The sequence below is a fragment of the Calderihabitans maritimus genome (assembly GCF_002207765.1).
Classification (GTDB): Bacteria; Bacillota; KKC1; order Calderihabitantales; family Calderihabitantaceae; genus Calderihabitans; species Calderihabitans maritimus.
Map to the genome: position 1 here is coordinate 57,672 of NZ_BDGJ01000168.1, position 57,215 is coordinate 114,886.

Consider the following 57,215-nt stretch of genomic DNA (forward strand, 5'->3'; position numbering starts at 1 on the left):
ATCCGGCCAATCTGGATGAAGATGCTTTAAAGGTGGCTCGTATTGCTGTAGAGAGTTTTGCCAAACGGGACCGTTCCAAAATACGGATTCCCCAAGTAACCACTAAAGCTATGGCCGGCTGGAGCTACGAGGCTATAAAAGATGTTTTCGGTGGCACGGGCGAAATACTGCGCCTGTTACGGGAAGGTACCATAAAGGGAATAGTTACCGTAGTAGGATGCAATACACCCAAGGTTCCTTATGAATACAATCATGTAACTATTGTACGGAAACTTATCGAAAGCGGTATACTGGTTACCACTACTGGGTGCTGCTCCCATGCTCTGCTAAACGCGGGATTATGTGCTCCGGAAGCTGCCGAATATGCTTCCTCCTCGTTAAAGGAGTTATGTCAACAACTGGGTATTCCTCCGGTACTGGCAGTCGGTGGATGTGTAGATAATACCAGGACTCTGCGCTTGTTTATAGATCTGGCGGAAGAGGCAGGAGTCTCCCTAGCGGATATGCCGTTTATGTTTGTCGGTCCTGAACCGGGAAACGAGAAAACAGTCGGGCAAGGAGTAAGTTTCCTGGCTCATGGTGTAAGTAACCTAGTTGGTTTTCCGGCTCCTATTCCGGTGCCGGTTCCTAAGTTGAAAGAGAATGCCGAAACCCATGATGATTTAGACCCCGGAATCAACGATATAGTCGACTTTTTCGGAGGAGAAGGCTTGTATGAAAAAGTGGGGGCCAAGGTATTTACCGAGCCATATCCCAAGCTGGCGGCACAAACCATTCGCATGCACATACGGCGGAAACGACTGGCTTTAGGATGGAAATAGGAGGGGTGGATAAAATGAAAAGTAGGAAACTTGCTTTAACGGTGCTGATCATGATTATAGTATTGATTACCGCTGCCTGTAGCGGTTCGCAGGAGGAGGGAACCACTAAATCGGCAGAGGGTAAGCCTATTATCAAAGTGGGATATTTGCCTATAACCCATTCTCTTCCCCTGGTAGTAGCCCATAAGCTGGACGGTAACCAGTACAAAAATTTCGAGCTGGAACTGGTGAAATTCAGTTCCTGGCCTGAGTTAACGGAAGCCTTAAATTCCGGACAGATTCAGGCAGGTATCACCATGTTTGAATTAGCTATGGTGAGCAAACAAAGGGGTATCCCCAATGAAATTGTGTTATTAAGTCACCGGAACGGGGACGTACTGGTTGTAAATAAAGAAATTAATGATATCCGGGAGCTCAAAGGTAAGTTGGTGGCCATACCTCACCGCCTTTCAGGACATAACATTCTTCTGTATAAGGCGCTACGGGAAAATGGAATTGATTACGACGAGGTAGAAAAAGTAGAAATGGCACCACCGGATATGCCTGCCGCGCTGGCGCGAGGAGAAATTGCCGGTTACATTGTAGCCGAACCCTTTGGCGCCCAGTCGGTAGTGAGCGGGACGGGGAAGGTACTTCTCCGGGCGCAAGACATATGGCCTAACTGGATTTGCTGTGGTTTGGTAATAAACCCCCGATATATGCCGGAGGATCCGGAAATATTGCAAGAACTGGTGGACAGTTTAGTCAGGGCAGGAAAGTTTATTGAACAACAACAAGGAGAGGCTATTAATATAGCTCTCGAGTACATGCAGATTAAGGCCGAGCTATGGGAGCAATCCCTGGAGTGGATTTCTTATGACGATTTATTACCCACAAGGGGTGAATTTGTAGACTTGCAGAAATACCTGCTTGAGCTTCCCTGGAACGGTAAGCCCAGAACACTTCTTTCCCGCGAAGTTAATTTGGAGGAACTGGTTAATCCCCAGTACGCAGTACAGGCATATGAGAAGGTGAAATGATGCGCGGGCGGGATAAATTGTGGCTGCCTCTTGTTACGTTTACTGTTGTTCTAACCGTATGGTATTTGCTGGCTTTGTCGGGCCGGTGGCCGCCTGCCCTTTTCCCTTCTCCTACCCAGGTGGTTTCCGGTATTTGGGAGATGGCCAACAGCGGGGTTTTGTGGGAGCATATTGGAGTCAGTCTTCTACGTTTTGTGGCTGGATACTTGGCTGCTGCCTTAATCGGCATACCACTGGGACTTGTCTGCGGCTGGTATAGCCGGCTATGGTTGGCTTTAGATCCGTTGGTACAGGTTTTGCGGCCTATATCTCCAATTGCCTGGATGCCTTTGTTTGCTATATGGTTCGGCATTGGAGATTTGCCGGCTATAGTGATCATTTTTATTGCCGCCTTTTATCCTATTTTGCTCTCTACCGTAGCTGCAGTCAGAAATATAGATCCTATTTACTTAAAAGTGGCGCAGAACTTTGGGGCTAAAGAGAGAGACATCCTTTGGAAAGTGGTTATACCGGCGGCTTTCCCTTATATTACCGTCGGGCTCCACATAGCCATGGGTGCGGCATGGGTTTTTTTGGTAGCCGGAGAAATGCTGGGGGTCCGGTCGGGTTTGGGATTCCTTATCGTTGATGCACGTAACAGCATTCGAACCGAACTGGTGATAGCCGGTATGCTTATTATTGGATTGCTGGGACTGGCAATTGACCGTTTAATCAGTCGGGTGGAGAAACAGGTTAAAAAACAGTGGGGATTTGTCCCTGGTAATTGAGAGGGATGAACATTGGGGAGCAAGACAAAAATTCTGGTTGAGAACGTCAGCAAGGTTTTTACTAATTCGAAAGGAGAAGAGCAGCCCGCTTTAAGAGAAGTCAACTTGGAAGTACGTGAAGGGGAGTTTCTGTGTCTCCTGGGACCCAGTGGTTGCGGTAAGAGTACACTGTTAAACCTGGTGGCCGGATTTGACCAGCCCAGTAGCGGGCGGGTGCTGATTGATGGTGAAGTTGTTACCGGGCCTAAGCCGAGATATATCGCTATTTTTCAAAACTATGGCCTGTTCCCTTGGCGGACAGTACTGGGTAATGTGGAATATGGGCTGGAAGCAAAAGGGGTTTCCCGTTCTCGAAGGCGGGAGATAGCGAAAGAATATATTCGACTAGTAGGTCTGGAGAAATTCATAAACAGCCATCCCCACGAACTTTCCGGGGGGATGCAGCAGCGGGTAGCCATTGCCCGAGCGCTGGCGGTTGACCCGGAAGTAATTCTAATGGATGAGCCCTTTGGAGCTTTAGATGCCATGACCCGCTTAAAAATGCAAGAGGAGATAGAGCGCATTTGGCAGGAAAAAAATAAGACGATTATTTTTGTCACCCACGACATTGAAGAAGCAGTTTATTTAGCGGACCGGATTGTAGTTATGACCAGTCATCCGGGAAGAATTAAAAGTATTATACCGGTAGCGATAGGACGTCCCCGGGATCGGACCAGTTATGATTTCTTTCAGGTACGGGATACCATCTACAAGGAGTTTAGCTTAAAACGGGAAACCTCTCTTGATTATTATATTTAATTGGAAAGAGGGGGAGAGAATGAAAATTGATACCAGGTTGGTTCAGGTAGGTGTTGGTTGGGATGAAAAGACCGGGGCGATAAGTATGCCTATTTACCAGTCGGCTACCTTCCGCCATCCTGCTTTAGGGCAAAGTACCGGTTTTGATTATTCCCGGACGGGAAATCCGACCCGACAGGTTTTGGAGGACAGTATGGCAGAACTTGACGGAGGAAGCCGCGGATTTGCTTTTGCCTCCGGGATGGCGGCTATTACGGCCATTTTGATGCTGTTTTCACCGGGAGATCACCTAGTAGTATCCGATGACCTATACGGTGGTACCTACCGGGTTTTAGAACAGGTTTTTCGCCGCTTTGGCCTCAAGGCAAGCTATGTAGATACCAGTGACCTGAAAAAGGTCGAAGAGGCCATTGAAGAAAAGACAAAAGCGCTTTTTATCGAAACCCCTACCAACCCTCTTCTTAAAATAACGGATATTTCCCGGGGAGCATCCCTGGCTCAAAGGTACAATTTATTAACTATTGTAGATAATACTTTTATGACCCCTTACCTGCAGAAACCTTTGGAATTAGGCGCCGATATAGTGGTCTATAGTGCGACTAAGTATCTGGGCGGTCATAACGATTTGGTAGGGGGAATAGTAGTGGTAAAAAATGAAGAACTGGCGGAAAAGATGTTTTTCATTCAGAATTCCTGTGGGATGATTTTGGGACCGCAGGATTGCTGGTTGCTCTTACGGGGGCTGAAGACTCTCGGGGTTCGCATGGACCGGCATCAGCAGAATGCCCTGGAGATTGCCCGCTGGCTTAAAGAACATCCCCTGGTGGAAAAAGTTTATTACCCCGGACTGCCGGAACATCCGGGATATGAACTGTGCTTGAGGCAGGCTGCCGGTTGGGGAGGGATGTTGTCCTTCACGGTCAAAGACGCCGGTAGGGTGGAAAAGATTTTGAGCAGACTAAAAATCATTTCTTTTGCCGAAAGTTTAGGCGGTGTAGAATCGCTTATAACCTATCCTGTTACCCAGACCCATGCCGATATTCCGGAAGAGATGAGACTGCGGGCCGGGGTAACCGATAAACTGCTGCGACTTTCCGTTGGTCTGGAAGCCGCCGACGATTTAATAGAGGACCTGTCTCAGGCAATGGAATAAGGAGGAGAGACTGTGAAGTTCGGGACTAGGTTGTTGCATACCGGAGTGGAAGTAGATGAAAACACCGGTGCGGTTAGTGTGCCGATTTATCAGGTTTCAACTTTTCACCAAACTTCAATCGATAACCCGGGACCATATGACTATGCCCGTTCGGGAAATCCTACCCGGGATGCTTTAGAAGAACTAATTGCTGTTTTGGAGGACGGCGTACGTGGTTTCGCCTTTGCCTCCGGAATGGCAGCTATTTCCTCCGTGTTTTGTCTTTTTTCTTCGGGGGACCATGTTCTGGTCTGTGAAGACGTGTACGGGGGAACATATCGAGTGCTCACCAGGCTTTTCTCACGGTTTGGGCTGGAAGCCAGCTTTGTCGATACTACTAATCTTGAAAATATTAAAAAGGGCCTGCGGGAAAATACCCGTGCCCTTTTTTTAGAAAGTCCTTCCAATCCCTTGTTAAAAATTACTGATTTGGCTGCTGCCGCTGAAATTGCCCGGGAAGCAGGCATTATAACCATTGTAGATAACACCTTTATGACACCTTATTTCCAACGTCCATTAGAGCTGGGAGCGGACATTGTTGTTCACAGTGCCACCAAGTATTTAGGGGGACACAGCGACTTGATAGCCGGGTTGGTAGTAACCAACAGCAAGCGTCTGGCGGAAGAACTGGCTTTTATCCAGAACGCCTTTGGTGCCATTTTGGGACCTCAAGATTGCTGGCTGTTAATGCGGGGATTAAAAACTTTAGAAGTCCGCATGAAACAACACCAGCGGGGGGCAATGCGTATAGCCCAGTGGCTGCAAGAACAGCCTCAAGTAACGCAAGTCTACTATCCCGGCCTGCCTGACCATCCGGGTCACCAGATTATTTCCCGTCAGGCAACAGGTTACGGAGGAATAGTTTCTTTCCGAGTTCAAAACGGGGAACTGGCGCGCAAAATTTTACACCAGGTCAAAATACCAGTGCTGGCGGTAAGCCTCGGGGCTGTGGAAAGTATTATTTCTTATCCGGTCAAGATGTCTCATGCTTCTATGCCCGAAGAGCACCGCAAGCGTCTGGGCGTTACCGAAGATCTTATCCGCCTTTCCGTAGGGCTGGAGGACCCTGAAGATCTCATTGCCGATTTGGAGCAGGCGATGCAAAGTTGATTATTTAACCGTTAAAATAAACGGCACCCATGACCGTAATAATAGTGAGGATCCCAAATAACACCCACGCCCAAAAAGTGCTTTCGCTTTTTTCAGCCGGGGTTTGAGGAGTAGGATAATGTTGCATTAATTCTACCTTTTCCTGTTTTGCCACTTTGATATACCTCCTTTTGAATTTAGGACTGGGATAATTTTGTCTCAATTCTTCAGTGAAAATGTTAGTTTGAAACGTTAAATTATTTTCGACATAACTTTTGTAGCTCCTCTTCTTTTTTTAGTTCTGCCCCTGCAATTGAGGCGGTAATAATTCCTGTTCCCGGATAACCGTCCAGGCCAGCACGGTAGCTAATAGCACTAAAATTGCAGCGGAGAGAAACAGAGGGATTTTGCCCCATTTTTCAACCAGGCCGAAGGCCGGCGGGCCAAGGGCAACGCCGAAAAACCGGGTCGAACCGTATAAACAGGTTATTATCCCTCTTTGTTTTTTTTCCGCCGCGCTGGTAATAAGAGTGTTTACCGCCGGTAGCGTCAGCCCGGTACCGATACCGCTTATAGTTACTAGGAAAAAGAACAGGTAGATATTTGCCACCAAGGATATGCCCCCCATAGAGACGGCTACGAAAATCAACCCGCAAACTATGACCGCCTTCAAAATTCGGGCCGGCTTTTGTTCGAGGTAATTGCCGGAAACATAAGAGGTAAAGGCCATGGCAGTTACCGGAATAGCTATTAGCAGTCCGGCGGTAATCCCCTGAATGTTATAACTCTTTTCCAGAACATCAGAAAGGTAGCTTAATAAGCCGAAGAGGGTAAAGAGGACAATAGCTCCGGCCGTGAAGCTTGCCAGTAAAGAAACGCCTTTTTGCTGAAAAACCAGCTTGATCGTATTAAAGTACTGAACGGTGTCCTGGGAATTTTGGGGGGACGCAGCCGGTTCTTTGACCAGAAACCATACGCCGAGGGCTATGGGGAAGGTAAGTAGACCGTAGGCAAAAAAAGGAGCGTACCAACTGATTAAGCCCAGGGAAGCTCCGAGAACAGGGCTTACAACCTTTCCCAAACCGTTGGAGGATTCTAGCAATCCCAGGGCTTTCATCCTTTCTTTAGTTTGAAATATGTCACCGGTCAGGGCCATGGCCAATTGATATGTTCCGCCTGCACCAATTCCCTGGACAATTCGTCCCAAAAGGATCGCGTAGTATGGATCTGCCAGAAAGGCTGCCGCCAATCCGGCCAATATACCGCCAAGGCCGTAAATTATTAAAGCCGGGGTTATTATTATTTTTCTTCCATATTGGTCCGATAAGTACCCGGCTAATGGAATAATTAGACCCGCCGGAACGGAAAAAGTGGTAATTATTAGGCCTACCTGAAAAAGATTAATATGCATGGCGGATTTCATTTTAGGAAGCAATGGTATCAGCATGGAATTTCCTAAAACCATAATAAAAGGGACGGCGCAGAGAGCGGCAAAGGGTAGTTTCATATTATTCCGCACAGTTATTCCTCCCCTACCAAAAGACTAATCGTATTATGCCCGGTGTAGCAAATGCTAATTCGGAGTGAAAAAGACAGGCTTCTATCCCTTATCGGCATTGCATAAGTATTATTAATCTCAATGGGGGAGGAAGCCATGATTTTCGTCAAAGACAAATTTGTTTTGGCCATGGCAGCGGTACGTATTATCTCAGGAATTATCGAGCTTTCCGCGGCCTTTATTATGTTAAAGCTGAATAATGTTGAGCAAGCCTTTAAAGTAAACGCCGGGCTTGCTCTAGTGGGACCTGCTGTTTTTATGACGGTCACAGGTATCGGGCTTTTGGGCTTGGCCGGAAAAATTCCCGTGTTTAGAATGTTGATCATCTTCTGTGGAGTTGTGCTTATTTTTTTAGCGCTAAAAAGATCGTAGGTTGGTGAATATTCTTGTAACTCCCTGGGAGTGAAGTGAATAGATTATGTAAGAAAGTTGTGGAGGAAACCTGTCCGGGAGTTGCAAGGAGGGATAATTTTGAAGCAATTTCAAAATTTCAAAGCTTGGAAAGAAATTCTAGACTTTCCACTGAAAGGACGGCAGGCCAAACCGCGGGACAAGGGACTGAGTATGATAATCGATAAAGGTATGGGGATAACGGAAACGCGAGAACTTCTAGAATTGGCAGCTGATTATATTGATTTTATCAAACTGGGATTTGGCACTTCGGCTTTTTATTCACCCAAATTACTTCGGGAAAAAACGGAACTAGTAAGGTCCTGCGGTGTGGATATTTTTCCGGGAGGAACGTTTTTGGAGGTGGCAGTCCTACAGGGGAAGCTGGAACGTTTTCTCGGCATTGCCGGGGAACTGGGTTTCAACTGTATTGAGGTCTCCGATGGGACCATTGATATGCCGGTCCAGGACAGGGCCAGAGCTATTAAGCTGGCTTGCAGAGCGGGATTCAAAGTTCTGAGTGAAGTGGGGAAAAAGGATCCACGGGACAGCAAGAGCAGCAGTATTATCAAAGACCAAATAGCTAGGGATCTGGATTGCGGTGCTTTCAAAGTAATAGTGGAAGGAAGAGAATCGGGACAGGGAGTTGTAATTTATGATGCACAGGGAGAGATAAAGGAAAAGGCAATAACCGATCTCGTAGAGGCGGTAGAAGATGTGAACGTTCTCCTCTGGGAGGCACCTTTGAAGAAACAACAGCAGGAACTTATCATGAGATTTGGTCCAAATGTAAACTTAGGTAATATTCAGCCGGGAGAAGTTTTGGCCCTGGAGGCACTAAGGGTGGGATTGCGAGGGGACACTCTTAGAATGTGTATTGAACTCCCCTCCAGTTTAGCGAAAAAGGAAAGAGGTGTTTTATATCCCGGGCAGGAAATTGCTACTGTAGAAGGAATTTAGTAATTGGGAACCAAGAGAGAAGGTGATACATTTGCTATTAGATGTTGTTTTAACAACTTCTGCTTTGACTTCGCAAGCGATTTCCGGCAAAACTTTGGTAGCAATAGACATATTAAGGGCTTCCAGTACTATAGTGACTGCACTGGCCAACGGCTGCCGGGCGGTTATCCCCGTTTTAACTCCCGAAGAAGCTTTCGAACTGAAAAAACGTGACCCTGACGTTATTTTAGGGGGAGAGAGAAAAGGGCTAAGAATTCCCGGTTTTGATAAAGGTAACTCTCCCCTTGAATATATGTCTTCTGATATTGTCGGACGGCGGCTGGTTTTAACTACTACTAACGGGACGCGCCTAATCCGCAAGGGACAGGAAGCGGATACATTACTGGTGGGAAGCCTTTTAAACGCGCAAGCGGTGGCCAGGGAAGTTCTAAAATTAAAAAGAGATACGCTTTTGGCTTGCGCCGGTACGTTGGACAGGTTTTCTTTAGATGATTTTGTGGGAGCGGGGAGCATAGTTAGGGAAATAGTCAGATTCTCTCCTGACGTCAGCCTTAGTGATATAGCGCTGGCAGCTATGAAAGTCAGTGCCTCTGGCGATCCTGTTCTCTCCCTTAAAGAATCCTTCCATGTTCGAAAATTAATGGAACTGGGTTTTGCACAGGACCTGGATTATTGCTCCCGCCTGAATCTATACGGTGTTGTTCCCCGGTTAACTGAAAAGGGAATTGAGTGTCTTGAAAAAGTTTAATAGAAAGTGCAAAGTTTTGCGATACCGATTACTTGAGCCCAAATTCTGTTATAATATTAAGGCAACGAAAAGTCTATTAGGAAGGAGCCGAACAGGTGATCCCTCTCAAAGATAATATCCCGTCTCGGCGGGTCCCTGTAGTTAGTTTGCTGTTGATAGGAGTTAACATAGCGGTTTTTGTTTATCAGTTAACCTTGGGACCGCAAGTGGGGGAATTTATTTACTCTTATGGTGTGGTACCAAAGCATTTTCTGTCTTTCCATTTATGGTCGGAAAAACTTGTGCGACTGACGACAGCCATGTTCTTGCATGGAGGGTGGTTTCACCTTGTCGGCAATATGCTTTATTTATGGATTTTTGGAGATAATGTAGAAGATCGAATGGGACACCTGCGTTATCTTGTTTTTTATTTATTGACCGGTTATCTGGCTACAGTGGCCCATATCTTGTTTAATCCTTACTCCCCTGTTCCCATAATCGGGGCGAGTGGTGCAATTGCCGGTGTATTGGGCGGCTATATGATTCTGTTTCCCTGGGCCCGGGTTCTTACTTTAGTACCGATATTTTTCTTTTTTCAAGTAATTCAAGTTCCGGCCTTAATTTTTTTAGGATTATGGTTTTTCCTGCAGTTATTTAACGGGGCTTTTGCCATTACCATGTTTCAAGCAACTCAGGGCGTAGCATGGTGGGCCCATATTGGCGGCTTTATATCCGGAATGATACTGGTCAGGTTTTTTGTCAAGGAAAAAGTTTATCGCTTTTACTAGCTGGGAATAGTTTGGGAGATGATAATAATGAAGAAAGTTGTTATTTATACAGACGGAGCTTGTTCCGGCAATCCGGGGCCGGGAGGATGGGCCGCAATCTTGATCTACAAGGATAAGGTTAAAGAAATATCCGGCTTTGTTCCTTACACTACTAATCAGCGGATGGAATTAACCGCAGCTTTGGAAGCGCTGAAGGCTCTCAAGGAGCCGTGTGAGGTGGCGATCTATAGTGATAGTGCCTATCTTATCAATGCATTTCAGCAAGACTGGCTGAAGCGTTGGGGAGAAAGGGGATGGTTGACGGCAGATAAGAAGCCGGTAGAGAACCAAGATTTATGGCAGCAACTGCTGGAACTGACCAGGAAGCATAGAGTGAAATGGATTAAGGTGAAGGGACACGGCGACAATCCATATAATAACCGGTGCGATGAATTAGCTCGCCAGGCGATTAAGCAGCATGGGAATGGTGACAAGTAAATTCCGGGAATAGGGTTTAGGTGGGGCCAAGGTTGCATAAGTATTTTAATGATCCTTGTCAAGAGAGGGTGCAGCATATGTCCGGCCCCAACCTGTTAATAATCTTGATGTTAATGCTCGGCATTCTCGGAAAGTCTAATATCATTGCTGCAGCGGCAGCTATTTTATTAGTGCTGAGGTTAACCAATTTAGAGTACTTGTTTCCTGTTTTGGAAAAAAGAGGATTGGAGGTAGGTCTTCTATTTTTAGTGATCTCGGTATTGATTCCTCTAGCTACGGATCGAATTCCGGGTCGGGATATTCTCCGTTCTTTTTTGACGCTACCCGGCCTTATAGCGATGATTAGCGGAGCATTAGCAACCCATTTGAACGGAAAAGGCCTGAAGCTTCTTCAAGAGATGCCTGAATTAATGATTGGATTGATTATTGGTTCGATAATCGGGATTGTTTTTTTGGGAGGAATTCCTGTAGGGCCGTTAATGGCGGGGGGAATTGCCGCACTCTTGATGGAACTGCTTGTCAGGTAGAACTTTTATTAATTTGGCTTTACTTCCATATGTTTCAGTAATAAATATTTGTATACTGGTTCAGGCTAATTTTAGAAAAAATTTTCGAAGTAGGAGTGATAAAATGTTTTTCAGGATAACCCCTGGTGTTTCTCCTCCCGAGACGCCGGAACCGGATTCCACTGTTCATCCTGAAATAAGCCCCCCGGAATTTCCCAATAATCCGGAGCGGGTAGAATTGCCTCCTGAAAGGGAGGATTTTTTGTTTTTAATTCTTTAAACCCTGGTTTTAACTTATTACGTGGAGGAAAGAGCTTTCTTAAAATAGAATATAATTGTAATTCTGACCATCGCAGGAGGAATAGCGATGAATTACGTTGATATAACAATCATAATTTTATTACTGCTGGGAGCCTGGAGAGGATACCGCAGTGGCCTATTGGAAACCCTGGGTGGTTTGGCCGGCTTCCTTTTGAGTTTACTGCTTGCAGTCTTTTATACCCGTTCCCTGGCCGCCATACTTGACCAAAGTTTCGGTATTATTGACTGGTTAAAAGGATGGCTCAACGCCCATATTCCGGTAGCAGCTCTGTTACAACAAGTTGAGCGACAAAGCGTTTCAGGAGTTGAACAGTTGTCCCTGCCTCCTTTTTATCAGAAGTTGCTGGTGGGATATTTAGGGAAATCGCTGGCCGCAGGTGGAACTGCATATGAAAGTGTAAGTGAAGCCTTAGCTGCCGCGATCGCTTCCTTTTTATTGCAAGGGATAACCTTTCTTTTGATTTGGTTTGGAAGCCTGCTCGTATTAAAGGTGTTTTTCCGCTTAATAACCAGAAGCATTGATAAAACTTTGTTAGGTGCCGTCAACCGTTTGGCCGGAACGGCGGTTGGTTTTTTGACTACTTATTTAGTTGTAGGAGCCATTGCAGCGTTGATAACTCCGCTGCTGGCGCTCTATGCCACGCGGCCGGAAAGCGTTTTTTATTCTTTAAGCCGGTCGGTGGCTGGGTCGTATCTTATTCCCTGGTTGGTTAACGGTTTTAACTTTTTAGCCCAAGAAATTTTTACGCGTTTATAAAGAAAATTATATATAAATAAAACAATAGGTTGTTTGATAAAAACTAACTTTAAGCTAACGGGAGGTTTTGTAGAATTATGGAGGCAAAAGAGCTTAAAGAAAAACTAAAAGAATTGGCAAAGCGGTGGGGAGCTGATTTGTTCGGGGTAGCCGACTTGACCCCGGCTCGGGATTATATTGAGAGGATTTATGGGGAGGAATATGCTGCCTACCCCCGGGCGGTGGTTATGGCTGTTTTTTTCCCGGCGGCGGTGGTTGACCAGTTGGCGGAAGGCCCCACCCATACCTATTTGTATTACTACAAAGTAATTAATACCCGGTTAGACGATATAGCCTTGCGCGTCAGCAACTTCCTGCAGGAGCAAGGGTATGCCACCTTTCCTGTTCCGGCCTCCCAAAGAGTAACCGAGGATAAACTGGCAGGTATTTTTTCGCACCGCCTGGCAGCCAACCGGGCGGGTCTGGGTTGGATAGGCAAAAGCGGTTCCTTGGTTAATCCTCAGGTTGGTCCGCGTCTGCGCCTGGTTACCGTTCTTACCGACGCTCCGCTACCTGCAGACCAGCCCATCGAGGCCAAATGTGGGGAGTGCAGGGCGTGTGTGGAAGCCTGTCCCGTCGAGGCTATTAAAGGAGTAGTTTTTAACCCCGGTGACCCCTTAGAAGCCCGGCTGGCGGTAAAACTTTGCGATGAGTATCAGTCTAAAGTTCGAGTTTCTTTCGGCAAGAGGGTTTGTGGTCGCTGTCTGGCCGCCTGTCCTTGGGGGAAAAGCTCGAAGGCCCGATCTCAAAGGAGGAGTGATTAGTTTTGAAAAGTATAGGAGAAGAACTTGCCCAAAAATTGAGCCGTAATCCTAAAAGGGTTTGGGACAGCTTGGATAAAGACGGAAAAGAGCAAATTTTCTCTTTTGCTGATGGCTATAAAAAATTTTTGAACCAAGCTAAAACAGAAAGACAGGCTCTTAAGGAAATCAAACGGGAACTGCAGGCTCATGGCTTTGTATCGCTGATGGAAATTGAGAAAGAAGGAATTCCTTTATCCCCCGGCCGCCGCTGGTATTTCATTAACCGGAACAAAGCCTTAGTGGCCGGAGTTATGGGGAGAGAGCCTGTAGAGAAAGGGCTGCGCCTAATAGGGGCGCATCTAGACACTCCGCGCCTGGATTTAAAACCAAATCCTTTGTATGAAAGCCATGGTATGGCTTTTTTTAAAACCCATTATTACGGTGGGATTAAGAAGTACCAGTGGACTGCTCTGCCGCTGGCCCTGCACGGAGTAGTAATAAAAGAGGATGGAGAAAAAATAGAGATTTCTTTAGGCGAAAAAGAGGACGAGCCGGTCTTCACTATAACCGATTTACTACCCCACCTGTCCAAAGATCAACTCGAACGAAAACTAAAAGAAGGGATAGCCGGAGAGGAATTGAACGTTTTAGTAGGAAGCATTCCTTTCGCAGAGGACCGGGAGTTTAAAGAGAGAGTTAAATTAGCCGTACTCCAATTGCTTCACAGGCGATACGGGTTGAAAGAAGAGGATTTTATCAGTGCAGAGCTAGAACTGGTACCTGCAGGCAGGGCGAGAGATGTTGGGTTTGATCGCAGTTTGATTGGCGCTTATGGGCACGACGACCGGGTTTGCGTTTATACGGCGGTGAAAGCGATAACCCAACTAGAGAAGCCATACCATACTGCCGTAGTTGTTCTGGCGGATAAAGAAGAAGTGGGTAGTGCCGGCAATACCGGAATGCGCTCTAGATTTTTCGAACATGTAATTCTCGATTTGTTGCGCCTTAGTGGATTCTCTACGGATAAAATTATGGCCGTCCTATATCGCACCAAAGCACTTTCTGCTGATGTCAATGCCGCGGAAGATCCTACCTGGCAGGAGGCTTTTGATAAGCTTAACAGTGCCCGTTTGGGACAAGGAGTAGTGCTTACCAAGTATACCGGTGCCCGAGGTAAATATAATACCAATGATGCCCACGCGGAATTTTTGGGAGAAATTCGACGCCTTTTCAACCAGAAAGGAATTGTATGGCAGACAGGTGAGCTAGGCAAAGTGGATCAGGGTGGAGGAGGCACTATTGCGCAATTTTTGGCCGACTACGGTATGGATGTGTTAGATTGCGGTCCGCCTGTACTCAGCATGCACTCCCCTATGGAGATAGTGAGTAAAGCCGATGTGTATATGACTTATAAAGCGTACCAGGTTTTTTGGGATTCGTCGACTTTTTAATGGCAAAAGAAGGAATTGCTTTCTAATTTGGGAAATAAAAAAATAAGGCAGGTGAGGAAATTTGGAAAGTAAAGTTCGGCTAACCCAATATGCTACGGCAGCCGGGTGAGCTGCCAAAGTGGGTCCGGGGACCCTTTACGAGATTTTAAAAACTTTACCGGTCTTTGAACATCCCGATTTGCTGGTGAGCGGTGCCAAACTGGATGATGCCGGGGTATACCGTTTGAATGATGATTTGGCCTTGATTCAAACAGTTGATTTCTTTACACCTATGGTAGATGAACCCTATTTGTTTGGAGAAATTGCTGCCGCCAATGCTTTAAGCGATGTATATGCCATGGGAGGCACTCCCCTGACCGCCATGAATATTACGGCTTTTCCCACCTGCTCGCTTGATTTAGGCATACTACGGGATATTTTGGCGGGCGGAGCTTCTAAGGTCCAGGAGGCAGGAGCTCTTTTAGTAGGAGGTCATACCATTGAAGACAAAGAGCCGAAATATGGACTAGCAGTCACCGGCACGGTTCATCCTCAGAGAGTGGTTACCAATCAAGGAGCCAAGCCGGGAGACCTCTTAGTCTTGACCAAGCCTGTAGGGGTAGGAATTATCACTACGGCCATCAAAGCGGGAGAGGCTTCCCGCAGGGCGGCGAGAGAAGCGGCAGATATAATGAGACAGCTAAACAACAAAGCGGCCCAAGTCATGGTGGAGGTAGGGGTTAACGCTTGTACCGACATTACCGGATTCGGGCTTATTGGCCATATTTATGAGATTTGTGTGGGAAGCAACGTGGGTGTGGAAATTGAAGTGCATGATATACCGGTGTTGGAAGCGGCCCTGGAGTATGCCCGCATGGGGCTGGTGCCGGGGGGAGCTTATGTCAACCGCCGTTTTTTGGAAGAGAAGATCCACTGGGTAGGGAATGTGCCGGAAGAAATACAAGATGTTCTGTTTGACCCGCAGACTTCCGGCGGTTTGCTGATAGTAGTTCCGCAGGATAAGGCGAACCGGCTGACAGAGAAACTGGAAGCTGTCGGGGTCAAGGGTTTTAAGATAGGTCGGGTTACTGATGAGCCTTCAAAAATCAGATTGGAGGGGGATTGAAAATGGAAACTTTTGTAGATGCTCGAGGGTTGAGTTGTCCTCAGCCGGTTATTCGAACCAAAAAGGCTTTGGAGCAAATGAAGGATGGTTGCCTGGTAACGGTTGTGGATAACGAAGTGGCGCGGGATAATGTAATTAAGCTGGCTAGAAGTCTAAATTGTGCCGTAGAAGTGGAGCAAAAGCAAAATGAATATTACATTCGGATTAAAAAGGGAGAATTAACGGGTATGAAAACCGGACTGGCGGTAGAGAGCGACACAGTTATGTTAATAACTTCGGATGCTCTGGGTCGAGGAGAAGAAGAGTTGGGGAAGATTTTGATGGAAAGCTTTTTTTATACTTTAACTGAAAGCGAAGTCCTTCCCAGAAGCATATTATTTGTTAATCGGGGTGTTTACTTAACCTGTGAAGGCTCGCCGGTGATTTCCCATCTTTTAGAACTGGAGAAAAAAGGAGTAGAGATTTTATCTTGTGGGACTTGTCTTGACTATTATCGCTTAAAGGCAAAACTGTGTGTGGGCAACGTAACTAACATGTATAATATCCTGGAAAATATGTTGGGTGCCGGGAAAACAATTAGTCTTTAGTTAATTTGGAGGAAGCATCATGGGTGTCGGTTTATGGCTGTGGTGGGGAACAACTATTCTCCTCGTTGTTGGTCTTAGCCTGCTTCTTCTCTTTGCCCGTTCGCGATTAAAGAGAAGAAATAGAGGGTTAGATACTGTTGGTCTGGCTGAAATTATAAAGAGATTAGATGCAGACAAAAAATACGCAGTTGACCTATTCAAGAAAATAGAGACTCCCTCCTTACTTCTGCACCATTTACAGGAAATATTGCCCAAATTATCTGATCGTGGTAAGCAGGCCTTAAACCAGGCGTTAGAAGAAGTTGACTTATTAAAGGAAATAATAGGAATGCTTACCGGTCCCGATGTCGAAAGCAGAATTAAGGCGGCAGAAGTTTTAGGCTGGTTGGCAAACCCTACGGCCATAGAACCATTGATCGAAGCTTTGGGTGATAAAGATCCTGCCGTATCCTGGGCTGCTGCACAAGCACTGGTAAGGTTGAAGAATCCGCGGGTTATAGAACCGCTTATCGCAACCTTGCGGCAACCGCATCGGTGGCCGCCGGCCCGGGTGGCGGAGATTTTGGTCTCCCAGGGGAGTGCGGCAGTACCCTTATTGTTGAATGCCCTAGGGGAAGCGGATAGCCGGACGAAGGAACTCATCGTGGAAATATTAGCTGAAATAAAGGATCCAAGGGCGGAAACGGCTCTTATCGGTCTTTTAAGAGAGGATAACGTTCGGGTTCGAGCGAAGGCAGCGGAAGCTCTCGGGGAGCTGGGTGGGGTTTCTAGTACCAACGCTCTTCTAAAAGTCCTGGAGGAGCCTTCATGGGAAATCAGAGCAGGAGCAGTTAAAGCATTAGGAAAGTTGGGTGGTGCTACGGCGGAAGCTGCCTTGAAGAGAGCAGCTCAAGATACTGAGTGGCGTGTACGAGCTTTGGCGGAAGCAGTTTTAGCTTCAACGCCTGATCCACAGAGGGGGAAGGAAGATGTCTCTAACTGACATCTGGGTTGAATTGCGATCTTTATTCGGTTGGTACTTAAATCCTACATTTTTAAGGCATTTAATTTGGAAACTGGCAGAGATAATTCTCGTAATCTTATTGGCTAAAGGAGCAATTATAGTCGGGAATAAAATAATAAACCGCATTTTTAGCCTTCAGGCGGGCCTGATTGTAATGGAGAAAAAACTGGCTTCCACTCTGGAGGTATTGATTAAAAGCTTGGTTACTTACGGTATCTATTTTTTGGCTGCCATAGCTATACTTGAGATTATCGAAATTCGAATTATTAATACAGAAGATATAAAACAGTTTGGAGGGGCTATCCTTAAGGCTGTCGGTATTTTAATTGTCAGCAGAGTCGTCCTGCGCTTTGGGGGCGTAGTTATAGATCATATTTTCCAGCGCCCTCAAAATAAAGAATTTTTTTTAGAAGAAAGGAGAGCCCAAACTTTAGCCAAACTTCTGAAAAGTGTCTTGAGTTATTTAATATATTTTGTGGCCGGCGTAATGGTAATGGAAACGTTTGGTGTACGAACCAGCTCGGTCCTGGCAACAGCAGGTATTGCTGGCTTGGCAGTAGGATTCGGTGCCCAAAACTTGGTACGAGATATTATAACGGGATTTTTTATCATTTTCGAGGATCAGTTTGCCGTAGGAGAATATGTTAGTACGGCAGGAGTAACGGGAGTAGTGGAAGAAATGGGTTTGAGAACGACCAAAATTCGGGAATGGACGGGACAACTGCATATTATTCCCAATGGCGAAATCACGCGAGTTACCAATTATAATCGCGGGAAAATGCTGGCTTTGATAACGGTCAGTATTGCCTATGAAGAGGATATTGACCAAGCGATAGAGGTTTTGCGCCAGGCCTGTGAAAAGGCTTACCAGGAGGTTCCCGGGATAGCAGAAGTTCCGATCGTTCAGGGAGTAATTGAATTGGGAGCCTCGGAAGTAGTTATCCGGGTGATTGCTGCTACCGTACCGGGAGAACAGTGGTCGGTGGAAAGAGAGTTGCGTAAGCGGTTGAAGCAGGCACTAGACCAGGCGGGGATAGAGATACCTTATCCCCGGAGGGTTATTATCCAGCAGACTCAAGATGAAAACAAAGCTGGAGAGAGTAAGGCTGCTCGGGAGGGTTCTTTATGAATAAGTTTAGTTTAGGGGACATAGTTCGTCTGAGGAAACCTCATCCCTGCGGCAATTATGAATGGGAAATAACCCGTACAGGCATGGACTTCCGGATTAAATGTTTAAAATGTGGTCGACAGGTGTTAATTCCCCGACGCAAATTTGAGAAAAGCGTAAAACAAATTGTACGCCGGTTAGAGGAAACGTTATAATTTTTTTGCCGGCAACGCCCTTAAATGAGTATATATTGAGGAAGGGGAGAATGCCTTGCGAATCGGTATCGTCGGTTTGCCCAATGTGGGCAAGTCTACTCTTTTTAATGCACTGACCGGGGCAGGTGCGGAGGCTTCCAATTATCCTTTTTGCACCATTGATCCCAATACGGGCGTGGTTGCTGTGCCTGATGAACGATTAGAGGCTCTCGCCTCCATCGTAAAACCAGAACGGGTGGTTCCTCCCTTTGTCGAGTTTGTGGATATAGCAGGGCTGGTGAAAGGAGCAAGTCGGGGAGAAGGTTTAGGGAATCAGTTTCTCAGTCATATTCGAAATGTAGATGCTGTTGTCCATGTGGTCAGGTGCTTTACGGATAACAACGTAAGTCACGTGTACGGCAGTATTAATCCGGTCCGAGATGCGGAGGTTATCCAACTGGAATTAGCTCTGGCTGATTTAGAAATGGTGGAAAGGCGGCTTGCTCGTTTAGAAAAATTAATCAAGACCGGTGAGCCCCGGTACCGCGAGGAGAAAATAATTCTGGAAAAGCTGAAAACTGGATTAAACCAGGGAAGGCCTGCTATAGAAATCCTAGACCCGGAAGAGCAGGACGTTCTGAAAGATGTGGCCTTATTAACGGTCAAGCCGTTAATCTACGCGGCCAATGTTGCTGAAGAAGATTTACCTGAAGGGGAAGGGAATTCGCGGGTGGAAGAAATACGGGAAAAAGCTGCGGCTGAAGGCAGGGAAGTAATCGTTCTCTGCGCTCAGCTGGAAGCGGAGATTGCAGAGTTAGACGAGGAGGAAAGAAACTCCTTTCTTCTTGATTTCGGTTTGCGCGAATCAGGTTTGAACAAATTAATTAAAGCAGCTTTTCGTCTCCTGGGGCTGGTTACCTTTTTTACTACTGATGGTCCGGAGGTTAAAGCCTGGACGGTACCATTTGGAACCAAGGCACCCCGGGCAGCGGGGAAAATCCATTCTGATTTTGAGAGAGGGTTTATCCGAGCGGAAGTGATTCCCTGGCAAGATTTGGTCAGGTGTAAGAGTTTTGCAGCTGCACGGGAACAGGGGCTAGTGCGTTTGGAAGGCAAGGATTATGTTGTCCAGGAGGGTGACGTTATTCATTTCCGCTTTCATGTGTAATTCCTTGCTACTCCATGGAAATTGTGCTATAATAACCGTCGTAATTCATCCCTGCTCCGCCTGCACGGCGGGGCCGTAGTCCGGAGGGAGGAGGTGAAACAGGTGCGAGTTTACGAAACCATGTATATTATTAGACCCAACCTGGAAGAAGAACAAACCACAGCCGTTATGGACCGGTTTGCTTCCTTAATAAAGGACAACGGGGGCGAGGTAATAAAGGTTGAACCCTGGGGTGCGAGGAAGCTCGCCTATGAAATTGAGAAATACCGGGAAGGATATTATGTTTTGATGCATTTCAAAGGTGAACCGGCTGTGGCACAGGAGTTGGAGCGGGTCTTTAAAATCAGCGATGAAGTGATTCGCTACCTGATTGTAAGGTTGGACGAAAAAGAAATGGCTAGTTAACAGTGTATTTTACTTAACCTTTCGGCCTGGCAGAGGGCCACAAGAGGAAGTGGGTGTGACTTTATGTTAAACCGGGTAATCTTAATTGGTCGGTTAACCCGGGATCCCGAGCTGCGTTACACTACCGGCGGAGTGGCTGTAGCCAGTTTTACTCTTGCCGTTGACCGGCCTTATACTAACCAGCAGGGTGAACGGGATACTGATTTTATCCGTATCGTATGCTGGAGGAAATTGGCTGAAACCTGTGCCAATAATTTGAATAAGGGAAGGCTGGTGGCCGTTGATGGCCGTCTCCAGATTCGCAATTGGGAAGGACAAGACGGCCAGCGACGACAGACGGCTGAAGTAGTGGCTGACACAGTACGTTTTTTAGATTGGCCGCGGAAAGATTCCACAGTGGAAGACTTAGGGGATGACGACTTTTTTGACTCTGAAATAGAAGTACCGGAAGATGATGAAGTTCCTTTTTGAGTAGTGAGTGAAGGAGGGAAATTTTTTGGCGAGACGAGATCGCAAGCGTTATCGCAAGAGAGTATGCAGTTTCTGCGTGGATAATATACCATTGGTTGATTATAAAGACGTTAATAGATTGCGCCGGTACATTACGGAAAGAGGTAAAATTTTACCGCGAAGGATTTCCGGTAACTGTGCCCGCCATCAACGCCAACTTACGAGAGCTATTAAAAGAGCCAGAATTTTAGCCTTGTTACCTTTTACGGTAGATTAGCCCAAGGGAGAGGGAGCAAGCAATTGCTCCCTCGTTCTATGTACAATTGGTTTTAGGAATTTTATGTTTCGTCCGGCAGAAATAACATGGGGAAGAAGCTTTGAGATAGCAGGAAAAAAGCTTCAAACTGCAGAAGGAAATAGAAGCATGCGGGAAAGGGAGCGGTGAAAGCTTGGCATTCGATAGAAATTTTTCCATAACCAAAAATCTCAGAATGATTGAATGGCTTAAGACGAAGCTAATTGGTTCTATAGCCGATCTGTTTGAAGCTATGATCAGGGGTGGAGAGGAAAGGATACTGGATTGTCTAGCTGGTACCATAATCACTACCTATCTTCTGGGGAGAAGGCTAGGGTTTAGTTACGCCAGACTGGAACTGAAAGTTCAGGATCAGCTCAAGGACGGTCTCGCAGAGGATAATCCAACGGAAGACTGGCGGGAAGATTTGCGGATGCTGTTGGATTATTTTGAAAGGCAAAAGAGGTGACCGGTATGGCTAAACCTATGGAACTCAGGTCCATGTTGGAGGGAGCTTTAGTAGCAGCTTTAACGGCTGTTCTGGCCCTAATAGGCTTTTACCTTCCTCCTCTTCAGATTATTACTAACTTGATCTGGACTATCCCTCTGGTGGTGGTAGTAGTACGGCATGACTTGCGTACCGGTGTGATGGCTGCGGTCGTGGCTTCCATTCTGGTCTTTCTTTTTTCCGACCCCTTGCGGGGACTTTTTCTGGTTATTCAATCGATCGGAATCGGGTTGCTTTACGGACACCTTTTTAAGCTACGGTATCCTGCCGGTCGTACCGTTTTACTCGGATCAGTTGTATCGGGTTTGTCTACTTTTTTACTCATAGGATTGTCCAGTTTGATTTTAGGGGTTCAGTTTAATGATATTGGGAATCAATTGGACAAAAGCATGGAACAGGCTATTGAGTTTTATCGCCAAACCGGACTCTTGGAACGATTAACGGAAAGAGGCATTTCCGAAGAAATGTTTCGTGAGCAAATGCAATACCTGGTCAATTTATTTAAGATATTAATTCCTGGAGGGTTAATTCTAAGTTCCATAGCTGTCGCTATTTTAAACTTTGTGATAGCTCGTCTGGTTTTGAAGCGTTTGAAGATTTCCGTTCCCGAGGTTCCGCCGTTCCGCTACTGGCAATTGCCATGGTATTCCACCTGGGGGTTTATTGCTGGATTGGCTCTCTTGCTGGTTGGAGATCACTGGCATCTTACCTGGGCAAGTAACGTGGGGAAAAATGTACTCTATATCTATTTTCCCTTTTTACTGGTGAACGGTACGGCAGTGGCTGTCTATTATTACAAAAAATATTCACCGTCTCCTTTAGTAAAAGCTCTGCTCATATTTACTATTGTATTATTCCCGTCTATGATTATAATGTTTTTGCTTTTAATAGGGCTTTTTGATCCGTTGTTTAACTATCGAAAGCTGGGAGTTAATTTCAATGAAGGGGAGTGAATGAGGTGAAGGTCATTCTTACTCAGGACGTAAAGAAACTAGGCCGCAAGGACGATGTGGTGGAGGTTTCTGACGGATACGGGCGAAACTATTTGTTACCTAGAGGGCTGGCTGTTGAGGCCACTCCTGAAAATCTGAAAAAGCTGGAGAAGAAGAAGGAAGCTCAGGAACGCCAGTATAAATTAGAACTGGAACAGGCCAGGAAGCTGGCGGACAAAATTGCTCAATCTGCTGTAGAAATACGCACTAAAGTAGGAGAGAAGGGTAAGTTATTTGGATCGGTAACCAGCAAAGAGATCGCTAGCGCCCTTGAACGAGAGTTGGGGATTAAGGTAGATAAAAGGAAAATTGAGCTGCCGGAGCCGATTAAGGCAATAGGAAAATACTCGGTAAATATCAAACTTCACCCGGAAGTGGAGGCCAAGGTGGAGGTTAACGTAATAGAAGGTTAAAATTGATTCTGACCAGGGAAGGAGTAGCCATGAAAAATATTTGGGAAAAGCATTTCCAAAAGATGAAGCAGCAGTTTGAAATTCCAGAGGGCAACAGTAGTCGTTATGACCGCCGGGTTGCGGCATTATATGACGTATTACGGGATCTCTATGGTACCGACAAACTGGTTTTGAAAGCCGGTAAGCTAGGAGCCCTTAATTTACTTCGCTCTAATGATTTAAACCGGCAGGTTTTGGCGTTGCAAAAAATAGTGTTCGAGGATCCTACTCTAGATCGTTTGCCGCAAGAAGACGAAATACCAGAAATTATCGAGAAAATCGAAGAAAAAGTAGCTGATGTTATAGCCCGTCGCGCTGTAGAGGACCAGTTGGAAAAGAAGGTTGCCGAGCGCATGCAGCAGCGCCATGAGGAGTATTTGAGGGAGATAAAGATCCAGGTACTGAAGGAGAACACTAATCCGGAAAATGCTCAAACTTTAAAGCGGTTGGCAACTCTTGAAAAACTTGAGCAGACCCAACTCGCAAAGACGCCCATGGAAATATTGCGGCCTCAGAGATTAGAGGAAATCGTGGGACAAGAACGGCCCTTAAAAGCTTTAGTTTCCAAATTAGCTTCTCCTTATCCTCAGCACATTATTCTATACGGGCCGCCCGGAGTGGGTAAGACAACGGCGGCTCGACTGGCATTGGAGGTGGCCAAGAAATTAAATACATCGGCTTTTACAGCAGATGCTCCTTTTGTGGAAGTTAATGGGGCTACATTGCGCTGGGATCCGAGAGAAGTTACTAATCCTCTCCTGGGGTCGGTACATGATCCTATCTATCAGGGAGCGCGCCGTGAATTGGCGGAAACGGGAGTTCCTGAACCTAAACTGGGTTTGGTTACGGAAGCCCATGGGGGAATTCTCTTTATTGATGAGATTGGGGAAATGGATCCTCTGCTTTTAAATAAACTGTTGAAGGTATTGGAAGACAAAAGGGTAACTTTTGATTCCTCTTATTATGATCCTAGTGACGAGAATATTCCGCAATATATCCGGAAAATTTTTGAAGAAGGCGCTCCTGCTGATTTTATTCTTATAGGAGCAACTACCCGGAGCCCTCATGAACTTAATCCCGCCTTACGTTCTCGTTGCGCCGAAATTTACTTCGAGCCCTTGTCGCCAGAAGACATTCAGCAGATCGTTCGGAGTTCGGCAGAAAAGTTGGGAGTAAAATTAGAACCGGCTGTTCCGGAAATTATTAGTAAATATACCATTGAAGGCCGTAAGGCAAACAATATCTTAGCCGACGCTTACGCTATGGCCTTATATAAAAGGACCGCTGGTAATAAAACCAAGCGACGGAAAAAGGTTATCATCACCGTGGAAGATATCTACGAAGTAATTCAAACTTCTCGTCTTGTTCCTTATGTGGTTAAAGCGGCGTCTTCCGCCCGGGAGATAGGAAGTATCTTGGCCCTGGGAGTTGCAGGTTATGTGGGTAGCGTATTGGAAATAGAAGCCGTGGCTTTTCCGGTAGAACCGGGGAAAGGAAAGGTGCGTTTTAACCAGACGGCCGGCAAAATGGCTCAGGATTCTGTTTTTAATGCAGCCGCTGTTTTCCGCAAACTCGTAGGAGAGAGACTGGACAATTACGACTTACATGTAAATGTGGTAGGAGGCGGAAACATCGACGGCCCTTCTGCCGGCCTGGCAATTGTTCTGGCCATTATCAGTGCCGTGCAACAGAAACCCTTATTACAGAATATAGCAGTTACAGGAGAAATATCTATTCAAGGAAAAGTCAAACCGGTAGGGGGAATTTTTGAGAAACTTTACGGGGCGCGGCAGGCAGGAGTAAAAAAAGTGTTGATTCCGAAAGAAAATGAGAAGGATGTTCCTGCTCAACTGAAAGAAATGGAAGTGATCCCCGTAGCTACTGTGGAAGAAGCCTTGCCCCATGTTTTTTAACCAGGAGGAGTTATTTCCGGGAGGGTATTAATGATGAACATACCCGTAGAAAAAGTGCCTCCTCATAGCCTGGATGCCGAGCAATCGGTGTTAGGTTCCCTGTTGATTGAACCACAAGCGGTCTATTCCGTCATGGAAATACTGCGTCCTGATGACTTTTATCGAGAAGCGCATAAGATTATTTACGAGGTCATTTTAGCCTTGACGGATCGAGGAGAACCGGTTGACCTGGTGATGGTGACGGAAGAACTGCGACGGCGGGGATCCCTGGAGAAGGTGGGAGGAGCTTCTTATATCGCTGGTTTATCCAGTGCGGTTCCTACGGCGGCAAATGTAGAATACTACGCTAGGATTGTGGCAGAAAAAGCTTTGTTCCGTAAACTTATAAATGCAGCAACACAGATAGCGCAAAAAGGATATGAGGAAAGCGACGACGCTTTTCAATTGTTAGACTGGGCCGAACAATTGATTTTTGAGATTGCCCAGCAACAGAATCGGGAAGGATTTAAAACCATAAAAGAAGTATTGATGGAAACTTTTGAGCGGTTAGAGCGCCTATCGCAGCAGAAAGGAGAAGTTATCGGGATACCTACTTTCAAAGATTTGGATCGACTACTTTCCGGATTACAGAAAGGCGACCTGATTATTTGTGCCGCTAGACCCGGTATGGGCAAGACTTCTTTTTGTTTAAATATAGCGCAAAACGTAGCGATTAAACATAAAATACCGGTAGCTATTTTTAGCCTGGAAATGTCTAAAGAACAATTGGTTCAGCGGATGATCTCGGCTGAAGCAATGATAGACCAACATAAGCTGCGTACCGGCTATTTGAGCCAGGAAGATTGGTCGCGGTTAGTTGCTGCGGTCGGTCCCCTGTCAGAAGCTCCTATTTATATTGACGACACGCCGGCCATGAATGTTTTGGAATTGCGAGCCAAGTCCCGCCGATTAAAGGCGGAACATTCTCTCGGGTTAATTGTGGTTGATTATTTGCAATTGTTGCAGGCTCACCGGCGGACCGATAGCCGCCAGCAGGAGATTGCCCAGATTTCGAGGGCTTTAAAAGCTTTGGCGCGGGAAATGGAGGTTCCCGTATTGACTCTTTCTCAATTAAACCGGGGTGTTGAACAGCGACAGGATAAGCGTCCCATAATGGCGGACCTGTTGGAAAGCGGCGCTATTGAAGCTGATGCGGACGTAGTTTTATTCCTTTTCCGACCGGAGTATTATAATCCGGATACCGATAAAAAGGGTATTGCGGAGGTTATTGTAGCGAAGCATCGTAACGGACCGACGGGAACGGTAGAACTGGGTTTCTTATCCCAGTACACGAAATTTGTTGACCTGGCTAGAGAGGAAGTTTAAGTATGTGGAGTGAGGTTTTCTGCAAGAAAGAATAAAGAAAGAGATTGTTGCCTTTTATAGTGAATTGGTTAAGAAAGATTTTTCTCGAAGACGGCAAAGAAAGCTGGTCGAGGAAATCTATTTGCCGGAACAGCTCGATCAGTTACCATCTGAAGTTGCCAGTTATGCTTTCCCCTGCGGTAATCCGGTTCACTGGAGTGATTTGCGAAAAGGGGAAAAGGTGTTGGATCTGGGGTGTGGTGCAGGTCTGGATGTGATATTAGCGGCTCAAGCAGTAGGGAAGGAAGGGAAGGTCTGGGGACTGGATTTATCCCGCCAAATGCTGGAATTAACCGCCCGTCACTGCCGGCAGATGGGAATTCTAAACATTGAACTCCTGTACAGTAACATGGAATCTATTCCGTTGGCCAACGACATGTTAGATGTAGTTCTGTCAAACTGTAGTTTAAGCCTGGTTCCGGATAGAGAGAAGGTATTACGAGAAGTTTTTCGCGTATTGCGACCGGGAGGCCGGCTGGTGGCGGCTGATACGATCAGGCATGGTTCCTTGCCTGCGGAAATAAAGGAGGAAACAGGAGCCTGGATCTGGGGATTGGCGGGGGCAACTACCGAAGAATTTTACCGTTGTCAGCTGCAGGCCATAGGGTTCACAAAGGTCAAATTCGAGCGCCAAAGGAAATATTATGTGGATTCGGGCGAGGCAAGAGGAGGTTTTGCCATCTTCAGCACGGCTCTCTGGGCATGGAAACCTTTAAAGTAGCCTGGTCGAGGGAGCAATTTTTCCGCGAACCTTTTCTTGACCCGGCAGGGGGCTTCTGATAGAATAAGTTTGCTATTGGAGGTCTTAGATGATTATGTGTTAAGGGAGTACGGGGGAGGCCTAGAAAGATGAAAAATTATGATTATGATGTAATAATTGTAGGAGCAGGTCCGGCAGGAATTTTTGCAGCTATAGAGTTGGTCAAAACTAAGGCGGCAAATTTAAAGGTACTTATTTTGGAGAAAGGTAAAGATATCAATGATAGACAATGCCCTTCGCAAGAAAAGGGTATCCGCTGCGTCAACTGTTCCCCCTGCTCCACGGTTTCCGGTTGGGGTGGAGCAGGAGCTTTCAGTGACGGCAAATTGACTTTATCTCCGGAAATTGGAGGCATGCTTGATCAGTATCTTGAATACAGAGAAGTACAGAAATTAATAAACTATGTAGATGAAATTTATCTGGAGTTTGGAGCGCCGGAGCAAGTTTATGGTGTAGATGAGGATGCTATACTGGAAATCCAACGCAAAGCAATACTTGCTGATTTAAAGCTGATACCGGCTCCAATTCGCCACCTGGGGACGGGGCGTACCCAGCTTATCCTGGAGCGGATGAAAGAATTTTTGGTCAGTCAGGGAGTGGAAGTTCGCACCGGTACTCAGGTGAAGGAGATCACCACTCATCAAGGAAAAGTGACCGGTGTGATAACTTCTAGCGGAGAACAGATAAAGGCAAGGTATGTGGTAGTGGCCCCGGGAAGAGAAGGATCTGAGTGGTTATCCCAAGAGGCATCCCGGCTTGGATTGAGAATGGCCATAAATCCTGTAGATATCGGCGTCCGGGTGGAATTACCGGCCCCGGTTTTAGAACATTTAACGAAGGTTATTTATGAATCTAAGTTTATTTTTTACTCCAAGACTTTTGATGATAAAGTACGCACCTTCTGCATGAATCCTTACGGCGAAGTGGTTTTAGAAAATAATGATGGATTAATTACCGTAAATGGGCATTCTCACGCCGAGAAAAAAACGGAAAACACTAATTTTGCTGTCCTGGTGAGCAAGACTTTTACCGAGCCTTTTAAAGAACCAATTGCCTACGGAAAGTATGTAGCGAGGCTGGCTAATCTCCTGGGTGGGGGAGTATTAGTTCAGAGGTTGGGAGATTTGCTCGCCGGGCAGCGTACGACACCGGAACGTTTAAGGAAGGGTATTGTGAGTCCGACTTTGGAGGAAGCTACGCCGGGAGATTTATCTTTAGTATTGCCTTACCGTCATCTTACTGCCATTGTGGAAATGCTGAAGGCAATGGATCAAATAGCCCCGGGGGTTTGCTCCAGGCATACCTTGTTATACGGGGTAGAGGTTAAATTCTATTCTTCAAGATTGGCCCTTTCGTCGCAGTTGGAAACGGAAATTACTAATCTATTTGCCGCAGGTGACGGAGCAGGTGTGACACGCGGTTTGGCCCAGGCTTCTGTTGCCGGGGTAATTGCAGCGCGAGGAATTTTAAGTCGGGAGAAATAGGCGGGATAGAGTACCTACATGGAGGTGATGGTAATGCCTGCCCTAGTCCTTATCGGTGCCCAGTGGGGAGACGAGGGGAAGGGAAAGATAACTGATTTTTTGGCCCGGCAGGCAGATGTTGTCGTTCGTTATCAAGGGGGAAACAATGCAGGACACACAGTAGTGGTTGGGGACCAGGAATTTAAGTTGCATTTGATCCCCTCGGGTATACTTTATGAAGATAAAACGTGCGTTATTGGCAACGGAGTAGTTATTGATCCATCGGTTTTAGTAAAAGAATTGGACTATTTGGAGTCCCAAGGAATAAGTACCGATAATCTTAGAATTAGTCGCAATGCACACCTGATTATGCCTTATCATAAGCGGCTGGACGAAATCGAGGAGCAAAGACGGGGTGCTTATAAAATTGGGACTACTAAAAGAGGTATCGGACCCGCTTATATGGACAAAGCGGCCCGGTCAGGTATACGGGTAGTGGATCTTTTAGATAAGCATGAATTCAAAAAGAAATTGGAAACAATATTAGCGGAAAAGAACTTCCTTTTGGAAAGGGTTTATGAAGCGGATGCTTTCGTTTTAGAAGAAGTTTTGCAGGATTATTTGCAATATGCCGAAAGAATCCGCAAGTATGTTACCGATACTTCTTGGTTAATAAACAAAGCTATCGATGAAGGGCAAAAAGTTTTATTTGAGGGTGCCCAGGGAACTTTGCTCGATTTAGATCATGGAACCTATCCCTATGTTACTTCTTCTCATCCAACCGCCGGAGGAGCATGTATAGGGGCAGGTGTGGGACCGACCAAAATTTCCAGGGTGATCGGAGTGGCCAAGGCCTATACTACTCGCGTAGGACAAGGACCATTCCCCAGCGAGCTTAAAGATTCGGTCGGAGACTACATTCGCCAGAAAGGACGGGAATTCGGTACCACAACCGGGAGGCCTCGCCGTTGTGGATGGCTGGATTTGGTGATTCTCCGTTATGCGGCTAGGATTAACGGTTTGGATGCTATCGCTTTGACCAAACTGGATGTTCTGGGAGGGCTTCCCCGGGTGAAAATTTGTATTGGCTATGAATATAAAGGACAACTAATAACGGAATTTCCTCACAGCCACGAAATTCTTACCCAGTGCCAGCCCGTTTATGAGGAATTGAAAGGATGGGAGGGAGATATCAGCGAAATTCGCTATTTTGAAGACCTTCCCGAACAGGCACAGGAGTTCATCCGACGAGTAGAAGAATTGACCGGAATACCTATATGTATTGTTGCGGTTGGTCCAAGAAGAAGTCAAACTATTCTCAGGGGAGATATATTTTAATCTAAGGAGGCTGTTTATGCACATGATGGGATACGGTTGGAATTTTGGTTTCGGGTTAGGTGTAATAGGCCTTTTGATGTGGCTATTGATACCGGTGTGGTTGATAGTTTCCCTTTACTTCTTGCACCGAATTGCCCAAGCCGAAGAGAAAGTTGCCCGTACCCTGGAACAACTTTTAGTCTTTAAGACCCGGCAGGAATAGTTGCTGGTCTACCATAGGAGTTAGTATACGGGTCAACAGAATAGGGTTATTAGTCAAAGTGCTTTACAAAGATATTTAGTTAAATAGGTTGACAGATAGCTAAAAGTATTGTATTATATAATTCCGTGAGAGTGATGAGCCATTAGCTCAGCTGGAAGAGCACCTGACTTTTAATCAGGGTGTCCCAGGTTCGAGCCCTGGATGGCTCACCAATTTTTGGCCCGTTGGTCAAGTGGTCTAAGACACCGGCCTTTCACGCCGGTAACAGGGGTTCGAATCCCCTACGGGTCACCACAGTTTAAGGGCAGTTCTGAGTTAAATTTTAACTCGGAACTGCCCATTACATTCATAATGTAAAGGCTTGCAAGAGAAAATTTTTTGTTATATAATTTTAACTGCAAACTAAGATATAGGAAAAGGGCGGAAGTAGCTCAGTGGTAGAGCATCGGCTTCCCAAGCCGAGGGTCGCGGGTTCGAATCCCGTTTTCCGCTCCAGTGAAATCAAGGGTTCGGAGGATTATTCTGTTCCTCAGAACCCTTTTTTGGTGCCCGTTTGCTTGCCCGGCTTGGAATTGATGCAATGGTCAACACGGACACGATAAAAAGAAAACCAATTGAGGAGTATTCTGAATAAATTTTACGTAATGGGGTAAGCCTAAAAAAAGGAGCGATTTTGGTTAATTACCAATAAGAAAGGTGGTCATGATGGAAATTACCAGCTTTGATCAGTGGTTGGAAACATTGGGGAAAGCTTTGAGTAAGGCAAAAGCTATGGGCATGCCGGAGGACATAATTAAGAATTCGGCAGCTAAATTGGGTGATTTTCTGGCTGAAAATGTCAATCCTGATATTTCCGAAAACAGGTTCTTACGAGATCTCTGGGAAGTTGCAGACGAGACGGAACAAGAGGCCATTGCGGGTGCCATGATAAAATTGGTAGAAAGGAAGAAAATTCATTAGCTTGGTTTGAAAACGGATGGAAACCCTAGGTGGAGGTCTCGGCACCACAAAGGAGCTAAAAATGGGGCAAAAAATTCATATTGCCAAAAACTAAACCCGGGAACTTGATCCCGGGTTGTCAAACTTGATCTAATCGCTAACCTAGCTGGGCTTTCATGCTTTCGATGGCTTTCTTTACTTCTTCAATGCTGGCACCGTCTTCCAGGGTGCTGAGATCTCCTATTTGTTCTCCCTCAGCTACCGCCTTGATCACCCGGCGCATGATCTTGCCGCTTCGGGTTTTGGGTAACATCTTAACAAACTTGACCTCTTTGGGAGTGGCAACTGGACCTATTTTTTCGCGGACTAAATTAATAATGGCTTTAGAGATCTCTTCACTGGGTTCCCGACCTTCTTTCAGCACTACCAGACAGATGATAGCCTGCCCCTTAACCTCGTCTTTCACTCCGATAGCCATACCTTCTGCTACAGCAGGATGGGAAGATATAACTTCCTCTACTTCCCGGGTACCTAACCGGTGACCAGCCACGTTAATTACCTCGTCGGCTCGTCCCAAGACCCAGAAGTAGCCGTCTTCGTCTTCGATGCCATAGTCGCCGGTCATATAGAGAAGTTTATCCTGGAAAAAGCCGAAATAGGAGTTTTTGTAGCGAGCGTCGTCTCCCCATATGGTCATTAAGTTCCCCGGAGGAAGCGGCGGTTCAACGACGAGGAAGCCTTTTTGTCCTTTAGGTACTGGATCTCCGTTGGCGTCCACTACCTTCAATTTGTACCCTACCACCGGCTTGGTGGGAGAGCCCGGCTTAATGGGCAGTGCTTCTACTCCCGGCATGTTGGAAAGTATCGGCCAGCCGGTTTCCGTCTGCCAGTAGTGGTCAATAACCTTCACTCCCAGAGCGTCAGAAGCCCACTTCCAGGTGGAATCATCCAGTGGTTCCCCGGCCAGGAACAGGTATTTTAAAGAACTTACATCTCTGGACTTCAAATGCTCTTCGGGATATTTACGTAATATACGCATGGCGGTAGGAGCACTGAAGACATGGGTTACACCGTACTTTTCCACTACCTGCCACCAAATGGACGGATCAGGGTAAATAGGCGTTCCCTCATAGATAATAGTGGTAACTCCTTTTAATAGTGGAGCATAAATAATATATGAATGTCCGACTACCCACCCGATGTCTGAGGTGGAGAAGTAAACATCTCCCTCGCCGACATCGTAAATTTGCTCCATGGAGTTATGTAGCGCTACCATATATCCGCCGGTATCTCTTAGAACGCCCTTGGGCTTGCCGGTAGTACCGGAAGTATATAAGATGTAAGAGGGGTCAGTACTATCCATTTCCTCCGGTTCCACATAATTTTCACCTTTTTCGGCCAATGCGGTTTCCCAGTCCAAATCGCGACCCGGTACCGTGTCAAATTCAGCAATGCCCCGGTTGAGGATAATACAGTGGTCTACTTTATGTTTAGCGGTTTCAAGAGCCTTGTCAACGATACCTTTCAGGGGTACAGGCTTACCATTCCTATGGCCGGCGTCGGCCAGCAGCACCACTTTCGGCTGGGCATCGTCGATACGGTCGGCCAGGGCGTTATAACTGAATCCGGCAAACACCACCGAATGAATGGCCCCTATTCTGACACAGGCCAGCATGGCGATGGCTGCTTCCACTACCATGGGTAAGTAAATAAGCACCCGGTCTCCTTTACCTACTCCCAGGTTCTTCAAAACGCCGGCGAAACGATTTACCTCTTTGTAAAGCTGGTAATAAGTCAGGATACGGGACTGTCCGGTTTCGGGACTTTCCCAGATGATGGCGGCCTGTCCTCGCTTCGAGCCCAGGGCGTGCCGGTCCACGGCATTATAACAAAGGTTAGTTTTGCCCCCGACAAACCAGCGGTAAAAAGGAGCATTGGAGTCATCCAACACTTTTTCCCACTTTTTATACCAATGTAGCTTGCTAGCAGCTTCTGCCCAAAACTCCTCGGGTTTTTCTACCGACTTCTGGTAGACCTCCTGATAGCTGGACAAGTTATCTCCCCTTTCTTAATAAAATAATTCAATATTTTTTAATTATTTTGACAAATCGAAATAAACTCCTGCTTTGTTCCCTTTTTAACAAAGTTTTTGCGGTATTACAAAAGATTAATTGACTTGGGAAGTTGATTTTTATGTGGCTAGCTGATGAAACCCGCTTTCATTAAAATATAAGCCGGCCACGAACCTTTTAGAACCAGAAAAGCTAAGCCAAAACGGTAGCACAAAACGTATATTAACGAGAAATAATATTGACAAATAACAGATAAAGGATTAGATATTAAGCTGTTCCCCTTTGACTTGTGATAAAATAATTACATCTTCTACAATTCTAAAATATTTTTTCTAAAATAGTAGGTGGAAAGATTGGAACGATCAAGAGCTGCCAACTTTACGGAAGGAAGTATAGGCCGACAACTAATTTGGTTTTCGGTCCCTATGCTACTCGGCAACCTTTTGCAAGCTTTATATAATACGGTAGACAGCATTTGGGTAGGCAGATTTGTGGGGGCTGAGGCTTTAGGAGCTGTTTCCGTCAGTTTTCCGGTTATTTTCACCCTGGTTTCTTTGATAACCGGCATCGGGGTGGCGGCTACCGTGCTGGTATCCCAATATAAAGGGGCCCGGCAACCTGACATGGTACAAAAAGTGGTAAGCAACGTTTTGCTCATACTAGTTACCGCCGGACTTGCGGTTTCGGTGTTGGGGATACTTTTTCATGGTTATCTTCTGCGTATCATTAATACTCCTGTGGAAATATTTGTCATGACATCCAGCTACTTAAAAGTTTTTCTTGCTGGCTTGGTTTTCATGTTTTTGTACAATGCTATTAGCGCCGTCCTGCGGGGGTTGGGGGATTCTCGGACGCCTTTAATTTTTTTACTGTACGCTACTTTGATTAATATTGTATTGGACCCGCTTTTTATTTTTGGTCTCGGTATTTTCCCGCGCCTGGGAGTAGCGGGGGCGGCCCTGGCTACTGACATAGCCCAAGCTACGGCTGCACTAATGAGCCTCCGTTATCTTAAAAATTTAGGCTTGCTAAGTTTTTCTTTTGAATGCTTTAAACTACAATGGGATCTTATTAAAAAAATACTAAAAATAGGCTTGCCGGCTGGAGTTCAGCATACGATAGTTTCTCTTGGGATTCTGGCACTCAATGCCATTATCAATTCCTTCGGTGAAATTATAGTTGCCGCCTATGGAGCTGCTTCCCGGCTGGACCAGTTCGCTTTTATGCCGTCCATGTCTATATCGCTGGCCATATCGGCTATGGTGGGACAAAATCTAGGGGCGGGGAAACATGAGCGGGTAAGAGAAATAGTCCGCTGGGGCATTTTGTTATCCGGCGGAATTACTTTTCTGGTTGCTTTAGTCGCCGTTTTTTCACCCAGGACGCTGCTGGCCCTCTTTACTAAAGAAGAAGAAGTGCTGCAGGCAGGTGCCTTATATTTGAAAGTAATCGGCCCTTCTTATGTGGCTTTTGCCGTAACTTTTGCTTTACAGGGAGTTATCCGGGGTGCCGGAGATACTTTGCCTTCTCTAATTTTCAGCTTAATTGCTTTATGGGGGATTCGCGTCCCCGGGGCAGCCTTATTGTCCCGTCTGCCTGCTTTGGGTGTTAGAGGGGTATGGCTGGCTATGGCTGTTAGTCCGGTAGTGGGACTGCTTCTTCACTGGGGATATTATGCCACCGGCAGATGGAAGACAAAAGTTGCCGTTAAGCAGGGCCCAGGGATTCCGGAGTTATAGCCCTGCCGTCCGACCGACAAATTCTTCATAGACAGCTTTTTCCGAAAGAAATTGGCGGTGCAACTCTTCGAATTGAAGCAAAAGTTGTTCCCGGTCGGCTTCCCCGAGCTGGTAACTTTTGTCCTGCAGGTTTTCCAACTCGGTTCGGATCTCCTCCTTCAAGTTTTCCAGAGTCTGTCTCATCGTTCCAATCATGTAGCTTTCATTCGATTGTTCCAGTTGTTCTTCTAAACGTTCTTCGAGCAGGTTTATATCTTCCATAGTTTGAACGGTTTCTTTTAGTTTGTCGGCAAGATCGTTTTTAAGGGAGACGAACTTTATCTGTGCCCGGGTGGCTTCCTCTAACTTACTTAGTGCCTCTTGGAAAGCCTTGTATAACTCGGTTGCTTCTTGCGGCGGGGAGATTTCTTGTAACTGTTTCTGAACCCCAAGAATATCCTGCCAATATTTTTGGAGAGCTTCCGGCTCTTCGGCCTCTCGGAGCCAGTCTGACCAGTCGACCAGGTAATAATAACGGTCGAAGAGAGGTTTAAGCTGCCGGTAAAATTTTTCGTTGATCCGGTGGCGTTCGGCAACCGGTCCTTCCGCTATATCAATTTTAACGATTTTCCACCGGTATTTATCGCGGTTGAACTGAAAAGTCAATACTGCTAAATCCTTGAGACTGACTTCAACTGCTGTGACGTTGTCGATCCTGCGTGAAAAAATTTTCGGAGCATTAAAAGGTTCCGATATCCCGTATGCTTCGGCCTGTTTCAGCAGTTGCATTTTTTCTTGATGCCATTTCTCTTGGAAATCAACTTTTTGTTTAATATCGTTCGCTGGGGGGGAACTAATCATGGCAAACATGGCGGAATAATTGTCTTCTGTCCAGTACTGGATAAAATCCCTGACTAGCTGTGGCGGTTGTTTAGGGGAGCCTCTTTCCGATACCAAAACCGCTGTTTTATTTGCCGGCGGTTGGGCTGCTGAAGTCTCGGATACGGGCGATTTAGATAAATTTGGTAATATATTCTTTAGGCTTTCCAGTAGGGAGTTTTCCTGGCTGGAGAGAGAGCATCCGGACAATAGTAGGCCGGTTATTAAAACTAGAAGAGATAAATAGGTTCTTTGAAATTTCACAGGGCAAGTCCCCTTTCCGCTTATCATATATAAAAACTATTCTCTCTGCCTTAAAAACTTCCTGTATTTTGTCGAACAGAATTGTTGAGAGGGTGGCAGTATGGTATAATGTTGAACGGCGATAATGGTGGGAGGAGGATGGATTAATGGAGAAAAAAGTTGTACATATCAAGACTGTTTTCAAGCCAAACTTGGCGAAAACTATAAAAACTGGAGGCTGTGGTTCCTGTCAAGTCTCCTGCCAGTCGGCATGCAAAACCTCCTGTACAGTTGGCAATCAGGTTTGCGAAAAGTAACCTGCCTTGCGAGTTCCGGTCAACTAGTGGCCCAACCTTTCGGCTGGGTCAAATTTTTTTATCTGAACAAGCTGGGGGGAACGGATATGGATTTTTACATTAGCGTCCCTGAGGAATTGGAGCGAGTTAACTGGCAAGCTGATCTACACTACTTTGAATTTGACGGGATTAAAATTCTACTCGACGTTCCTAGCGGTTCGGTTCATATAATAGATCGGATTACATGGGACGTATTGAAGGCATTAGAACGAGAAGCAGCGGGGGAAAAAAGCTTGCCCCAGTTACTGGATCGTTATTCTTGGGCTCAGGTAAGGGAGGTTCTAAACGAACTTAGATGTCTTAAAGAAGAAGGATTATTGTTCACCCGTGATCCTCATCTCGATTACCGGCCACCCGACTTGGGGCTTAAGTCCTTATGCCTGCATGTGGCTCACGATTGTAACTTAAGGTGCCGTTACTGTTTCGCTTCTACGGGGCCGTTTGGCGGAGGAAGGGAATTGATGCCCCTGGAGACAGGTCAAGCGGCTCTGGATTTCCTGCTGGAACGTTCAGGGTCCAGAAAGACCTGCGAAGTAGATTTTTTCGGTGGAGAGCCCTTGCTTAATTTGCCTGTAGTTGAAAAACTGGTTGCTTATGGGCGGGATAAGGCCGGACGAATGGGGAAAGAAATTAGATTTACGTTAACTACCAACGGTGTGTTGCTGGACCGGAAGACGGAAAATTTCCTCAATAGAGAAAATATACAACTGGTAATGAGTGTAGACGGAAGACCTGCTGTCAACGACGCCATGCGACCATTTGCCGACGGCCGGGGAAGCTACGATCACGTTATGCCTAATATATTACGGGTTGTAGCCTCCCGGAATAACGAGAACTATTACGTGCGAGGGACGTTCACGCGATATAATTTGGATTTTACGGAAGATATATTTCACCTGGCCGACCTGGGAATCAAAAATATTTCGGTGGAACCGGTGGTGGCGGAACCGGAAGCGGATTTTGCTTTTCAGGAGGAAGACCTTCCCCGGATAAAAAGAGAGTATGAGACGCTCACCAGGGGGCTGGTGGAAAGATACGCGGCAGGGAAGCCTTTTAACTTTTTTCATTTTAATATTGATTTAGAGCGGGGTCCCTGCCTGCCCAAAAGATTGACCGGCTGTGGCGCCGGCTATGAGTATCTGGCGGTTACTCCTTCGGGCGAAATTTATCCTTGCCACCAGTTTGTGGGCAGAGATCAATTCCGGTTAGGTACTGTCTGGCAGGGCATTGAAAACCGGCGGCTTCAGGAACAATTCCGGCAGGCTCACATATACAACAAGGATGAATGTCGCCGATGTTGGGCCCGGTTTTACTGCAGCGGAGGATGCCATGCCAATAACTATGCCTTTAACCGGTCGCTTTTTAAACCTTATGTCGTGGCATGCGAGATGCAGCGGAAAAGATTGGAATGCGCCATTTACTTGAAGATATACCTGGCTTTAAAAGGTTGGAAACAGGCTAATTGAAACCTTAGACCAGAGGTGATTGGTTTTTGGAAAACTTGATTACTGAACTAATTCCGCAACAAATTGAAAATATTTCCCTATGGACTTATTTTTTGATTTACCTAGGGGGCATACTTACCAGCTTTAGTCCCTGTGTGCTGGGAATGATACCGGTTCTGGTCGCTTATATAGGTGGATATGGTCAACCGTCGAAACTCAGGGGTTTTTCCTATTCGGTTGCCTTTAGTACGGGATTAGCTCTCACCTTTGCTGTTTTGGGAGTTATAGCTTCTGCCATAGGTTCTATTTTTGGGCAGATCGGACGAGGTTGGTTCTACGGGATGGCAGGTGTCTCTTTCTTGATGGGGTTACAGCTTCTGGGAATTATCAATCTTAGATTTCCCAGTCTTCCCGTAGTCCCGCCCAAAGTTCACGGTATTTTAGGGGCTTTTTTGACCGGTTTCTTTTTCGGTCTGGTGGCTACAGCGTGTTCGACACCTGTCCTGGCGGTAGTTTTAACCTACGTGGCCACCAAAGGACAGCTATGGTACGGAGCCAGTCTCCTTTTCACCTATGGCCTCGGACAGGGAATGTTGTTAATAGTAGTCGGGACTTTCACCGGGGCATTGAAGCAATTAGCTAAAATGCGCCAGTGGTCTCATTATCTTACCACCGCCAGCGGTTTAATTTTAATGGGAGTAGGTCTTTACTATCTGAGCATTGCCGTACGCTAGAAAAACACAGGGAGGAGTGAGTATTTTGCCCGTTTACAGATCGGTATGTCCGCTGGATTGTTTTGACAATTGTATATGGCAGGTTCATGTAGAAGACGGAAAAGTGGTGAAGATCGCCGGGGATCCGGATTTTTCCCCCACTAAAGGTTTTGTTTGTTCTAAAGCCAGGAAGCAGATAGACCGCCTCTATAGCCCTGACCGGCTTCTTCACCCGTTGAGATCCGTTGACGGCCGGTGGCAGAAAATTAGTTGGGAGCAAGCGTATGAGATTATAGCGGACAAGCTAACTTCCATTATAGAGAAATACGGTAGCCAGGCCATTTTACACCACTCTGGTTCCGGTTCCAATGGTATTTTGAAAACCCTAGACCGGAGGTTTTTCAATGCCTTGGGAGGGGCCACTGTTCCCGCCGGTAGTCCTTGCTGGGGAAGCGGCTTGGCGGCAACTGAGTATGATTTTGGTGCCTGTATGGCTCATACCTGGGAAGATCATACCCGGGCCAAGACTATTATCCTGTGGGGCAGAGATCCGTTTACTACCAACCCTCACCTGGTTCCTTATCTTAAAGAAGCCCAAAAAAACGGGGCGCAGATAACGGTAATTAACCCTATTCGGGTTCCAACTAGCGAGCTGGCCGACCGTTACGTGTCTCTGCGTCCCGGTACCGACGGGGCTTTGGCTCTCGGAATGGCTCATTGTATTCTTAGAGAGAGATGGCTGGATTGGGAGTTTGTTCGTAACCATGTGGAGGGATTTGCCGAATATGCTCGAATGGTTAAAAATTTTCCACCGGAAAAAGTAGCGAAAATTACCGGTGTGTCGGAAGAAACTATTGTTGAATTAGCTCGCGAATACGCAATTCGTAAACCTTCCTGTATCATTTTGGGATACGGTATGCAGCGTTATACCAACGGGGGACAAACGGTTCGGGCTATCAATTCTCTGGCGGCCATCACCGGTAATATTGGAGTACCCGGGGGTGGAGTCAACTATGCTTTTCTCAAGGCAAAACAGGATCTTCTCAAGCCCATAGACGGGCGGGAATTAGCTCGGAAGACTAGAACCGTTCCTTTTCCTACCTGGGGTTCTTCCGTTTTATCAACTGACGATCCTCCTATCAAGTGTATTTTTGTTACCCGTTCCAATCCTGTAACTCAATTGCCTAATACGGCCAAAGTTGTTGAAGCTTTTAAGCGCACCGAGTTTGTCGTGGTAATTGACTTTTTCCTAAATGACACCGCTGATTTGGCTGATTTGGTACTTCCGTGTACAACTGTATTTGAAGAAGAAGATATCATATACAACAGCATGAACTATCACCTGGCTTATGCGCCGCAGCTGGTAAAACCTTTGGGTGAAGCTAAATCCGATCCCGATATATTCATGGAACTGGCCGAATATATGGGGTTGCAGAAATTTTTCAACCGCAGCAAAGCGGAGTGGCTTAGGGAGGCTTTAGAGAAAGCTGTAGAATATGGCGTAACCCTGGAAAGGTTGAAGAAAGAACCGGTACGGAATCCCCTGGTACGGGATGTGGCCTGGGAAGACAAGAAGTTTCTTACACCCAGTGGCAAGTTTGAACTGTATTCTGAGCGGGCTGCGAAAGATGGATTGCCGCCCCTGCCGGTCTACCGGGAACCGAAGGAAAATGTGGCAGACGTCCAGGGAGCAACTTCAGAATATCCGTTGCAGTTGATAACGCCCCATCCCGCCGGCAGGATGCATTCCCAGTTTCTTAACTTGCAGAGCATGGAGGAAGCAGAGAGCCTGCCGTCAGTAGAAATTCATCCGGAAACGGCGCGGCAGCGCTATATCCGTCATGGGGAAGAAGTAATTGTTGAATCCAGGCATGGGCAAATCAGGGCTCTGGCCAAAATCAGCTCTGCTGTAAGACAAGATACGGTGAAAATAGAGCAGGGTTGGTGGATAAAAGAGGGGGGAGGAGTGAATTTCCTAACCCCCGAGGCGGTACCGGACATGGGTTTGGGAGTTCCCTATTATGACTGTGGCTGCGAGATAAGAAAAATTTATTAGATTTTTGAAGGAAAAAGTTAGTTTTATGGGGAATATTCTTATTGTTCTTTTGTTGCCCAATATTTAACAGATAACTTCAAATTAATTTTGAAATAAAATGTAGCAAATTAATGAGGCTGAGGAGGCACAGATGCACGTTTTCAGCAAGGAAGAAATAAAAACCCTAAAACAACATGTGCTTTCTCGTTCCAAGAGCCGGTGGAAGGCGCTCGGTTTTTGCTTGGCCTTGGTACTTTCAGTGGCCCTGGTTTGGTTTATTATAGATGGCGGACAGGCTCCGCGGGGGTATGCAGTAATAATTGATGGACGAGAGTTCGGTATTGTTGCGGATACAAGCAAGGCAGAAGAGGTTTTGGAAATTGTTCGCGAGGATACCAGCAGGCGTGTGGGCTTGCCTTTACAATACAGTAACCAAATTTCTTTTGAGGAGGTTAAATCGGACAAGGTCCAGTTTTTGTCTGCCGAACAGTTAGCGGTGATTTTCCGCGATAATTTAAATTTCGTTACGCCGGCTACAGGTATTGAAATTGACGGAGACTTGAAATTGTTTGTTAAAGATGAAGATACTGCCCGTAAGTTGCTGCAGCGGCTAAAAGATTCATATCTTCCGCCAGAAGAGGTTCAAATGGAAAAACTGGTATTACAAGAAAAAATCGGATTTGTTTCCCAGATAGTCCCTTATACAGAGGTTATGTCGGAAGAGGACGCTTTTCAATGGTTGAAAAATGGAAGTAAAAAGATAGAAACGCATGTGGTTAAGCAAGGAGATTCTTTATGGTCTATTGCTGCGGCTCATAATTTGGACGTGGAAGAGTTGAAAGAAGCGAATCCCGAGCTAAATAGCGATCTTTTATCGATCGGCCAGGAAATAAAATTGGTCAAGGCAGATCCTCCAGTGCATGTTTTGGTGAGTTACACCTACTCGAAGCGGGAGAGTATTCCTTACCGAGTTAAGGTTGAGAATTCCGACGACCTGTGGAGAGGGCAGGAAGTTGTTCGCCAGAAGGGGATTAAAGGAGAAAAAGAAGTAGTTTACCGGGTGTTAGAGAGAAATGGAGTAGAGGTGGAGAGAGAAGTCCTGCAAGAAAAAGTACTGAAGCAACCAGTAACCCAAATAGTAGCCCGAGGTACCAGAATGATGGTGGCTTCCCGGGGAGCAGGTGGCTCCGGCCGTTTAGCCTGGCCTCTGCGAGGGATAATCACTTCCTACTACGGATATCGAGGTCGGGAATTCCATACGGGTTTGGATATCGATGGGAAAACCGGGGATCCAGTTCTTGCCGCCGAAAAAGGGAAAGTCATTTTTACTGGGTGGTTGGGAAATTATGGGCGTACGGTTGCTATTGACCATGGGGATGGGCTGGTTACTCGCTACACTCACCTAAACTCTATAAAGGTTAAGCGCGGGCAGGAAGTTTCTAGAGGTGAGGTAATAGGTACGGTGGGTAGTACAGGACGCAGTACGGGCTCTCATCTGCATTTTGAGGTATTGGTTAATGGTAACCCCCGTAATCCCTTGAAGTATCTACGTTAAAGTAAGAAAGCCTTGTGGACAGACCGCAAGGTTATTTTTTTTACAGGATGAAGTCATTCCATTTTTCAAAGATATTTTCTTCTTGATTCGCTGGGCCTGATAAATTATAATAAATTACATAAAAAATACCCCTATGGGGTAGTCTGGGAGGGTAGTTAAATGGATTTCAATCGTTTCAAGACGATAGCGGTAGTAGGACTGTCGGCGAAAGAAGACCGGCCGAGCTACCAGGTGGCCAAATACCTGCAGGAGGAAGGTTTTAGGGTGATTCCAGTTAATCCCACCGTTGATCAAGTGTTGGGAGAGAAAAGTTATTCCAGCCTGCTGGATATTCCGGCAGACATAGAAGTAGATATTGTTGATATTTTTCGCAAGCCAGAGGCAGTCGGCCCTATTGTGGAGGAAGCTATCACCCGGGGTGCCAAAATGGTCTGGATGCAAGAAGGTGTCGTAAATGAGGAAGCAGCTCGTAAAGCTCGGGAAAACGGGTTGGAAGTAGTGATGGACAAATGTATCATGAAAGAACACAGGAGGTGGAGAAACAAGCAATGAAATATGATTTAATTATTATAGGGGGAGGGCCTGCCGGATTGACGGCCGGATTATACGGTGCGCGAGGAGGATTGAAAACCCTGCTTTTGGAGAAGGCGATGCCCGGGGGGCAGGCGGCATTAACGGACGTTATAGAAAATTTTCCAGGATTTCCGGAAGGGATTTCGGGGCCGGAATTGATGTTTAAATTTCAGGCACAAGCCCAGAAATTTGGATTGGAGATTAAAACGGCTGAGGTAACAGGAGTGGATTTTTCCGGTGCGAAGAAAGTTTTTGCTGGCGGCGAGCAATATGAGGCCAAGGCAGTAATTGTAGCCACCGGTGCCCGGGCGCGCGTCCTGAACGTGCCGGGAGAAGAGGAGTTCCGTGGGAGAGGTGTATCTTATTGCGCTACTTGCGATGGAGCCTTCTTCCGGGACAAAAAGGTAGCCGTTGTTGGCGGAGGCGATTCTGCTATTGAGGAAGCCCTATTTCTTACCAAGTTTGTTTCTGAAGTGGTGGTGATACATAGGAGAGATCAGTTGAGAGCCACCAAAATACTGCAGCAAAGAGCCTTTAACAATGAAAAGATAAGTTTCAGGTGGAATTCTGTAGTAGAGGAAATTTTGGGCGAACAAGCTGTTAGCGGCATCCGGCTGAAAAATATTCAGGACGGTACCATACAGGAGGAGAAGGTAGACGGTGTATTTGTATTTATCGGTACCGTTCCCAATACCGATTTTCTTAGAGGAACGGTAAAACTTAACGAGAAAGGTTATATTATTACAGATGATTTCTTAACCACTTCGGTACCGGGAGTATTTGCAGCTGGTGATGTCAGAGAAAAGTTTTTACGCCAGGTTTCTACTGCCGTCGGGGACGGCGCGGTAGCCGCCATGGCTGCCGAGAGATACATTGCCGGAATGGATTTTAAATGATGTTTGTTTAGCTTCGTATATTTTCCTTTCCCGGAGAAACACTAAAAAAGAGATATTAGCTTATCCGGGGAAGGAGGTGTCTATAGGTGGCCGGTATTCAATGCTCGGTGGAAGAATGCGCCCACAACCAGAATATGAAATGTCATGCAGACACCATTCAAGTTAGATCCGTGGGAGATAGAACGGTTGACAGTTCTGAGGGAACCTGCTGCGAATCCTTTAAGCCTCGCCGATAAAGGGAGTTGGGGAAGTTCTGTTAGGAGCTTCCCTTATTTTTTTAAATGGCATTCACTTTAAACTGATAATTCCTATTGACAAACCGGGAATTTTCTCTTAAAATGAATATAGCATACCCCCGTAAGGTATAATAAGGAGGATGAGAAGAAGTGGAAACTCGAGTTCAGGAGAAAAATCTTGCCACGGCTAGTTTTAAAGTTAATGGCATGACCTGCGCCGCTTGTGCCAGCCGCATCCAAAAAGGTTTAGCTAAACTGGAAGGGGTAGAGCAGGCTAACGTTAACTTTGCGGTTGAAAAGGCTAGCGTCCAATATAACCCAGAGAAGGTTGGATTGTCGGATTTTATTAAGACGGTAGAACAATTGGGCTATAGAGTTCCGGCAGAAAAAGTACAACTGGCTATTACGGGGATGAGCTGTGCCGCCTGCGCCGCCAAAATTGAGAAAAAACTTAATGGCCTCCCGGGAGTTAAGGCCGCCCGGGTTAACCTGGCCACCGAAAAGGCTACGGTTGAATTCATCCCCGGAACGATTTCCGTCAAAGATATGATTGATGCGGTAGAACAGCTCAATTATGGTGCCCACCGGATTGATGATGATGCAGGGCGTGATGCAGAGAAAGAAGCTAGAGAAAGAGAGATACGCAGGCAAAAGATATTCTTTATATTTTCAGCTATCTTCTCCTTCCCGCTGGCCCTGTACATGTTTGGTGAATTACTAGGTATGCGGGGGGTCTGGCCTGATATTCTGTTCAATCCTTACTTCCAGCTGGTCTTGGCTACACCAGTGCAATTTATTGCGGGTTGGCAATTTTATAAGGATAGTTATATAACTTTGAAGAATAAAAGTGCCAACATGTCAGTTTTAATTGCCATGGGTACTTCGGCGGCGTATTTTTACAGTCTGGCAGTTACCTTTTGGGGTGATCGGTTCGGCCAGCATGAAGTCTATTACGAGACCGGGGCCATAATCATTACCTTGATTATCCTGGGTAAATTGCTGGAGGCTATTGCCAAGGGCAGGACATCTGAAGCTATTAGAAAACTTATGGGGTTACAGGCCAAAACGGCTCGAGTTATCCGTAATGGCCAAGAGTTAGACATTCCGGTTGATGAAGTGGAGGTAGGAGATATTGTAGTAGTCCGACCGGGAGAAAAAATACCGGTGGACGGCATCATCATAGAAGGTCATTCCAGTGTTGACGAATCCATGCTTACGGGAGAAAGCATCCCGGTAGATAAGAAACCGGGCGATGAAGTTATTGGCGCTACGGTTAATAAACACGGTTCTTTTAAATTTAAGGCAACCAAGGTGGGTAAGGATACAGCCCTAGCCCAGATTATCCGGTTAGTAGAAGAAGCTCAAGGTTCCAAAGCTCCTATCCAGCGGATGGCCGATGTAATATCTGCTTATTTTGTACCGGCGGTGGTAGCCATTGCCGTAGTAACCTTCCTAATATGGTACTTTATTGTCGACCCTGGGAACTTTACGAGAGCTCTCATCAACTTTACTGCCGTGTTGGTGATTGCCTGTCCCTGCGCTCTAGGATTGGCTACTCCTACTTCAATTATGGTAGGTACCGGTAAGGGTGCTGAAAACGGAATTCTCATTAAGGGTGGAGAGTATTTGGAAAAAGCCCACAGATTAAATGCCATTATTCTCGACAAGACAGGTACCATTACCAAAGGGGAGCCGGAGGTAACTGATGTGGTGGGCCTAAACGAAATGAATGAAGAAGAAATCCTGCGGCTGGCGGCAATCGCGGAGAAGAATTCGGAACATCCCTTGGGGCAGGCCATTATCGCGGGGGCCAAGGCGAAAGGGATGGATATACCCGATCCTAACAATTTTAACGCTATACCCGGACATGGAGTGACCGTAGAGGTAGAAGGAAAACATATATTGTTAGGTAACCGCAAGCTGATGCGGCAGCACGGAGTAGAGATAGCTGAGGTCGAGGAGAAAGTACAGGAACTGGAGAATCAGGGTAAAACGGCCATGTTGATGGCCGTAGAAGGCAAAATGGCCGGAATTATAGCGGTGGCTGATACAGTGAAAGAGCATTCTCAAGAGGCCATAAAGGACCTTCAACGGATGGGCATCGAGGTGTGGATGATTACCGGAGATAACCGCCGTACAGCGGAAGCTATTGCTAAGCAGGTCGGAATTAAGCATGTAATGGCCGAAGTTTTACCGGAGGATAAGGCTAATAAAGTACAGGAGTTAAGGCAGCAAGGCAAAGTGGTAGGAATGGTGGGAGACGGGATTAATGACGCTCCTGCCTTGGCTGCAGCCGATGTGGGGTTTGCCATCGGAACTGGTACCGATGTAGCTATGGAAGCGGCAGATATTACCCTTATACGAGGAGATCTGAGGGGGATTGTAGCCAGTATACAATTGAGTAAGGCCACTATGCGCAACATAAAGCAGAACCTGTTCTGGGCTCTGGCCTATAACTCGGCCGGTATTCCGGTTGCCGCGGCGGGACTTTTGTCTCCAGTTTTGGCCGGTGCCGCTATGGCTTTCAGTTCTGTGTCGGTCGTTACCAATGCTCTGCGACTGCGCCGCTGGCGGTTTAAGCCGTCCCACTAAAGTTTATTTTTCCTATTGACAAAGCAGGAATTGTTACTTATAATAGCAGCAAACCTGCCAGATACCCCCGGCAGGTAACAGCTTTAATTGCTAGCTTAATTATTACGAATAAAATCTAACTACAGGAGGTGATTCCAGATGCCCCATTGCTGTGGACCGGCTGTAGAAACCACTGTACTAAAGGTGGAAGGAATGTCCTGCGGCCATTGCAAAAATGCGGTGGAGAACGCTCTTAAAGCCCTGGACGGAGTGCAGAAGGCAGAGGTGGATTTGCAAAGTAAAAAGGTAACCGTTACTTACACTCCGGGGAAAGTAAATTTAGACGCTATGAAAAAGGCCATCGAGGATGCCGGATATGAAGTTAAATAAGAACAAGAGCCAGTGTTAACTGTGGGAGTGCCAGGAGAACTACCGAAAAACTAAAGGTCTTTTGGCACTCCTTTGCTATATTATATGTCGAGCATTTCTTCCGCCAGGAGGTATTCTTACCGTGCCCAGGACGTTATCGAGGATCAAATCTGGTCTGACGGTTTCGAGCTTTCTTACCCCCTGAAACCTAACCAAAAGTATAATTTTCTAGCTAATTATGGCTGATAAAAAATTACCATCAGGGCAGGAATTTTGCTCGAGAAAAGAGAATAAGTTTATGGAATTGATAGAGGGCTTGTATTTTTGAAATCTAAAATATGATAGATAAAGGTTTATACATTTGTAAACGGGTGGGGTGTTCGACCCTTATTTTTACGAAAACCTATGTGAAAAACGTTACAAAAAATTGAGAGAAAAACAGGAAGCTGCTAGAAAACTTTCAGTTTAAGGAGGAAGAGCATGGTAAAAAGTCGGATTAAAAGGACCATAATTTCCATCTTAATTTCAGTTGTAATGGTAAGTTACTTTCTGACTCCGGCAGTAGCTGAAGAGAAGACCCTGACTATGAAGCAGCTATATTATTCTATCTGGCCGGAATATGACAAACCGCAAGTTTTGGTCATTTACACGGGTACTTTTGTAAATAACACGGGCCAACCTTTTTCCGGTGAACTGGAGTATAACATTCCTAAAGGTGCCCAGATTAACATGGTATGTGAAACGGAGAAAGGCATGCTCTGCCAGCGGTACATTACCAAGGATATGGGCGATTATACCAAAGTCATTTGGAAGCCTTCTCGCACTATCCAGCCGGGTGAAGAATTTCCGGTTATGTTCGAATATTATATTGATTATTTAAAAGGGCAGGGACCTGAAAAATCTTTTGAGCATATTTTCCGGCCCGCATTTCCCATCGAGAATCTAAGTGTAGAAATTCGCCAGCCGGCGGATTCCAGCAACTTTAAATTAGAGCCCGAACCCCAGGCTTCCCAGAATGATGTTCAGTCCGGCGTTCAGTTTACAAATTATTATTATTCTTTCACCAATTTAACTCCCGAAGATCAACTGACTTTCAAGGTCAGTTATACCCGGGAAACAAACAAGCCCTCGGTAACAACCAATACTAACACTAATAGCGGTGGACAGGCTGACACGGCTTCCGTTACTCCGGTCAACACTACGGTAATTGTACTTCTTGCTGCTTTTTTGATTGTTTTGGCTGCTTTTCTGGTTTATGCGATCAATGCCAACCGGGCGGGAACGGCTGCCCAAAGCTCGCGGTCTAAATCTAAGAAACGCGGCAAAAGTGGACCAACGGGTAAAAAAGCCGGAGGCTCGCAAGATAAGGAAGACCTTAAGAAGCAGAAAAGGAAATTAAGACAGATGTTGCTGGACGGGAAAATCAGTGAGGAAACATACCAACAGCTGCTTGCGGAGTTAGAGGAAGAGTAGGCTGGTTGGCAAGGTTCATAAAGTTTGAGGAGGTATGGCAATGGCCGAACTGGGTTATTTATCACTTATCCTTGCCATTGGAGTCAGTATTTACGCCGTGGCCGGATATATTATAAGTATTAAAACGCAAAACGAACGGCTCATGAACAGTGCCAAAGGGGGCGTGATGGCGGTAGCTTTTCTGACCACCGTGGCCTCCCTGATTCTCATTTATTTGTTAATAACTAGTAATTTTCAAATTAAGTACGTATACCATTATACCAGTAAAAATTTGCCGGTTTTTTATAAATTTGCTGCCTTTTGGGCAGGTAATGCCGGGTCAATGCTTCTCTGGGCATGGGTGCTGGCCATTTATACGGCCATCGTGGCTTATTCCAAGAAAAATCAGGAACTTGAGACGACCCCATATGCTACTACCGTGCTGCTGATCAACAACCTATTTTTTCTCTTGTTGCTGGCTTTTGTTACCAACCCGTTTGAAAAGTGGCCGGGTGTTCCACCCGAAGGATCCGGGTTAAACCCCATGTTGCAAAATCCGGGGATGGTATTCCACCCGGTAACCTTGTATCTCGGTTACGTCGGTTTTGCCGTTCCGTATGCCTTTGCCATGGCAGCCCTAATTACCAGGAAAGTCGATGATACCTGGATCAAAATAACGCGTCGCTGGACGGTTATTGCCTGGATGTTTTTAAGTCTGGGCAACCTGTACGGTGGTCAATGGGCTTACGTAGAACTGGGTTGGGGCGGCTACTGGGGCTGGGACCCGGTAGAAAATGCCTCGTTTATCCCCTGGCTGACCGGAACCGCTTTCCTCCATTCGGTGATGATCCAGGAACGGAAGGACATGTTGAAAATTTGGAATATGGCTTTAATTATTGTTACCTTTGCCCTGACCATTTTCGGTACCTTTATGGTTAGGAGCGGGGTGTTTGTTTCGGTTCACTCATTTGCCAACTCTTCTTTGGGAACCTGGTTTCTCGCCTTCCTTGGCATCATTTTGGTTGTTTCCCTCTACCTGCTGGTAGACCGGATTAACCTGTTGAAGGAAGGTAATGAATTCGAATCCTATATTTCCAGGGAGAGCAGCTTCCTGCTGAACAATCTTCTTCTGGTCGGATCTGCCTTTGCCGTATTCTGGGGCACCGTTTTCCCCATAATTTCCGAAGCCGTGAGGGGAGTAAAAGTAACCGTCAGTGTTCCATTTTTCAATCAAGTGAACGCTCCCATCCTTTTAGCCATGCTTTTTGTTATGGGTGTCTGTCCCCTGATTGCCTGGCAGAAATCTTCGTTGAAAAATCTGAAAGATAATTTTCTTTATCCTGTACTTGTGAGTATAATCTTTGGAGTAGTCCTGTACTTTTTGCTGCCGGTGAAGAGAATCTACCCCATCATAGGTTTCAGCGTAAGCTTCTTTGTACTAGCCACGATCTTTTTGGAATTTTACCGCGGAGTTAAGGTGCGTCACCGGATGACCGGAGAGAATTATCTCACTGCTCTGTGGCGGCTTTCTGTACGAAACCGTCGCCGTTACGGCGGCTATATAGTCCATTTGGGCATTGTGATTATAGCCTTTGGCATTATTGCCTCTCATGCTTACAAACTGGAAACCACCCAAACGGTTACTCCCGGCGAACAGATTACCCTGGGCAAGTACACTATGACTTACCAGGGTCTCAGGCAGCGTTATGAAGGGGAAAACGCCGTAGTTTATGCTGAAATGCCGGTAACCAAAGATGGAAAGTACGTAGGTACTATAGCACCGGAAAAAATATTTTATAAGACGTGGGATCAACCCTCTACCGAAGTGGCGATAATGGGCAGTTTGACCGAAGATTTGTATGTGGTGCTGGCCAGTTGGGACCAAGGGGGTAAGGAAGCGACTTTTGAAGTTCATGTCAACCCGCTGGTCAGTTGGATATGGATTGGAGGTTATGTGTTGATTTTAGGAACCATTTTTGCGGTCTGGCCCGGAAGAGGGAGCGAACTTGGACCCAAGTATTCAAGAGGAGTTGGACGCTATGCGGTTAAGGGTTAACCGGCGGATTTTGGTATTATGGGTAACAATTTTCCTATTAATCCCCCTTACAACTCAGGGGTGGGCGGCCGGCGTCGTTGATGAAGAGCTTTTCAAAAAGATTGAAGCCAACCTGATGTGCACCGACGGGTGCGGAATGTACCTGAAGGCCTGTGATAATTATACTGCCCAGCAAATGCGTGAGGAAATCAGGCAGAAACTGGCGGAAGGAATGAGCGAAGAGGAAATTTACGGATATATGATAAGTATTTATGGTGAAGAAGTTATGGCCGCTCCTCCGCCCAACGTGCCGTTTAACATTACGGCATGGGTGACGCCTTTTCTAGCTATTCTAGGCGGTGGGCTGGTAATATACCTGGCCCTGGACAAGTGGGTATTCTACCGGGAACAGAACCGCCAGGCAGAGGAAGAACTGGATGAAATTGAGGCGGCAGAGTATGAGGAAATTTTGAATGAAGAAATGAAGAAGTATTACTAATTCGGTTAAGCTGTTATAAGAGACCGGGGAGGGATACTGGTGGAAATTCTTTTGGGGCTCATAATAGTGGGTGTGCCCGTGTTTCTGATTGGATATCCTTTGATCAAAAAGGAAGAGCCGTCTTACAGAAAAGTTCGTTATAGCGATGAGGAAGATTCTTTGGAAAAGCAGAAGGAATCTGTCTTCACTACTTTAGGGGAAATAGAATTTGATTACCAGATGAAAAAACTTTCCGAAGAAGATTATCAATTTCTTAAAAATATGTATAAAAGACAGGCTATAAATATTTTGAAGGCACAGGAGGAGGAAGAAATGTCCCTTCTAGATCAGGAATTAGAAAGTGATGAACTGGAGGCTCAGATTGAGAAGGAGATTGAACTGGAAATAGAAAGAGAAGTCCAGTTGTTGCGGTATAGAGAGGGAGAAGGCAAGAAGGAGTAAGAGCTTATGAAAGAATGAGGTGAATGAATGTTGTTCTCGATCAAGAAGGTAAAAACGTTAGTTGTATTATGCCTCATTTTGGCGTTTGTTCTTTCAACAGGGGTGGCAGTTTTGGCCGAGGAAACTAAAACCGATTTTGAGAAACAGACATCATCTGAGAGTTCTTTGTACATAGAAGTCGACCACCTGTACTTGATCCCGGTAGAGGAGGGTAAGCTGCAGGTAGGAGAGCGGGTTGTCTTTACTAATCCCGGGCAGGATACTATTGAAGGTCGAACGGTAAAATTCGATTTACCGGAAGGTTACAGTGAGTTGCAGTATGTGGAGGGAATAGACCGGGACGCAACAGAAGTAACAGATAACCAACTTACGGTTACCAGAGATTTCGCTCCCGGCCAGGCAACCTTAGGAATTAAATATTTACTCACTTCCACAACTCCCCATTATGTTCTGAAGAAAAGTTTTGATTATCCTACTAACGTGTTTTATATTGTTACAGCCCCAGAGGGAGTAGAAGTCACTGGAGATAAGATAGTAGATGCGGGAATCACGTCCCTGGGGGATCAAGACTACCGTTTCTACGTGGCGGAGAATTTGGTGCCAGGAGAAGCGATAGACCTGCGGGTTACGGTAGGAGTGCCTACCGGTGGTGGAGGCGGGAGCGTTATCCCCTCGTCATCTTCGATGAAATTTCACAGTCCGGCCCATATTCGCTTTTGGCGAGAATCGCCCTTTAGAGGGATGAATCCTCACTTGTTCCTGGTTATAGTTATTTTGTTACCCACTGGATTTGCCGCTTACGGTATTTACCGCTGGAGAACGCAAAAGGCAGAATTAGAAAACGTTGATCCGGAAGAAGAGCTGTTCCAAAAACTCCTGGCTAAGCAAAAATCCTTGTTGGAAAAGATCAAGGAACTGGAGGAGCAGTTTTCTGACGGCAAGATAGATGAGGAGACTTATAAGGAGCTCAGAGACGCTTATAAACGGCGATTAGTTAATGTTAAGCTTAAGCTCAAGAAACTGGCCGGGTAGGAGGGAAGGGCCCATTATTACCGCATCTAATTTAACCAAGAAAATTGGCAGTAAAACCATACTGCAAGATATAAATTTAGAGATTCATTCAGGGGAGTTTGTCACCATTTTGGGTCCCAACGGAGCCGGGAAAACAACCTTGCTGAAGATTTTGTCTCTTTTACTCCAGCCTACGTCTGGGGAATTGCTGATTAATGGAAACAAGGTAGGAGATAATGCCATTAAATTGCGACGGCAGATCGGTGTTATTTCTCATCACACTTTTCTTTATGACAACCTAACGGCTTATGAAAATCTACTTTTTTACGGGAAGATGTACGGAGTTACAAACCTGAAAGAAAGGATTCAAGAAGTTATTGAAGAAGTTGGCCTGGAATATTGCTTGGCCGACCCGGTGAGAACGTTTTCCAGGGGTATGCAGCAGAGGCTTTCCATTGCCCGGGCTATAATTCATAATCCTTCTATTTTGTTTCTGGATGAACCTTACACCGGCCTGGACCAGCACGCTATTGGTATTTTAAATCGCGTGCTGGCGCGTCTGGCTAATGAGGATCGCACTATATTCCTTATTACCCACAATTTTGAAGAAGCACTCAAGCTGAGCAACCGGGTTGTTATTTTGGTGAAGGGGAAAATCGTATATCAGGGTGAAACGCAGCAACTGACTGCCGAACAGTTCAAGCAATTGTATCTTGAGTATGTGGAGGGAGCTGGATGAAATTTGTAGTTCAGGTCGGAAACCTGGTTTGGAAGGATCTCACTAACGAATTTCGTACTAAAGAAATGCTCAGTTCCATGCTTATATTTTCCTTCCTGGTAATTGTAATTTTTGCCTTCGCCTTCAACCCTGCTCAGGCAACTACCCGGGAGGTGTTTCCAGGCATCATCTGGGTAGGTTTTAGTTTTGCGGGAGTACTAGGTCTTAATCGCTCCTTCACTACCGAAAAATATAATGACTGCCTGATGGGATTAATGCTGGCACCGGTAGACCGAACAGTAATCTACTTTGGTAAAGTGATTACCAATTTCATATTAATGGTTATAATAGAAGTCATTTCGCTACCTTTGTTTTTTGTACTTTTTGACTATAAACCTCAAGGGAATCCCTGGCTGCTGATCCCAATAATGTTTTTAGGGACCTTAGGTTTTGTGGCCGTGGGAACCTTTCTAGCGGCGCTTTCGGCCAACACCCGGGCCAGTGAAATTTTACTGCCTATCATTCTTTTCCCTATAATCGTTCCCGTGATAATCGCCGCTGTTCAAAGCACCGCCGGCGCGCTGACGGGGAAGGAATGGAGTGAAATAGGTCGCTGGATTAAGCTGCTGGCGGTCTATGACATCGTATTTTTGGCTGTGCCGTTTATACTGTTTGATTATGTTTTGGAGGTGTAGCCATGGAGTACCGGGGCTTGGATACCGGTAGGTACCACCGGGTTTTAGGTTGGGTAACCTTTGTGATGCTTCTTGCTGCTCTATACTTCGTCTTTCTTTATGCTCCCCTGGAGAAAGTTATGCGAGAAGTTCAGAAGATTTTTTATTTCCATGTAGCTTCGGCCTGGAACGCTTTTTTTGCTTTTTTCATCGTCTTCGTGAGCAGTATTATTTATTTGAAGACTAGGGACCGGCGCTGGGATACGGTGGCAGCTATATCGGCGGAAATTGGGGTGCTGTTCACTACCTTGGTCCTAATAACTGGTCCCATCTGGGCGCGTAAGGCCTGGGGCATCTGGTGGAACTGGGAACCGCGTTTAACTACCACGCTTATTCTCTGGTTTCTGTACCTTGCTTACCTTCTCATTCGTTCTTCCGGGATGGAAGGGGAGAAAAAGCACCTATTAGCCGCGGTTTTCGGAATTATCGCCTTCATCGACGTCCCCATAGTTTTTTTTGCTATCCGCTGGTGGGGCGCAATTAACCACCCGGAAGTGGTTAAAGGCAGTGGGGGCGGTCTGCATCCCAAGATGCTTCATGCCTTGATTGTTAGCGTCTTGGCCTTTACTTTTCTGTACTTCTACCTGTTGCAAAAAGGGCTGGCTATTGAGCGGTGTCGACAGCGAATCCAGGAGATAAAGAAAGTTCTCCGGGAAAAATTTGATTAGGAGGTTCTAGATATGGGTTATTTGGTGGCTGCCTACAGCATTATTTGGGGTTTTATCTTTTTCTATACCCTCATTTTGGGGAAACGACAGAGAAAACTGATGCATGAAATTGAGCTTCTCCAACGGGCAATTCAAGGGAAGAAAGAATAAATAGGGCAGGAAAGGTTGAGAATATGCAGCGGAGATGGTTGATTCTTTTGGGGGCGGTCGTTGTAATTGGGGCGATAGTGGCGGTTTATTCCGTTTCTTCAAAAAAATTACCTGAGCTGAATGAAGACAGTTTTCCACAAGCTTTAGCGGGAATGCCGCTGGTCCACCTGGTTACGGGAGAGCAGGCTATTGCTCAAATCAGCAAACTGCACGGGACTAATATTCCTATAGAAAACGGGTATATTGCCATGTACCGCTCGGAAGACAGGCAGGCGGTATTATGGATATCGGAGTCGGCTACCTCGGAAGAAGCTGAAGAATTACTCAAAATTATGGATGAAAAAATGCCCGGCAGTTCCGCGTTTAGTAACTATACCGTTAAAGTAATTGACGGCAAGACTTACTATTATGTTACGGGGATCGGCATGCATAACTATTATTATTTGAAGGGAAATAGAGTTTACTGGCTGGGCACTAATGTTGAGCCGGCTGAAGACATTCTTAAGGAAGCGGTTAAACTATTCTGAGGGAGCAGTCACCGGAGTGACTGCTTTCTCTGCCTCAGCAGGGATGTAAAGTTAAGGAGGCTCTAGTGTTTGCGCTCGTTCCGCTTGGCACTCAGCCCGGGGAAAGTTCGTTGGGATAAATTAGTTCAGGCATAAAGTCGCTTGCTACCAAGCAATATAGTTGGTTGACTTGCCGGTGAAAGTAGGTGTATTATATTTTATAGATTGGCGTATATTCCGATATACATATAAGGAATTTTGGAGGGGAATAAGATGAATTTTAACGAGGAACAGATACTGCGCTATAGCAGGCAGATTATTCTGCCGGAGGTCGGCGGGAAGGGGCAGGAGAAACTTCTGCAGTCGAGGGTTCTAATAGTAGGTGCGGGCGGTCTGGGATCACCGGTGGCCTATTATCTCACAGCAGCCGGCGTCGGGCATATCGGTATTGTGGATAGCGATGTGGTAGACCTGTCGAACCTTCAGCGGCAGATTCTCCACCGCACTGCCGACGTAGGCAAGCGGAAGGTGGATTCTGCCCAAGAAAAGTTAGAGGCCCTGAACCCCGATGTAGAGATTATTACCTATCATACCCGTTTGGGCAAAGAAAATGTCCGGGAATTAATTGCCGATTATGACCTGATAATTGACGGGGTAGATAATTTCCCCGCACGGTACCTGTTAAATGATGCTTGTGTTTTGTCAGGTAAGACGTTGGTAGAAGCCGGAATTTTACGCTGGGATGGAATGGTAATGACTATTAAACCCGGGGAGGGGCCGTGCTACAGATGTGTGTTTCCTTCTCCGCCCCCGCCGGGAGCCGTTCCCAGCTGCCAGGAGGCCGGGGTAATCGGGGCGGTAGCCGGAGTCATGGGAGTATTGCAGGCAGGGGAAGCGTTAAAAATATTGTTAGGGGTAGGCAAACCCTTGGTGGGACGATTGCTTATCTTCGATGCGCTGGAAAGCAGGTTCCGAGAAGTTGAGGTGGCCAGAAATCCAAAGTGTCCTGTGTGCGGGGATGAGCCTGCTATTACGGAACTGGTGGAATATGACCTGCACTGCCAGATTAGAGGCCGATAAGTTACCCGAGCCCTCTCGCAGGAGAGGGTTTGTTTTTTGCCACATTTTCCTTGACAACTCTTAAGGGATTATTCTACAATAAAACTAAATCAATATCCTAAATTCAGATTGAAATACTTGGAATTAAAGAGGTGGGGGTTATGAAAATTGATTACACAGAATTGAAGAAGGGGGGTTTTATAAAACAGCGCCAGAAAAACACCTTTGTGATGCGTTTACGGACGATCGGGGGGAATTTGAGCAGCGAGCAATTGAGGCAAATTGCCGCTTTGGCGGACAAATACGGTAAGGGGTATGTGCACCTAACTACGCGCCAGGGGGTAGAAATACCATGGATTGAGTTACAGGATTACGACGCATTGAAAAGGGAAATACGCGATCGGGGGTTACATCCCGGCGCCTGCGGACCGCGTGTAAGGACCATAGTCGCTTGTCCCGGTAACGAAATCTGTGGTTACGGCCTCATAGATGTCCGTTCTCTGGCGGCAGAATTGGATGAACGGTTTTTCGGACGGGACGTCCCTGTGAAAATTAAGATGGCAGTTTGCGGTTGTCCGAATTCCTGCGCCAAGCCTCAGGAAAACGATCTGGGCTTTGCCGGAATGGTGGAACCGGTTTTAGTAGAAGAAAAATGTATAAGCTGCGGTGTATGCAGTGAGGTCTGCCCGGCTGGGGCCATCGATATATCTGGAGGCATTCCTAAGATGAATAAGGACAAATGTCTCTATGAGGGCAATTGTATAGCTTCCTGTCCCAGCGAGGCCTGGCAGGCGCGGCGAGTTGGGTGTACGGTCTACGCAGGGGGTAAAATGGGACGCTATCCTCAACTAGGGCAGCCGGTTGTTCCCTTTGTACCGGAAGGACAGGTGGCCGACGTGGCGGAAGCCTTTCTGCAGACTTTTTTAGAGCTGGCCCAGCCCAACGAGAGGATAGCTGACGCTATTAATCGGGTTGGTATAGAAAAGTTTCGGGAGAAGGTATACCTGAACTGGGATGAGATTAAAAAAGGTTCCGGGGGTGAATTGGTCCATGAAAAACTTTAAAGCTAATGCCTTTCTAGATGTAACCAATGACGTATGTCCGTTAACCTTCGTCAAAACTAAACTTAAGCTGGAAGAGATGGCGCCGGGAGAAATTCTGGAGGTCATTTTGAAGGCGGGTGAACCGGTGCAAAATGTACCGCGAAGCGTTAAAGCGGAGGGGCACAAAATTATTAAGCTGGAGAAGTTGAATGATGACCGGGTCAGACTGCTAATAGAAAGGGGGGATTCCTAGTGGAAATTTTGTTGAATGGTGAAAGGCACAACCTGCCGGAGGGCAGAACTATAAGTGAGTTACTGGCTGAACTGGAACTAAGTCCTGACGTAGTCTCCGTCAGTTTGAACGGTACTGTACTTAAAAAAGAAGAGTTCGATGGGACTGTTCTGCAGAACGGTGATGCGGTAGAGATTATGCTCTTTATGGGCGGAGGGATTTAGCAGGAATGGGCAACGGAGTACAAATAGCGGAAAGTATTCTTCAGTACATAGGCAATACTCCGATGATACGTCTCACCCGGTTGCCCTCCGCCA

The 57,215-nt window shown here is 46.2% G+C and carries 65 protein-coding genes and 3 tRNA genes (2 of these 68 cut by a window edge); 64 read left to right on the forward strand and 4 right to left on the reverse strand.

Annotated elements, in window-relative coordinates; genetic code table 11:
• The 6 genes in view from cooS to KKC1_RS12530 are tightly spaced (at most 19 nt apart) and all read left to right on the forward strand, a layout consistent with a single transcriptional unit that may run on beyond the window.
• A protein-coding gene (cooS, locus tag KKC1_RS12505) for an anaerobic carbon-monoxide dehydrogenase catalytic subunit (RefSeq protein WP_088554770.1) crosses the window boundary here: on the forward strand, positions 1-821 show its end. It extends 1,150 nt beyond the left edge of the window; only the last 821 of its 1,971 coding nucleotides appear in the window; its start codon lies beyond the left edge, outside the window; the stop codon is at positions 819-821.
• 14 nt (positions 822-835) lie between these two features.
• Positions 836-1,840: an ABC transporter substrate-binding protein gene (locus KKC1_RS12510; RefSeq protein WP_192868236.1), complete on the forward strand. Its 1,005-nt coding sequence runs from the start codon at positions 836-838 to the stop codon at positions 1,838-1,840.
• Positions 1,840-2,607, forward strand: coding sequence for an ABC transporter permease (locus tag KKC1_RS12515; RefSeq protein WP_088554771.1), 768 nt, complete (start codon positions 1,840-1,842; stop codon positions 2,605-2,607). Before KKC1_RS12510 ends, KKC1_RS12515 begins: the two co-directional genes overlap by 1 nt.
• A gap of 12 nt (positions 2,608-2,619) precedes the next feature.
• Positions 2,620-3,405: an ABC transporter ATP-binding protein gene (locus tag KKC1_RS12520; RefSeq protein ID WP_238134306.1), complete on the forward strand. Its 786-nt coding sequence runs from the start codon at positions 2,620-2,622 to the stop codon at positions 3,403-3,405.
• Positions 3,406-3,424: 19 nt separating this feature from the next.
• Complete coding sequence (locus KKC1_RS12525) at positions 3,425-4,558, forward strand: trans-sulfuration enzyme family protein (protein WP_088554772.1); 1,134 nt, start codon at positions 3,425-3,427, stop codon at positions 4,556-4,558.
• Positions 4,559-4,570: 12 nt separating this feature from the next.
• Positions 4,571-5,707 carry a trans-sulfuration enzyme family protein gene (locus tag KKC1_RS12530; protein WP_088554773.1) on the forward strand — a complete coding sequence of 379 codons (1,137 nt, stop codon included), beginning with the start codon at positions 4,571-4,573 and terminating at the stop codon, positions 5,705-5,707.
• Between the two features lie 4 nt (positions 5,708-5,711).
• Here KKC1_RS12530 and KKC1_RS16105 read toward each other — a convergent pair whose 3' ends face one another.
• Both KKC1_RS16105 and KKC1_RS12535 read right to left on the reverse strand, forming a co-directional pair.
• Positions 5,712-5,861: a hypothetical protein gene (locus tag KKC1_RS16105; RefSeq protein WP_153802862.1), complete on the reverse strand. Its 150-nt coding sequence runs from the start codon at positions 5,859-5,861 to the stop codon at positions 5,712-5,714.
• A gap of 120 nt (positions 5,862-5,981) precedes the next feature.
• Positions 5,982-7,205, reverse strand: coding sequence for an MFS transporter (locus tag KKC1_RS12535; protein WP_088554774.1), 1,224 nt, complete (start codon positions 7,203-7,205; stop codon positions 5,982-5,984).
• Between the two features lie 135 nt (positions 7,206-7,340).
• On the opposite strand from KKC1_RS12535, the gene KKC1_RS12540 reads away from it, so the two are divergent.
• The 32 genes from KKC1_RS12540 (at position 7,341) to KKC1_RS12690 (ending at position 30,710) form a co-directional block, all read left to right on the forward strand.
• A complete protein-coding gene (locus tag KKC1_RS12540; protein ID WP_088554775.1) occupies positions 7,341-7,616 on the forward strand; it encodes a YqhV family protein in 276 nt (91 codons plus the stop codon).
• 99 nt (positions 7,617-7,715) lie between these two features.
• Positions 7,716-8,594, forward strand: a complete 879-nt coding sequence (comA, locus tag KKC1_RS12545) for a phosphosulfolactate synthase (protein ID WP_088554776.1) — start codon at positions 7,716-7,718, stop codon at positions 8,592-8,594.
• Positions 8,595-8,625: 31 nt separating this feature from the next.
• Entirely contained in the window at positions 8,626-9,342 is a 717-nt protein-coding gene (locus KKC1_RS12550; RefSeq protein WP_192868237.1) for a 2-phosphosulfolactate phosphatase, read from the forward strand.
• 95 nt (positions 9,343-9,437) lie between these two features.
• A complete protein-coding gene (locus KKC1_RS12555) occupies positions 9,438-10,109 on the forward strand; it encodes a rhomboid family intramembrane serine protease (protein ID WP_088554778.1) in 672 nt (223 codons plus the stop codon).
• 27 nt (positions 10,110-10,136) lie between these two features.
• Complete coding sequence (gene rnhA / locus KKC1_RS12560; protein WP_088554779.1) at positions 10,137-10,586, forward strand: ribonuclease HI; 450 nt, start codon at positions 10,137-10,139, stop codon at positions 10,584-10,586.
• 77 nt (positions 10,587-10,663) lie between these two features.
• A complete protein-coding gene (locus KKC1_RS12565) occupies positions 10,664-11,113 on the forward strand; it encodes a DUF441 domain-containing protein (RefSeq protein WP_088554921.1) in 450 nt (149 codons plus the stop codon).
• A gap of 103 nt (positions 11,114-11,216) precedes the next feature.
• Positions 11,217-11,372 carry a hypothetical protein gene (locus KKC1_RS16110; protein ID WP_153802863.1) on the forward strand — a complete coding sequence of 52 codons (156 nt, stop codon included), beginning with the start codon at positions 11,217-11,219 and terminating at the stop codon, positions 11,370-11,372.
• 87 nt (positions 11,373-11,459) lie between these two features.
• Entirely contained in the window at positions 11,460-12,170 is a 711-nt protein-coding gene (locus KKC1_RS12570; protein ID WP_088554780.1) for a CvpA family protein, read from the forward strand.
• A gap of 77 nt (positions 12,171-12,247) precedes the next feature.
• Positions 12,248-12,973, forward strand: a complete 726-nt coding sequence (locus KKC1_RS12575; RefSeq protein ID WP_088554781.1) for a 4Fe-4S double cluster binding domain-containing protein — start codon at positions 12,248-12,250, stop codon at positions 12,971-12,973.
• Positions 12,974-12,975: 2 nt separating this feature from the next.
• Positions 12,976-14,403 (forward strand): aminopeptidase, encoded by a 1,428-nt coding sequence (locus KKC1_RS12580; RefSeq protein WP_088554782.1) that lies wholly within the window; start codon positions 12,976-12,978, stop codon positions 14,401-14,403.
• 61 nt (positions 14,404-14,464) lie between these two features.
• The gene (selD, locus tag KKC1_RS12585; RefSeq protein ID WP_088554783.1) at positions 14,465-15,508 is read left to right on the forward strand and encodes a selenide, water dikinase SelD; all 1,044 of its coding nucleotides are present in this window, start codon (positions 14,465-14,467) and stop codon (positions 15,506-15,508) included.
• Between the two features lie 2 nt (positions 15,509-15,510).
• Positions 15,511-16,095, forward strand: a complete 585-nt coding sequence (yedF, locus tag KKC1_RS12590; RefSeq protein ID WP_088554784.1) for a sulfurtransferase-like selenium metabolism protein YedF — start codon at positions 15,511-15,513, stop codon at positions 16,093-16,095.
• Positions 16,096-16,114: 19 nt separating this feature from the next.
• Entirely contained in the window at positions 16,115-17,077 is a 963-nt protein-coding gene (locus KKC1_RS12595) for a HEAT repeat domain-containing protein (RefSeq protein ID WP_088554785.1), read from the forward strand.
• Positions 17,064-18,227, forward strand: coding sequence for a mechanosensitive ion channel family protein (locus KKC1_RS12600; RefSeq protein WP_088554786.1), 1,164 nt, complete (start codon positions 17,064-17,066; stop codon positions 18,225-18,227). The genes KKC1_RS12595 and KKC1_RS12600 overlap by 14 nt, the downstream gene beginning before the upstream one ends.
• Positions 18,224-18,421 carry a DUF951 domain-containing protein gene (locus KKC1_RS12605; protein WP_088554787.1) on the forward strand — a complete coding sequence of 66 codons (198 nt, stop codon included), beginning with the start codon at positions 18,224-18,226 and terminating at the stop codon, positions 18,419-18,421. The genes KKC1_RS12600 and KKC1_RS12605 overlap by 4 nt, the downstream gene beginning before the upstream one ends.
• Before the next feature lie 55 nt (positions 18,422-18,476).
• Positions 18,477-19,568: a redox-regulated ATPase YchF gene (gene ychF, locus KKC1_RS12610; protein ID WP_088554788.1), complete on the forward strand. Its 1,092-nt coding sequence runs from the start codon at positions 18,477-18,479 to the stop codon at positions 19,566-19,568.
• Positions 19,569-19,670: 102 nt separating this feature from the next.
• Complete coding sequence (rpsF, locus tag KKC1_RS12615; RefSeq protein WP_088554789.1) at positions 19,671-19,973, forward strand: 30S ribosomal protein S6; 303 nt, start codon at positions 19,671-19,673, stop codon at positions 19,971-19,973.
• Positions 19,974-20,036: 63 nt separating this feature from the next.
• The gene (locus KKC1_RS12620; RefSeq protein WP_088554790.1) at positions 20,037-20,444 is read left to right on the forward strand and encodes a single-stranded DNA-binding protein; all 408 of its coding nucleotides are present in this window, start codon (positions 20,037-20,039) and stop codon (positions 20,442-20,444) included.
• A gap of 25 nt (positions 20,445-20,469) precedes the next feature.
• Entirely contained in the window at positions 20,470-20,700 is a 231-nt protein-coding gene (gene rpsR, locus KKC1_RS12625; protein WP_088554791.1) for a 30S ribosomal protein S18, read from the forward strand.
• Positions 20,701-20,872: 172 nt separating this feature from the next.
• The gene (locus KKC1_RS12630; RefSeq protein ID WP_202820073.1) at positions 20,873-21,187 is read left to right on the forward strand and encodes a MazG-like family protein; all 315 of its coding nucleotides are present in this window, start codon (positions 20,873-20,875) and stop codon (positions 21,185-21,187) included.
• Positions 21,188-21,192: 5 nt separating this feature from the next.
• Positions 21,193-22,179, forward strand: coding sequence for a YybS family protein (locus KKC1_RS12635; RefSeq protein ID WP_088554792.1), 987 nt, complete (start codon positions 21,193-21,195; stop codon positions 22,177-22,179).
• A gap of 5 nt (positions 22,180-22,184) precedes the next feature.
• The gene (gene rplI / locus KKC1_RS12640; protein ID WP_088554793.1) at positions 22,185-22,631 is read left to right on the forward strand and encodes a 50S ribosomal protein L9; all 447 of its coding nucleotides are present in this window, start codon (positions 22,185-22,187) and stop codon (positions 22,629-22,631) included.
• Positions 22,632-22,660: 29 nt separating this feature from the next.
• Positions 22,661-24,583, forward strand: coding sequence for a Lon family ATP-dependent protease (gene lonC, locus KKC1_RS12645; protein WP_088554923.1), 1,923 nt, complete (start codon positions 22,661-22,663; stop codon positions 24,581-24,583).
• A gap of 33 nt (positions 24,584-24,616) precedes the next feature.
• A complete protein-coding gene (dnaB, locus tag KKC1_RS12650) occupies positions 24,617-25,948 on the forward strand; it encodes a replicative DNA helicase (protein WP_088554794.1) in 1,332 nt (443 codons plus the stop codon).
• A 64-nt stretch (positions 25,949-26,012) separates the two neighbouring features.
• Positions 26,013-26,708, forward strand: a complete 696-nt coding sequence (locus KKC1_RS12655) for a methyltransferase domain-containing protein (protein WP_192868238.1) — start codon at positions 26,013-26,015, stop codon at positions 26,706-26,708.
• Positions 26,709-26,836: 128 nt separating this feature from the next.
• Positions 26,837-28,231 (forward strand): NAD(P)/FAD-dependent oxidoreductase, encoded by a 1,395-nt coding sequence (locus KKC1_RS12660; RefSeq protein ID WP_088554796.1) that lies wholly within the window; start codon positions 26,837-26,839, stop codon positions 28,229-28,231.
• Between the two features lie 33 nt (positions 28,232-28,264).
• Positions 28,265-29,548 carry an adenylosuccinate synthase gene (locus KKC1_RS12665; protein ID WP_088554797.1) on the forward strand — a complete coding sequence of 428 codons (1,284 nt, stop codon included), beginning with the start codon at positions 28,265-28,267 and terminating at the stop codon, positions 29,546-29,548.
• A 16-nt stretch (positions 29,549-29,564) separates the two neighbouring features.
• Positions 29,565-29,750, forward strand: a complete 186-nt coding sequence (locus KKC1_RS12670; protein WP_088554798.1) for a hypothetical protein — start codon at positions 29,565-29,567, stop codon at positions 29,748-29,750.
• A gap of 136 nt (positions 29,751-29,886) precedes the next feature.
• Positions 29,887-29,962 (forward strand) — tRNA-Lys (locus KKC1_RS12675).
• Between the two features lie 6 nt (positions 29,963-29,968).
• Positions 29,969-30,044, forward strand: a tRNA-Glu gene (locus KKC1_RS12680).
• Between the two features lie 126 nt (positions 30,045-30,170).
• Positions 30,171-30,245, forward strand: a tRNA-Gly gene (locus tag KKC1_RS12685).
• A gap of 210 nt (positions 30,246-30,455) precedes the next feature.
• A complete protein-coding gene (locus KKC1_RS12690; protein ID WP_088554799.1) occupies positions 30,456-30,710 on the forward strand; it encodes a DUF3243 domain-containing protein in 255 nt (84 codons plus the stop codon).
• Positions 30,711-30,846: 136 nt separating this feature from the next.
• Here the strand turns inward: KKC1_RS12690 and prpE are convergent, their stop codons facing one another.
• Positions 30,847-32,742, reverse strand: coding sequence for a propionate--CoA ligase (prpE, locus tag KKC1_RS12695; protein WP_088554800.1), 1,896 nt, complete (start codon positions 32,740-32,742; stop codon positions 30,847-30,849).
• A 372-nt stretch (positions 32,743-33,114) separates the two neighbouring features.
• Here prpE and KKC1_RS12700 point away from each other — a divergent pair, with 372 nt between their 5' ends.
• On the forward strand, positions 33,115-34,500 hold the full coding sequence (locus KKC1_RS12700) for an MATE family efflux transporter (protein ID WP_088554801.1): 1,386 nt from the start codon (positions 33,115-33,117) through the stop codon (positions 34,498-34,500).
• Here the strand turns inward: KKC1_RS12700 and KKC1_RS12705 are convergent.
• Positions 34,495-35,622 carry a hypothetical protein gene (locus tag KKC1_RS12705; RefSeq protein WP_088554802.1) on the reverse strand — a complete coding sequence of 376 codons (1,128 nt, stop codon included), beginning with the start codon at positions 35,620-35,622 and terminating at the stop codon, positions 34,495-34,497. The genes KKC1_RS12700 and KKC1_RS12705 overlap by 6 nt on opposite strands.
• Positions 35,623-35,768: 146 nt before the next feature.
• Here KKC1_RS12705 and scfA point away from each other — a divergent pair, with 146 nt between their 5' ends.
• The 25 genes from scfA to cysK all read left to right on the forward strand — a co-directional run.
• Entirely contained in the window at positions 35,769-35,918 is a 150-nt protein-coding gene (gene scfA, locus KKC1_RS12710; protein ID WP_088554803.1) for a six-cysteine ranthipeptide SCIFF, read from the forward strand.
• 86 nt (positions 35,919-36,004) lie between these two features.
• A complete protein-coding gene (gene scfB, locus KKC1_RS12715) occupies positions 36,005-37,423 on the forward strand; it encodes a thioether cross-link-forming SCIFF peptide maturase (RefSeq protein ID WP_088554924.1) in 1,419 nt (472 codons plus the stop codon).
• A gap of 26 nt (positions 37,424-37,449) precedes the next feature.
• A complete protein-coding gene (locus KKC1_RS12720; RefSeq protein ID WP_088554804.1) occupies positions 37,450-38,136 on the forward strand; it encodes a cytochrome c biogenesis protein CcdA in 687 nt (228 codons plus the stop codon).
• Between the two features lie 25 nt (positions 38,137-38,161).
• Positions 38,162-40,171 (forward strand): molybdopterin-containing oxidoreductase family protein, encoded by a 2,010-nt coding sequence (locus tag KKC1_RS12725; protein ID WP_088554805.1) that lies wholly within the window; start codon positions 38,162-38,164, stop codon positions 40,169-40,171.
• Positions 40,172-40,301: 130 nt separating this feature from the next.
• Entirely contained in the window at positions 40,302-41,705 is a 1,404-nt protein-coding gene (locus tag KKC1_RS12730; RefSeq protein WP_088554806.1) for a peptidoglycan DD-metalloendopeptidase family protein, read from the forward strand.
• Positions 41,706-41,864: 159 nt separating this feature from the next.
• On the forward strand, positions 41,865-42,257 hold the full coding sequence (locus KKC1_RS12735) for a CoA-binding protein (protein ID WP_088554807.1): 393 nt from the start codon (positions 41,865-41,867) through the stop codon (positions 42,255-42,257).
• The gene (gene trxB / locus KKC1_RS12740; RefSeq protein ID WP_088554808.1) at positions 42,254-43,174 is read left to right on the forward strand and encodes a thioredoxin-disulfide reductase; all 921 of its coding nucleotides are present in this window, start codon (positions 42,254-42,256) and stop codon (positions 43,172-43,174) included. The genes KKC1_RS12735 and trxB overlap by 4 nt, the downstream gene beginning before the upstream one ends.
• Before the next feature lie 86 nt (positions 43,175-43,260).
• A complete protein-coding gene (locus tag KKC1_RS12745) occupies positions 43,261-43,410 on the forward strand; it encodes a DUF1540 domain-containing protein (protein ID WP_088554809.1) in 150 nt (49 codons plus the stop codon).
• A 150-nt stretch (positions 43,411-43,560) separates the two neighbouring features.
• Positions 43,561-46,002, forward strand: a complete 2,442-nt coding sequence (locus KKC1_RS12750; protein WP_272946678.1) for a heavy metal translocating P-type ATPase — start codon at positions 43,561-43,563, stop codon at positions 46,000-46,002.
• Between the two features lie 138 nt (positions 46,003-46,140).
• Positions 46,141-46,371 carry a copper chaperone CopZ gene (copZ, locus tag KKC1_RS12755; protein ID WP_088554810.1) on the forward strand — a complete coding sequence of 77 codons (231 nt, stop codon included), beginning with the start codon at positions 46,141-46,143 and terminating at the stop codon, positions 46,369-46,371.
• A gap of 459 nt (positions 46,372-46,830) precedes the next feature.
• The gene (locus KKC1_RS12760) at positions 46,831-47,823 is read left to right on the forward strand and encodes a hypothetical protein (RefSeq protein WP_088554811.1); all 993 of its coding nucleotides are present in this window, start codon (positions 46,831-46,833) and stop codon (positions 47,821-47,823) included.
• A gap of 40 nt (positions 47,824-47,863) precedes the next feature.
• On the forward strand, positions 47,864-49,858 hold the full coding sequence (locus tag KKC1_RS12765) for a heme lyase CcmF/NrfE family subunit (protein WP_088554812.1): 1,995 nt from the start codon (positions 47,864-47,866) through the stop codon (positions 49,856-49,858).
• Positions 49,842-50,336 (forward strand): cytochrome c-type biogenesis protein, encoded by a 495-nt coding sequence (locus KKC1_RS12770; RefSeq protein ID WP_088554926.1) that lies wholly within the window; start codon positions 49,842-49,844, stop codon positions 50,334-50,336. Before KKC1_RS12765 ends, KKC1_RS12770 begins: the two co-directional genes overlap by 17 nt.
• 39 nt (positions 50,337-50,375) lie before the next feature.
• Complete coding sequence (locus KKC1_RS12775; RefSeq protein ID WP_088554813.1) at positions 50,376-50,777, forward strand: hypothetical protein; 402 nt, start codon at positions 50,376-50,378, stop codon at positions 50,775-50,777.
• 111 nt (positions 50,778-50,888) lie between these two features.
• Entirely contained in the window at positions 50,889-51,809 is a 921-nt protein-coding gene (locus KKC1_RS12780; RefSeq protein WP_143288755.1) for a hypothetical protein, read from the forward strand.
• Entirely contained in the window at positions 51,775-52,527 is a 753-nt protein-coding gene (ccmA, locus tag KKC1_RS12785) for a heme ABC exporter ATP-binding protein CcmA (RefSeq protein ID WP_088554815.1), read from the forward strand. Before KKC1_RS12780 ends, ccmA begins: the two co-directional genes overlap by 35 nt.
• Entirely contained in the window at positions 52,524-53,201 is a 678-nt protein-coding gene (locus KKC1_RS12790) for a heme exporter protein CcmB (protein ID WP_088554816.1), read from the forward strand. The genes ccmA and KKC1_RS12790 overlap by 4 nt, the downstream gene beginning before the upstream one ends.
• 2 nt (positions 53,202-53,203) lie before the next feature.
• Positions 53,204-53,908, forward strand: a complete 705-nt coding sequence (locus KKC1_RS12795) for a cytochrome c biogenesis protein (RefSeq protein ID WP_088554817.1) — start codon at positions 53,204-53,206, stop codon at positions 53,906-53,908.
• A gap of 12 nt (positions 53,909-53,920) precedes the next feature.
• Positions 53,921-54,058, forward strand: a complete 138-nt coding sequence (locus tag KKC1_RS12800; protein WP_088554818.1) for a CcmD family protein — start codon at positions 53,921-53,923, stop codon at positions 54,056-54,058.
• Positions 54,059-54,081: 23 nt separating this feature from the next.
• Positions 54,082-54,585 carry a hypothetical protein gene (locus tag KKC1_RS12805; protein WP_088554819.1) on the forward strand — a complete coding sequence of 168 codons (504 nt, stop codon included), beginning with the start codon at positions 54,082-54,084 and terminating at the stop codon, positions 54,583-54,585.
• 252 nt (positions 54,586-54,837) lie between these two features.
• Positions 54,838-55,644 carry a HesA/MoeB/ThiF family protein gene (locus tag KKC1_RS12810; protein WP_088554820.1) on the forward strand — a complete coding sequence of 269 codons (807 nt, stop codon included), beginning with the start codon at positions 54,838-54,840 and terminating at the stop codon, positions 55,642-55,644.
• Between the two features lie 140 nt (positions 55,645-55,784).
• Positions 55,785-56,687: a 4Fe-4S dicluster domain-containing protein gene (locus KKC1_RS12815; protein WP_088554821.1), complete on the forward strand. Its 903-nt coding sequence runs from the start codon at positions 55,785-55,787 to the stop codon at positions 56,685-56,687.
• Positions 56,674-56,919 carry a sulfurtransferase TusA family protein gene (locus KKC1_RS12820; protein ID WP_088554822.1) on the forward strand — a complete coding sequence of 82 codons (246 nt, stop codon included), beginning with the start codon at positions 56,674-56,676 and terminating at the stop codon, positions 56,917-56,919. Before KKC1_RS12815 ends, KKC1_RS12820 begins: the two co-directional genes overlap by 14 nt.
• Positions 56,919-57,122, forward strand: coding sequence for a sulfur carrier protein ThiS (thiS, locus tag KKC1_RS12825; protein ID WP_088554823.1), 204 nt, complete (start codon positions 56,919-56,921; stop codon positions 57,120-57,122). The genes KKC1_RS12820 and thiS overlap by 1 nt, the downstream gene beginning before the upstream one ends.
• A 5-nt stretch (positions 57,123-57,127) precedes the next feature.
• Positions 57,128-57,215: the beginning of a cysteine synthase A gene (gene cysK / locus KKC1_RS12830; RefSeq protein WP_088554824.1), read on the forward strand. The gene runs 875 nt beyond the window's last position; only the first 88 of its 963 coding nucleotides appear in the window; it begins with the start codon at positions 57,128-57,130; its stop codon lies off the right edge, out of view.

What these genes read in the sequence shown, in the direction of transcription:
- KKC1_RS12510 (WP_192868236.1), top strand. Translation starts at nt 836, where the DNA reads ATGAAAAGTAGGAAACTTGCTTTAACGGTGCTGATCATGATTATAGTA.
- KKC1_RS12515 (WP_088554771.1), top strand. Translation starts at nt 1,840, where the DNA reads ATGCGCGGGCGGGATAAATTGTGGCTGCCTCTTGTTACGTTTACTGTT.
- KKC1_RS12525 (WP_088554772.1), top strand. Translation starts at nt 3,425, where the DNA reads ATGAAAATTGATACCAGGTTGGTTCAGGTAGGTGTTGGTTGGGATGAA.
- KKC1_RS12540 (WP_088554775.1), top strand. Translation starts at nt 7,341, where the DNA reads ATGATTTTCGTCAAAGACAAATTTGTTTTGGCCATGGCAGCGGTACGT.
- rnhA (WP_088554779.1), top strand. Translation starts at nt 10,137, where the DNA reads ATGAAGAAAGTTGTTATTTATACAGACGGAGCTTGTTCCGGCAATCCG.
- KKC1_RS12565 (WP_088554921.1), top strand. Translation starts at nt 10,664, where the DNA reads ATGTCCGGCCCCAACCTGTTAATAATCTTGATGTTAATGCTCGGCATT.
- KKC1_RS16110 (WP_153802863.1), top strand. Translation starts at nt 11,217, where the DNA reads ATGTTTTTCAGGATAACCCCTGGTGTTTCTCCTCCCGAGACGCCGGAA.
- KKC1_RS12570 (WP_088554780.1), top strand. Translation starts at nt 11,460, where the DNA reads ATGAATTACGTTGATATAACAATCATAATTTTATTACTGCTGGGAGCC.
- KKC1_RS12575 (WP_088554781.1), top strand. Translation starts at nt 12,248, where the DNA reads ATGGAGGCAAAAGAGCTTAAAGAAAAACTAAAAGAATTGGCAAAGCGG.
- yedF (WP_088554784.1), top strand. Translation starts at nt 15,511, where the DNA reads ATGGAAACTTTTGTAGATGCTCGAGGGTTGAGTTGTCCTCAGCCGGTT.
- KKC1_RS12595 (WP_088554785.1), top strand. Translation starts at nt 16,115, where the DNA reads ATGGGTGTCGGTTTATGGCTGTGGTGGGGAACAACTATTCTCCTCGTT.
- KKC1_RS12600 (WP_088554786.1), top strand. Translation starts at nt 17,064, where the DNA reads ATGTCTCTAACTGACATCTGGGTTGAATTGCGATCTTTATTCGGTTGG.
- KKC1_RS12605 (WP_088554787.1), top strand. Translation starts at nt 18,224, where the DNA reads ATGAATAAGTTTAGTTTAGGGGACATAGTTCGTCTGAGGAAACCTCAT.
- KKC1_RS12620 (WP_088554790.1), top strand. Translation starts at nt 20,037, where the DNA reads ATGTTAAACCGGGTAATCTTAATTGGTCGGTTAACCCGGGATCCCGAG.
- KKC1_RS12635 (WP_088554792.1), top strand. Translation starts at nt 21,193, where the DNA reads ATGGCTAAACCTATGGAACTCAGGTCCATGTTGGAGGGAGCTTTAGTA.
- lonC (WP_088554923.1), top strand. Translation starts at nt 22,661, where the DNA reads ATGAAAAATATTTGGGAAAAGCATTTCCAAAAGATGAAGCAGCAGTTT.
- dnaB (WP_088554794.1), top strand. Translation starts at nt 24,617, where the DNA reads ATGAACATACCCGTAGAAAAAGTGCCTCCTCATAGCCTGGATGCCGAG.
- KKC1_RS12660 (WP_088554796.1), top strand. Translation starts at nt 26,837, where the DNA reads ATGAAAAATTATGATTATGATGTAATAATTGTAGGAGCAGGTCCGGCA.
- KKC1_RS12665 (WP_088554797.1), top strand. Translation starts at nt 28,265, where the DNA reads ATGCCTGCCCTAGTCCTTATCGGTGCCCAGTGGGGAGACGAGGGGAAG.
- KKC1_RS12670 (WP_088554798.1), top strand. Translation starts at nt 29,565, where the DNA reads ATGCACATGATGGGATACGGTTGGAATTTTGGTTTCGGGTTAGGTGTA.
- KKC1_RS12690 (WP_088554799.1), top strand. Translation starts at nt 30,456, where the DNA reads ATGGAAATTACCAGCTTTGATCAGTGGTTGGAAACATTGGGGAAAGCT.
- scfA (WP_088554803.1), top strand. Translation starts at nt 35,769, where the DNA reads ATGGAGAAAAAAGTTGTACATATCAAGACTGTTTTCAAGCCAAACTTG.
- scfB (WP_088554924.1), top strand. Translation starts at nt 36,005, where the DNA reads ATGGATTTTTACATTAGCGTCCCTGAGGAATTGGAGCGAGTTAACTGG.
- KKC1_RS12730 (WP_088554806.1), top strand. Translation starts at nt 40,302, where the DNA reads ATGCACGTTTTCAGCAAGGAAGAAATAAAAACCCTAAAACAACATGTG.
- KKC1_RS12735 (WP_088554807.1), top strand. Translation starts at nt 41,865, where the DNA reads ATGGATTTCAATCGTTTCAAGACGATAGCGGTAGTAGGACTGTCGGCG.
- trxB (WP_088554808.1), top strand. Translation starts at nt 42,254, where the DNA reads ATGAAATATGATTTAATTATTATAGGGGGAGGGCCTGCCGGATTGACG.
- copZ (WP_088554810.1), top strand. Translation starts at nt 46,141, where the DNA reads ATGCCCCATTGCTGTGGACCGGCTGTAGAAACCACTGTACTAAAGGTG.
- KKC1_RS12760 (WP_088554811.1), top strand. Translation starts at nt 46,831, where the DNA reads ATGGTAAAAAGTCGGATTAAAAGGACCATAATTTCCATCTTAATTTCA.
- KKC1_RS12765 (WP_088554812.1), top strand. Translation starts at nt 47,864, where the DNA reads ATGGCCGAACTGGGTTATTTATCACTTATCCTTGCCATTGGAGTCAGT.
- KKC1_RS12770 (WP_088554926.1), top strand. Translation starts at nt 49,842, where the DNA reads ATGCGGTTAAGGGTTAACCGGCGGATTTTGGTATTATGGGTAACAATT.
- ccmA (WP_088554815.1), top strand. Translation starts at nt 51,775, where the DNA reads ATGTTAAGCTTAAGCTCAAGAAACTGGCCGGGTAGGAGGGAAGGGCCC.
- KKC1_RS12790 (WP_088554816.1), top strand. Translation starts at nt 52,524, where the DNA reads ATGAAATTTGTAGTTCAGGTCGGAAACCTGGTTTGGAAGGATCTCACT.
- KKC1_RS12795 (WP_088554817.1), top strand. Translation starts at nt 53,204, where the DNA reads ATGGAGTACCGGGGCTTGGATACCGGTAGGTACCACCGGGTTTTAGGT.
- KKC1_RS12800 (WP_088554818.1), top strand. Translation starts at nt 53,921, where the DNA reads ATGGGTTATTTGGTGGCTGCCTACAGCATTATTTGGGGTTTTATCTTT.
- KKC1_RS12805 (WP_088554819.1), top strand. Translation starts at nt 54,082, where the DNA reads ATGCAGCGGAGATGGTTGATTCTTTTGGGGGCGGTCGTTGTAATTGGG.
- KKC1_RS12810 (WP_088554820.1), top strand. Translation starts at nt 54,838, where the DNA reads ATGAATTTTAACGAGGAACAGATACTGCGCTATAGCAGGCAGATTATT.
- KKC1_RS12815 (WP_088554821.1), top strand. Translation starts at nt 55,785, where the DNA reads ATGAAAATTGATTACACAGAATTGAAGAAGGGGGGTTTTATAAAACAG.
- KKC1_RS12820 (WP_088554822.1), top strand. Translation starts at nt 56,674, where the DNA reads ATGAAAAACTTTAAAGCTAATGCCTTTCTAGATGTAACCAATGACGTA.